Annotated in this window: 54 protein-coding genes and 1 tRNA gene (2 of these 55 running past the window's edge); 20 read left to right on the top strand and 35 right to left on the bottom strand. The window is 37.4% G+C overall.

Features of this window, described 5'->3' with window-relative positions:
* The 4 genes from IMO47_RS09365 to IMO47_RS09350 all read right to left on the bottom strand — a co-directional run.
* A protein-coding gene (locus IMO47_RS09365) for a cold-shock protein (RefSeq protein WP_196075457.1) crosses the window boundary here: on the bottom strand, window positions 1-202 show its 5' portion. Its footprint begins 14 nt before the window's first position; the window shows 202 of its 216 coding nt (coding positions 1-202); it begins with the start codon at window positions 200-202; its stop codon lies beyond the left edge, outside the window.
* 363 nt (window positions 203-565) lie between these two features.
* Window positions 566-1,096, bottom strand: a complete 531-nt coding sequence (locus IMO47_RS09360; protein ID WP_196075458.1) for a hypothetical protein — start codon at window positions 1,094-1,096, stop codon at window positions 566-568.
* Between the two features lie 1,094 nt (window positions 1,097-2,190).
* A complete protein-coding gene (locus IMO47_RS09355) occupies window positions 2,191-2,547 on the bottom strand; it encodes a hypothetical protein (protein WP_227552348.1) in 357 nt (118 codons plus the stop codon).
* Window positions 2,548-2,691: 144 nt separating this feature from the next.
* Complete coding sequence (locus IMO47_RS09350) at window positions 2,692-3,147, bottom strand: DUF6097 family protein (RefSeq protein WP_196074725.1); 456 nt, start codon at window positions 3,145-3,147, stop codon at window positions 2,692-2,694.
* 214 nt (window positions 3,148-3,361) lie between these two features.
* Here IMO47_RS09350 and IMO47_RS09345 point away from each other — a divergent pair, with 214 nt between their 5' ends.
* Window positions 3,362-3,763 (top strand): EF-hand domain-containing protein, encoded by a 402-nt coding sequence (locus tag IMO47_RS09345; RefSeq protein ID WP_227552349.1) that lies wholly within the window; start codon window positions 3,362-3,364, stop codon window positions 3,761-3,763.
* Between the two features lie 123 nt (window positions 3,764-3,886).
* Here IMO47_RS09345 and IMO47_RS09340 read toward each other — a convergent pair whose 3' ends face one another.
* Window positions 3,887-4,198: a hypothetical protein gene (locus IMO47_RS09340; RefSeq protein ID WP_196074726.1), complete on the bottom strand. Its 312-nt coding sequence runs from the start codon at window positions 4,196-4,198 to the stop codon at window positions 3,887-3,889.
* Window positions 4,199-4,436: 238 nt separating this feature from the next.
* On the opposite strand from IMO47_RS09340, the gene xseA reads away from it, so the two are divergent.
* From xseA to IMO47_RS09325, 3 genes are read left to right on the top strand one after another with little or no spacing between them, the layout of a single operon-like run.
* Complete coding sequence (gene xseA / locus IMO47_RS09335; RefSeq protein WP_196075361.1) at window positions 4,437-5,699, top strand: exodeoxyribonuclease VII large subunit; 1,263 nt, start codon at window positions 4,437-4,439, stop codon at window positions 5,697-5,699.
* Window positions 5,692-5,886 carry an exodeoxyribonuclease VII small subunit gene (xseB, locus tag IMO47_RS09330; protein ID WP_196075362.1) on the top strand — a complete coding sequence of 65 codons (195 nt, stop codon included), beginning with the start codon at window positions 5,692-5,694 and terminating at the stop codon, window positions 5,884-5,886. The genes xseA and xseB overlap by 8 nt, the downstream gene beginning before the upstream one ends.
* Window positions 5,887-5,892: 6 nt before the next feature.
* A complete protein-coding gene (locus tag IMO47_RS09325) occupies window positions 5,893-6,966 on the top strand; it encodes a hypothetical protein (protein WP_196077814.1) in 1,074 nt (357 codons plus the stop codon).
* 830 nt (window positions 6,967-7,796) lie between these two features.
* Here IMO47_RS09325 and IMO47_RS09320 read toward each other — a convergent pair.
* The 8 genes from IMO47_RS09320 to efp all read right to left on the bottom strand — a co-directional run bounded on the left by IMO47_RS09320 (window position 7,797) and on the right by efp (window position 16,631).
* Window positions 7,797-7,873, bottom strand: a tRNA-Val gene (locus IMO47_RS09320).
* 44 nt (window positions 7,874-7,917) lie between these two features.
* On the bottom strand, window positions 7,918-9,933 hold the full coding sequence (locus tag IMO47_RS09315; RefSeq protein WP_196077309.1) for a DUF3488 and transglutaminase-like domain-containing protein: 2,016 nt from the start codon (window positions 9,931-9,933) through the stop codon (window positions 7,918-7,920).
* 9 nt (window positions 9,934-9,942) lie between these two features.
* The gene (locus IMO47_RS09310) at window positions 9,943-10,851 is read right to left on the bottom strand and encodes a DUF58 domain-containing protein (RefSeq protein WP_196077310.1); all 909 of its coding nucleotides are present in this window, start codon (window positions 10,849-10,851) and stop codon (window positions 9,943-9,945) included.
* A gap of 13 nt (window positions 10,852-10,864) precedes the next feature.
* The gene (locus IMO47_RS09305; protein WP_196077311.1) at window positions 10,865-11,824 is read right to left on the bottom strand and encodes an AAA family ATPase; all 960 of its coding nucleotides are present in this window, start codon (window positions 11,822-11,824) and stop codon (window positions 10,865-10,867) included.
* A gap of 171 nt (window positions 11,825-11,995) precedes the next feature.
* Window positions 11,996-13,030 carry a 2-dehydropantoate 2-reductase gene (locus IMO47_RS09300; RefSeq protein WP_196077312.1) on the bottom strand — a complete coding sequence of 345 codons (1,035 nt, stop codon included), beginning with the start codon at window positions 13,028-13,030 and terminating at the stop codon, window positions 11,996-11,998.
* Window positions 13,031-13,254: 224 nt separating this feature from the next.
* Window positions 13,255-13,557 carry a YbdD/YjiX family protein gene (locus IMO47_RS09295; protein WP_057063749.1) on the bottom strand — a complete coding sequence of 101 codons (303 nt, stop codon included), beginning with the start codon at window positions 13,555-13,557 and terminating at the stop codon, window positions 13,255-13,257.
* Between the two features lie 25 nt (window positions 13,558-13,582).
* Window positions 13,583-15,685 carry a carbon starvation CstA family protein gene (locus IMO47_RS09290; RefSeq protein ID WP_196077313.1) on the bottom strand — a complete coding sequence of 701 codons (2,103 nt, stop codon included), beginning with the start codon at window positions 15,683-15,685 and terminating at the stop codon, window positions 13,583-13,585.
* Window positions 15,686-16,061: 376 nt separating this feature from the next.
* Window positions 16,062-16,631 carry an elongation factor P gene (efp, locus tag IMO47_RS09285; protein WP_004831207.1) on the bottom strand — a complete coding sequence of 190 codons (570 nt, stop codon included), beginning with the start codon at window positions 16,629-16,631 and terminating at the stop codon, window positions 16,062-16,064.
* A gap of 402 nt (window positions 16,632-17,033) precedes the next feature.
* Between efp and epmB the strand changes: the two genes are divergently transcribed.
* Genes epmB through IMO47_RS09270 form a run of 3 tightly spaced genes read left to right on the top strand, consistent with a single transcriptional unit; the run spans window position 17,034 to window position 22,038 of the window.
* Window positions 17,034-18,050, top strand: a complete 1,017-nt coding sequence (gene epmB / locus IMO47_RS09280; RefSeq protein ID WP_196077314.1) for an EF-P beta-lysylation protein EpmB — start codon at window positions 17,034-17,036, stop codon at window positions 18,048-18,050.
* A gap of 14 nt (window positions 18,051-18,064) precedes the next feature.
* A complete protein-coding gene (locus tag IMO47_RS09275) occupies window positions 18,065-19,819 on the top strand; it encodes a GTPase (protein ID WP_196077315.1) in 1,755 nt (584 codons plus the stop codon).
* A complete protein-coding gene (locus IMO47_RS09270) occupies window positions 19,801-22,038 on the top strand; it encodes an EAL domain-containing protein (protein WP_196077316.1) in 2,238 nt (745 codons plus the stop codon). The genes IMO47_RS09275 and IMO47_RS09270 overlap by 19 nt, the downstream gene beginning before the upstream one ends.
* A gap of 118 nt (window positions 22,039-22,156) precedes the next feature.
* On the opposite strand, the gene rpmE is transcribed toward IMO47_RS09270, so the two are convergent.
* The 4 genes from rpmE to IMO47_RS09250 form a co-directional block, all read right to left on the bottom strand.
* Window positions 22,157-22,381, bottom strand: coding sequence for a 50S ribosomal protein L31 (rpmE, locus tag IMO47_RS09265; protein ID WP_004831212.1), 225 nt, complete (start codon window positions 22,379-22,381; stop codon window positions 22,157-22,159).
* A 232-nt stretch (window positions 22,382-22,613) separates the two neighbouring features.
* Window positions 22,614-23,594: a bile acid:sodium symporter family protein gene (locus IMO47_RS09260; protein ID WP_196077317.1), complete on the bottom strand. Its 981-nt coding sequence runs from the start codon at window positions 23,592-23,594 to the stop codon at window positions 22,614-22,616.
* Window positions 23,595-23,758: 164 nt separating this feature from the next.
* Window positions 23,759-24,160 carry a lactoylglutathione lyase gene (gloA, locus tag IMO47_RS09255; protein ID WP_196077318.1) on the bottom strand — a complete coding sequence of 134 codons (402 nt, stop codon included), beginning with the start codon at window positions 24,158-24,160 and terminating at the stop codon, window positions 23,759-23,761.
* Window positions 24,161-24,465: 305 nt separating this feature from the next.
* Window positions 24,466-26,652 carry an MFS transporter gene (locus IMO47_RS09250; RefSeq protein WP_196077319.1) on the bottom strand — a complete coding sequence of 729 codons (2,187 nt, stop codon included), beginning with the start codon at window positions 26,650-26,652 and terminating at the stop codon, window positions 24,466-24,468.
* A gap of 181 nt (window positions 26,653-26,833) precedes the next feature.
* On the opposite strand from IMO47_RS09250, the gene IMO47_RS09245 reads away from it, so the two are divergent.
* Window positions 26,834-29,461 (top strand): ATP-binding protein, encoded by a 2,628-nt coding sequence (locus IMO47_RS09245; RefSeq protein WP_196077320.1) that lies wholly within the window; start codon window positions 26,834-26,836, stop codon window positions 29,459-29,461.
* A gap of 109 nt (window positions 29,462-29,570) precedes the next feature.
* On the opposite strand, the gene grxD is transcribed toward IMO47_RS09245, so the two are convergent.
* Entirely contained in the window at window positions 29,571-29,915 is a 345-nt protein-coding gene (gene grxD / locus IMO47_RS09240; protein ID WP_004831217.1) for a Grx4 family monothiol glutaredoxin, read from the bottom strand.
* A 162-nt stretch (window positions 29,916-30,077) separates the two neighbouring features.
* Between grxD and IMO47_RS09235 the strand changes: the two genes are divergently transcribed.
* Window positions 30,078-31,289 (top strand): aspartate aminotransferase family protein, encoded by a 1,212-nt coding sequence (locus IMO47_RS09235; RefSeq protein ID WP_196077321.1) that lies wholly within the window; start codon window positions 30,078-30,080, stop codon window positions 31,287-31,289.
* Window positions 31,290-31,408: 119 nt separating this feature from the next.
* On the opposite strand, the gene IMO47_RS09230 is transcribed toward IMO47_RS09235, so the two are convergent.
* The 3 genes from IMO47_RS09230 to surE form a co-directional block, all read right to left on the bottom strand.
* The gene (locus IMO47_RS09230; protein ID WP_196077322.1) at window positions 31,409-32,341 is read right to left on the bottom strand and encodes a LysR family transcriptional regulator; all 933 of its coding nucleotides are present in this window, start codon (window positions 32,339-32,341) and stop codon (window positions 31,409-31,411) included.
* A gap of 94 nt (window positions 32,342-32,435) precedes the next feature.
* Window positions 32,436-33,275: a peptidoglycan DD-metalloendopeptidase family protein gene (locus IMO47_RS09225; protein WP_196077323.1), complete on the bottom strand. Its 840-nt coding sequence runs from the start codon at window positions 33,273-33,275 to the stop codon at window positions 32,436-32,438.
* A 105-nt stretch (window positions 33,276-33,380) separates the two neighbouring features.
* On the bottom strand, window positions 33,381-34,166 hold the full coding sequence (surE, locus tag IMO47_RS09220) for a 5'/3'-nucleotidase SurE (protein WP_196077324.1): 786 nt from the start codon (window positions 34,164-34,166) through the stop codon (window positions 33,381-33,383).
* A gap of 409 nt (window positions 34,167-34,575) precedes the next feature.
* On the opposite strand from surE, the gene IMO47_RS09215 reads away from it, so the two are divergent.
* The 4 genes from IMO47_RS09215 (at window position 34,576) to IMO47_RS09200 (ending at window position 37,480) form a co-directional block, all read left to right on the top strand.
* On the top strand, window positions 34,576-34,941 hold the full coding sequence (locus tag IMO47_RS09215) for a hypothetical protein (protein WP_196077325.1): 366 nt from the start codon (window positions 34,576-34,578) through the stop codon (window positions 34,939-34,941).
* A gap of 176 nt (window positions 34,942-35,117) precedes the next feature.
* Window positions 35,118-35,519: a hypothetical protein gene (locus IMO47_RS09210; protein ID WP_196077326.1), complete on the top strand. Its 402-nt coding sequence runs from the start codon at window positions 35,118-35,120 to the stop codon at window positions 35,517-35,519.
* A 134-nt stretch (window positions 35,520-35,653) separates the two neighbouring features.
* Window positions 35,654-36,802 carry a D-alanyl-D-alanine carboxypeptidase PBP5/6 gene (gene dacC / locus IMO47_RS09205; RefSeq protein ID WP_196077327.1) on the top strand — a complete coding sequence of 383 codons (1,149 nt, stop codon included), beginning with the start codon at window positions 35,654-35,656 and terminating at the stop codon, window positions 36,800-36,802.
* Between the two features lie 135 nt (window positions 36,803-36,937).
* The gene (locus tag IMO47_RS09200) at window positions 36,938-37,480 is read left to right on the top strand and encodes a gamma carbonic anhydrase family protein (protein ID WP_196077328.1); all 543 of its coding nucleotides are present in this window, start codon (window positions 36,938-36,940) and stop codon (window positions 37,478-37,480) included.
* Window positions 37,481-37,759: 279 nt separating this feature from the next.
* Here the strand turns inward: IMO47_RS09200 and IMO47_RS09195 are convergent, their stop codons facing one another.
* From IMO47_RS09195 to IMO47_RS09175, 5 genes are all read right to left on the bottom strand, one after another.
* Entirely contained in the window at window positions 37,760-37,954 is a 195-nt protein-coding gene (locus IMO47_RS09195) for a hypothetical protein (RefSeq protein WP_196077329.1), read from the bottom strand.
* A 301-nt stretch (window positions 37,955-38,255) separates the two neighbouring features.
* Window positions 38,256-38,738, bottom strand: coding sequence for a hypothetical protein (locus IMO47_RS09190; protein WP_196077330.1), 483 nt, complete (start codon window positions 38,736-38,738; stop codon window positions 38,256-38,258).
* Window positions 38,739-38,749: 11 nt separating this feature from the next.
* Window positions 38,750-39,796 (bottom strand): linear amide C-N hydrolase, encoded by a 1,047-nt coding sequence (locus IMO47_RS09185; RefSeq protein ID WP_196077331.1) that lies wholly within the window; start codon window positions 39,794-39,796, stop codon window positions 38,750-38,752.
* A gap of 12 nt (window positions 39,797-39,808) precedes the next feature.
* A complete protein-coding gene (locus tag IMO47_RS09180; protein ID WP_196077332.1) occupies window positions 39,809-40,564 on the bottom strand; it encodes a hypothetical protein in 756 nt (251 codons plus the stop codon).
* Between the two features lie 155 nt (window positions 40,565-40,719).
* Window positions 40,720-41,004, bottom strand: coding sequence for a hypothetical protein (locus IMO47_RS09175; RefSeq protein ID WP_196077918.1), 285 nt, complete (start codon window positions 41,002-41,004; stop codon window positions 40,720-40,722).
* Window positions 41,005-41,014: 10 nt separating this feature from the next.
* On the opposite strand from IMO47_RS09175, the gene IMO47_RS09170 reads away from it, so the two are divergent.
* The 5 genes from IMO47_RS09170 to IMO47_RS09150 all read left to right on the top strand — a co-directional run bounded on the left by IMO47_RS09170 (window position 41,015) and on the right by IMO47_RS09150 (window position 45,637).
* Entirely contained in the window at window positions 41,015-41,500 is a 486-nt protein-coding gene (locus IMO47_RS09170) for an NUDIX hydrolase (protein ID WP_196075819.1), read from the top strand.
* A 4-nt stretch (window positions 41,501-41,504) separates the two neighbouring features.
* The gene (mnmA, locus tag IMO47_RS09165) at window positions 41,505-42,644 is read left to right on the top strand and encodes a tRNA 2-thiouridine(34) synthase MnmA (RefSeq protein ID WP_196075818.1); all 1,140 of its coding nucleotides are present in this window, start codon (window positions 41,505-41,507) and stop codon (window positions 42,642-42,644) included.
* Between the two features lie 27 nt (window positions 42,645-42,671).
* Window positions 42,672-43,403 (top strand): high frequency lysogenization protein HflD, encoded by a 732-nt coding sequence (gene hflD, locus IMO47_RS09160; RefSeq protein WP_196075817.1) that lies wholly within the window; start codon window positions 42,672-42,674, stop codon window positions 43,401-43,403.
* 120 nt (window positions 43,404-43,523) lie between these two features.
* The gene (purB, locus tag IMO47_RS09155) at window positions 43,524-44,912 is read left to right on the top strand and encodes an adenylosuccinate lyase (protein WP_196075816.1); all 1,389 of its coding nucleotides are present in this window, start codon (window positions 43,524-43,526) and stop codon (window positions 44,910-44,912) included.
* Between the two features lie 101 nt (window positions 44,913-45,013).
* A complete protein-coding gene (locus tag IMO47_RS09150; protein WP_196075815.1) occupies window positions 45,014-45,637 on the top strand; it encodes a DUF2238 domain-containing protein in 624 nt (207 codons plus the stop codon).
* Window positions 45,638-45,703: 66 nt separating this feature from the next.
* On the opposite strand, the gene IMO47_RS09145 is transcribed toward IMO47_RS09150, so the two are convergent.
* Window positions 45,704-46,081, bottom strand: a complete 378-nt coding sequence (locus tag IMO47_RS09145; RefSeq protein ID WP_196075814.1) for a helix-turn-helix domain-containing protein — start codon at window positions 46,079-46,081, stop codon at window positions 45,704-45,706.
* A gap of 126 nt (window positions 46,082-46,207) precedes the next feature.
* Here IMO47_RS09145 and IMO47_RS09140 point away from each other — a divergent pair, with 126 nt between their 5' ends.
* Window positions 46,208-47,059: an SDR family oxidoreductase gene (locus tag IMO47_RS09140; protein ID WP_196075813.1), complete on the top strand. Its 852-nt coding sequence runs from the start codon at window positions 46,208-46,210 to the stop codon at window positions 47,057-47,059.
* 53 nt (window positions 47,060-47,112) lie between these two features.
* Here the strand turns inward: IMO47_RS09140 and IMO47_RS09135 are convergent, their stop codons facing one another.
* From IMO47_RS09135 to uvrB, 8 genes are all read right to left on the bottom strand, one after another.
* Window positions 47,113-47,793, bottom strand: coding sequence for a hypothetical protein (locus IMO47_RS09135; protein ID WP_196075812.1), 681 nt, complete (start codon window positions 47,791-47,793; stop codon window positions 47,113-47,115).
* A 13-nt stretch (window positions 47,794-47,806) separates the two neighbouring features.
* Window positions 47,807-48,541, bottom strand: coding sequence for an MFS transporter (locus IMO47_RS09130; protein ID WP_196075811.1), 735 nt, complete (start codon window positions 48,539-48,541; stop codon window positions 47,807-47,809).
* Between the two features lie 138 nt (window positions 48,542-48,679).
* Window positions 48,680-49,135, bottom strand: coding sequence for a hypothetical protein (locus tag IMO47_RS09125; protein ID WP_196075810.1), 456 nt, complete (start codon window positions 49,133-49,135; stop codon window positions 48,680-48,682).
* Between the two features lie 193 nt (window positions 49,136-49,328).
* Window positions 49,329-50,786, bottom strand: coding sequence for a glyceraldehyde-3-phosphate dehydrogenase (locus IMO47_RS09120; RefSeq protein WP_196075809.1), 1,458 nt, complete (start codon window positions 50,784-50,786; stop codon window positions 49,329-49,331).
* A 353-nt stretch (window positions 50,787-51,139) separates the two neighbouring features.
* Window positions 51,140-52,840, bottom strand: coding sequence for a hypothetical protein (locus IMO47_RS09115; RefSeq protein ID WP_196075808.1), 1,701 nt, complete (start codon window positions 52,838-52,840; stop codon window positions 51,140-51,142).
* A 118-nt stretch (window positions 52,841-52,958) separates the two neighbouring features.
* Window positions 52,959-53,888 (bottom strand): EamA family transporter RarD, encoded by a 930-nt coding sequence (gene rarD / locus IMO47_RS09110; RefSeq protein WP_196075807.1) that lies wholly within the window; start codon window positions 53,886-53,888, stop codon window positions 52,959-52,961.
* 148 nt (window positions 53,889-54,036) lie between these two features.
* Complete coding sequence (locus tag IMO47_RS09105) at window positions 54,037-54,627, bottom strand: lipocalin family protein (RefSeq protein WP_196075806.1); 591 nt, start codon at window positions 54,625-54,627, stop codon at window positions 54,037-54,039.
* 139 nt (window positions 54,628-54,766) lie between these two features.
* The gene (uvrB, locus tag IMO47_RS09100) at window positions 54,767-56,788 is read right to left on the bottom strand and encodes an excinuclease ABC subunit UvrB (protein WP_196075805.1); all 2,022 of its coding nucleotides are present in this window, start codon (window positions 56,786-56,788) and stop codon (window positions 54,767-54,769) included.
* Window positions 56,789-56,965: 177 nt separating this feature from the next.
* Between uvrB and IMO47_RS09095 the strand changes: the two genes are divergently transcribed.
* Window positions 56,966-57,671, top strand: the 5' portion of a protein-coding gene (locus IMO47_RS09095) for a hypothetical protein (RefSeq protein ID WP_196075804.1). Its footprint extends 74 nt past the window's final position; only the first 706 of its 780 coding nucleotides appear in the window; it begins with the start codon at window positions 56,966-56,968; its stop codon lies off the right edge, out of view.

The following is a 57,671-nucleotide window of genomic DNA, read 5'->3' as shown; positions in this document are numbered from 1 at the left end:
TATTAACAGCAGTTGGTCCTTTTTGACCTTGCGAAATACTGAACTCAACGGCTTGACCTTCTACAAGAGTTTTGAAACCAGAGCTTGTAATTTCACTAAAGTGTGCAAAAACATCAGGGCCTGATTCTGGTTGAATGAATCCGAATCCTTTAGTCTCATTGAACCACTTCACAGTACCTTTAACAATTTTAGCGTTTGACATAATAAAACCTACTTATTTAAAAAAAATTTAAGCCATTTTACAGACTATATGTAACATCGAAATAATAAAGAATGGAGCTTAAAATCTGAAAAAACGAAGAATTATTACTAAAACTGCGGTACTTAGAGAAAATTTACCAAACATGACTTTTTCTAGTTATGCTCACAATATCTCAAAACAACAAAATGATCAAGTTTCCTTATAATTATATGAGCTCTATCTATAAAAGATTATATAAATGTTTTTTAATTTATGAATGTTGTGCTGTCTAAAAAACATTAGTTAAATTTAAGTAAAACGAAGAAATAAGATTTAACCAGCAAAAAAATAGCCCCAATAATATGGGGCTATTTTTATCATGGATTAGCGCGTTACTCTATCCCATGCATCTTTAACCGCGTGTTTTGCTTCTTCCCATTTTAAACGAGACTCTCTTTTAGTCTTTTCCCATTGAAGTTTTAAATCCGCTTCAACTTCTTCAAACTTTGTTTCATAAGGATAATTGCTTCTAGAAGTGTACCCTAAATGGTATGCGTCACGATAATCACGATCGTAATCCACATCGTCATATAGGGTAATTGTTTCTTTGTAGTATGGGCGAGTATTATAAGTTTCACGCCAATAGACATCTTCGTCTGTTGGATTAACAGCCTCAGAAATGCTTTTCCCTGCTAATCCTCCTACAACCGCACCAACTACACCCCCAACTGCAACACCGACGGGTCCCCCAACGGCCCCAATTGCTGCTCCACTGGCCGCTCCACCTGCTGCTCCGACACCAGTACCGATGGGATGTGCACCTGGCTCACCAGAAATAGGATCGGCATTTAATTGTTTACGTTGCTCTTTATTCATATTTTGAACAACTTCATTATCTATATTAGAATTCGACATGTTTAATCCTCTAGTTTGATAAAAAATATTAATTCAATTAATCATTCAACGATAATCATCCTAGAGCAATTGTTTCACTCCAATATTACTATTTGTTATATTTTCAAGAAAAGTTTGTATAAAATAAAAAACATGAAATAAATTTAAAAATCATTCAAAACCCCGCCAGTATTGATCAATATCTTTTTCAAAGTATTTAAACAGATAATATTGAATTACAATACGACATATTATAGACTTAATTGTTATAAATTAAACACAAATCTCAATAAAATACGTACTTATGGTGATAAATCCCAACAATCCCACTCAAATGAAATACACACAAAACGATCACTTTATTATCAACAAATGAATTAAATTAAAACCAATCAATAAATTCAGTAAAAATACAACTTAATAAAAAAATAATGGGAATAAAATCACAATATCTTTAAATTAATCACAGCTATTCAAGTATTACATTTTTAAAAATTTTAAACTGAATAATGCTTTAAATCCGAAATAGTTAACTCAATATAACTTAAAGCTTAAAAAAACTTACATCATGTGTTTTTTGCCATGCACAGAGATCTCAAATTAAGAAGTAAATGGGCAAATATTATGAGGAAGGTTAATGCTAATGATATTAAATAATCGCTTCAGTGATTGCTTCATATGGTATTTGGATTTGTAAAGTTGATCATCTGCAAGGGAGGATTCAATCAAATTGACTGGTAGTGATGATCAACATGCTCCGACACTAAGATGGATAAACGTCTCATGTTTTAGTTTGTTTAACTTTCTTCCGCGTTTAGTGTTCTGCTGACTTTAGTCAATCATCAGACTCTACTCTGCTTGAAAAACAAAATATTAAATAGTGATTATTTAAAATAACTGGTTAACTATAGAAGTACAGACAGTTACGATGATCATTTGCGACTTTGAGCATATATGCTGTTTTCTCAATAACTTACCTTTCAATCTCTCCACAAAAACAACTATTTAGGTACTTTCCTATCTATTTATCGCTGGAAGTACAACGCCATTTAAATTTGTATCTCTTAAAGAAGCAAAAAGCCTATCTTTTCGATAGGCTTCGAGGGTGATGAAGTTTATTTAGATATAGCATAACAAATGTTTATCTTACCTGACTCTTGTTTGTAACAGTCCCATTGACCTTTCTTGTATTTTTTAGCGGGAAGAACATCTTCAGGAGTTGTACCTAAGTAAGGCTTACAATTACCCCCACAACTGGTCGATTGTTCAACCAGATATTCTTTTTGACCAAGCTCTAAATATATAAAACCACCACCAGAGCTTACCCCTCTTTGGATTGAGCACGATTCCGCTTTTTTCTCATCAACCGTAAAGCACTTACCTGAATAATCAGTAGTTTTATAAGCAAAACTTGATGTAGATAATATTGTAAGCGTTAATGGTAATATCCATTTCATTTCTATTGCATCCATATAAAAAAAACCCCGCAATGCGAGGTTTTAGACGGTAGTATTATAGACAATCATCAATTTGACATAAATTTTGCCCTACACTGTATGTACAGTCAAGTTGGTCGGAGGTCAATACAAATCATCCTTGAAGCTCAAAGATATTTTTTAATTCAACCTGATGAATAGCTTATTTGCTATTGAGTATATTTTCTCATTGGTCTGCTTATTCAATTTATAGAAATATGCAACCAGTCCGATAAACAACAAAGCATATATGATTACAATCCACAAATAGTGAATCACACCAATTAATAATGAATGATTAACAGCAGCGGCATCAATGTTAAATCCGAAGGTGTTTGCATAGCGACTCCCAAAAAGAAATAGACAGTATATGAGAACAGGAAGCGCTAAAAGCCCTGTTCCCCAATTTGCTAATTTTCTTTTTTCATGAAGGCTACGGAATTCATTCTCTCCAAGATACTTTTCAATTTCAATCACTTGATCATTTAGATCATCTTTCGAGCTTATTGGAAGACGATGTTGATCAATAGCATGATGTAATTTTTTTAATAATTCAGCGTTATCTAATGATTCACTCAAAATTTGAAAATTATTCATAATATCGTTTCATTTTTTGCGAAAATGCAATGTTATTATCTAATCTCCAAATTATCCTATATTTTTACAGAACAATTACGGTGATATTACGCAGACTTCATTGATTTAAAAAATTAATCTAAAAAAAGTTCAATAAAAATTGCTAATTTTTTCTATACTGTAAAGTAAAACGGCGTTTGGCATTATTGATCCCATCTTTTAACAGTGAATTTTTATGCGAACTTATAAAATAAAATACTATATATTGATAATGCTTTGTACAGCAGTAAGTAACTTTGTTTATGGCTGTGAACCTGCTACCCCAGATTGGCTCAGAATTTTTCAAGCTGCTGATAAAAATAAAAATAATTTCATTGAAAAAAAAGAGTGGTTGACTCTAGACCTATTAAAAGAGCCAATCCCTTGGATAGCTCCACCGTCAAAAAATGACCCCAAGAGGTTGAGTATATTCGATAAATTAGATGATGATAAGAATGGAAAACTCAATAAAAATGAGTTTGGTGAAGGTGTTTATAGCTACTATTTTACAAATCCGTGTGCTGAATTAGACTATCAAGACCAAATTAAACCAGATTCTATTTGGTATAAATTTAAGAATCTTTTATTTAAAAATTAATTACGACTGAATATAAATAGTAAGTTTGAAAAATCTAAACTGTGCGGTTTAGCCTAACTTCATTCACCATAAAATGAAATAGGCTATATGCCTTATGCAAAGTCAAATAAAATATTTAAAACTTTAATTTTCCGAAGGCTCACATGTCTTTCCAAGCTTGGAAAGTTCTTCTGAATACTCCACATAATCTTCAACATCTTCTAAACTTGCCTCCACTATGGACTCCTTGGTTTCATTAAAATTATAGGTCCTGTTATATTCATCTATATTAGCCAGTAAAAATTCGAAATGCCTCAAGATACTTTTTTTCATTGCACAATTATTCTGAATTACCCAGATACGCTGTGACTCATTCAGATCGTCTCCTTCATGGGAATCATTAAATTCGACTAGTCTGTCAATGATAGATGTATATGAATAGACAGATTTATTCATCTTCTTCTCAAATTCAGATGCTTTGGATTCACTATTCGAGATAATCAACAATGGGATTATAAATATATTTTTTTTAATAATTTCATCCTTTTGAAATATTTAATTTATCTTTACGTCAAACATAAAAAACAGACATGAATTTTAACATTTATAAAAAATATTTCTGTATTTATCGTGAAATTGAGTTTTAACTAAAATTTACGGTATGATTATCATAATTTATAACATTATTTTTTCAATGTCTGAATCACAACTCACCCTGAGTGAATATTTATCTACAGTTCAAGAAGTTATACGAGTCGCTTTTGATGAACCGGTCTGGGTAAAAGCTGAAATTAGAAACCTCAGTATTAAAGGTGGTCATTACTATCTAGAACTCGCTGAAAAAGAAGAAGATACAGATAAAGTTATAGCCAGCTGTAAAGCAACTATTTGGAAATTCAGTGCTGCAAAAATGGTTCTGAAATTCGAACGTGAAAGCGGTATAGAGTTATCTCGAGATTTAAACGTATTAATTAAAGTCAAAGCTGTATTTAGTCCCCAATACGGCTTTTCTGTGAATATTGAAGCAATTGATTCCAGTTACACACTTGGTGATATTGCACGGCGGTATCAACAAATTTTAGAGAGATTGACTGCTGAAGGATTAATTCATAAAAATAAATCCATTCCAATACCCTTTGATATCCAGAATGTTTTAGTCATAGCTCCTGAAAATGCTGCAGGTTTAGGGGACTTTAAGAAAGATGCTGATACCCTTGATAAAGCGGGAGTTTGTCATTTTGTTTATCACACAGCGACGTTTCAAGGTAACACAGCAGCACTCAGTATTGCTGAATCTTTATCAAGTGCTTTACGTAAGTGGGCTAAGGAATATGACAAGGTGCCAGATCTGATTGTAATCATTCGTGGTGGTGGCGCTGTGAATGATTTGGCTTATCTTAATGACTATGATTTAGCTGCTCTCCTCTGTAAACGTTCAGTTCCTGTATGGGTGGGTATCGGGCATGAGAAAGATAGAACAATCTTAGATGAAATTGCTCATCGCTCATTTGATACACCCAGTAAGGTGATCGGTGGAATTCGAAACCTGATTGCAGATCGTGTTCAAGATGTATTAGAGTCCTTAAACAAGATCAAACTTTTATCTCAACATCAAATTTCCGCTTATCAAAGTCGAAATGATCAATATATGAAAGTGATTAAAACGCTCTCCCATGGTCAGATCAATGAGGTAAATAAGCGCTTAGATTTGATGAAAGATACAATTCAATATTTAGCTCAACAGCAACTTAAATTAGCTTCAACACAAATTGACGGCTTGCTTCGAGAAACTTTATTGCAGAATCCCAAAAATATTATGGCTAAGGGCTATGGTATTGTAAGAAGTAATAACCATGCCATTCGATCTATTCAACACATTTCAAATGAAAGCATCCAGGTAGAATTACAGGATGGTACTATCGATGCGAAAGTAATACAGGTACAAAGTAATGACTAAAAAAGAATTAACTTTCAAAGAAGGTTATGACGTTCTTAAGAAAAATGCAGAATTATTAGAATCTCAAGAAGAGCCTGATATCGATAATTTAATGAAAATTGTTGAAGAGTCTATGTCAGCTTATAAGGCCTGCAAATCACGTGTAGATGCGGTTCAACAGGCTTTAAATGAGACGTTTAAAGAGTAATTCATAGTGAGAATTTCTTTTAGCGCTACTTTTCTTACTTCATTGGCACTTGGTTTCTTATTTGTCACAGGGAGATCTATTATTGAGGGAGCCGTTTTAAAAACAGGTATCAACTATCAACTGCTCGGATTTGAGTTTACTGATTATGCTTTTTATGGATTTCTATATTGTTATCATTATTTGCTTATCATAAATCTATTAATTTCATTATCTTATATTTTTTATCATTGTTTTTTACATCGTCTTGAATTAAAGATTCGAATTTCATATATCAATATTAAATTTAAAAATTGGGTTAGTGGTAAACATAATAATATAGATAAAGAACAATACTATGAAGTTAAAAGAAGTGAATATAGCAAGGCTAGAAATTTTAGTTTGCTGGATGAACTTTTAAAACACGCATCTTTTTCGTATATATTTTTTGTAGCGGCTTCACTTTTCATTTACTGGGTTTTACTCATATGGATTTCCAAATCTAATGATGGACAAAAAAATGCTGTTTCAGATGTATTAGAGGGTGTTACATATGTAGAGAACTCGGAGAAAAAATTTTTTCTAATTTTATGTGGAAAAGAAAGATGTGTTTATGCAACAAAAGATTTTAAGAATTTCTATAATACGAAAAAGGATGAAATTAATGCTAAAACTCTGGAAAGTATAGATATTAAATCAGCAGTAAATAATAAAGTTGACTTTAAAGCTTATAAGCTGCATGAAACCAAAACTCTTCATGGGAAATTAGTAACAGTACAGATTAATATGGATTTAAAATCAAAAACTGATAAAACAAATTTAGACTGTCTGTTGCACATAGTATCGTCATCACCTAAAATTATGAATAATGTAAAAGATGAAACACACTTTGCCGTAAAAACTAATCAATTACAGTCTATGAATAATTTATTGGATAAAAAGGATACAAATGCATATTTTATTAGCTATTTTTTACCCGAAGGTCAAGAGATAAAAAATTTATATTACTATAGTCTGCCATCTAGCAGTCTTAAATCAGGATGTTTAACTAGCCAACCTGTTTGGTTGAATAATAGTGCTTATTCAGCAATTAAAAGCTTATAAAACTATAACGGCAATACAAAGCTCCTTAACCAGACTTCACATCAGAACGTGCATCATTTTGAGTTCGTTCTGCTGTCACCCGCTCTGACCAAGGATAACTATACAGTATTATACTTCTCCATATCTCCCCCCTCGATATCCCGCCTTAGTTCAGGGATAGCATCAATCACCACAACCACTTTCAACCTCCACCAAATCTTTCTGGCAATAATGTGAAAATCTGTACGCGACTTAAGTTTTGATGAAATTTATATTCCTGTTTAAAGCTGATTTTAGTGCTCTAAGTCAGCTAGGCAAAGTAAATAAAAAAGACCTTTCTATAAAGTGGGCTGGTGTCTTTGGAATCATATTTTTATTATATTCATCTAATCCATATAAGATCTGATCTATCTGATCCTGACTTATATTGTTTTGCCGAGCTTGGTTCTGGTTGGCTTCTTAACTAAATAAAACAGATAGACTAAATTTAAAATAGTTCACTTACTGAAATATCTAGGCTCATTTCTTTATATAATCTTCCTGGCTTAACATACTTCAAAAGCCTGTCACTGTTTTCAATAATCAGTTTATGGTGTTAGATCACGAATTGGTATTTGAGTTAAGTTTTCATAATAACGATTGAGCCACGTTATGTGATTTTAATATAGGTTTTAGGTTTAGTGAATTGGACCATTTTTTGTAATACGCAATAATTATTTCTTCCAATTTGATTTGGGGTTTATTGAGATTCTTGAGTTCTTTCTCATATTTTGAATAGCCAAAGCTAAACTTTTTGACATAAAAAAAGGTTTACAAGTCTTTGAAAATACTTGTAAACCCTTTAAAAATCTTGGTAGGTATATCCAGACTCGAACTGGAGACCTCTACGATGTCAACGTAGCGCTCTAACCAACTGAGCTATACACCTGAAGTGCTGAGAATATTATTCATTTTTCAGCAATATGACAAGACTTATTTTCCCGCTTTTAACGCATTCGAACACTCTTTAAGCAATTTCTTAATTTCCTGAATATCTTGTTGATTTTCATTATCTAAATAAGTAATTTTTTGGAAAACTTTATTCGCCTGTTCAAATGATTTTTTTTCTTCAACCCGACTGGCCAAACGAGACATCCATTGTTGAAAAGTTTCAGACTCTACTTTTTGATCATCTTTTGACAACTGGCGATTAAACTTAAAAATCAATCGCTCAAGCTCAGACATCTGTTTTACCCGAAAAAGTTTTGTCACTCCCCAGTAAACCATTAATAATCCAATGATTCCTAAAATTAAGACCAATCCATAACTATACACTGAAGTCAGTCCCAGTTTTTTCATCCACCCACTTTGCTTTTCAGCATCATAGCCCACGACTTTGCTTTGCCATTGAAAACTTGCATAGTCACTCCAGACTCTTAATGTTCTCAATATGGATGAATGCTGAAAGCGTATATTTGAATAAGCGCCATCACCAAAAATTGCCGCATTACCCTCTATGGTCGTTTGCATTCCCTGATCGATTCGCATTGGCGCAATGATGGCTGTAGGATCAATTCGATGCCATTGTCCCTGTTGGTACACTTCCGCCCATGCATGGGCATCTAATTGACGGACTTCCCAACTTTTCCCATCTGGCGCCAGTTCACCACCTTGATAACCTGTGACGACACGAGCAGGTATTCCGACATAACGCATCAGTAAAACAAAGCTTGAGGCATAGTGTTCGCAGAACCCCTGTCTTGATTGAAATAAAAATTCATCTATTCGATGATTCCCCAATTTCCCAGGTGCGAGTGTATAAACAAAATTTTCTTTTTTATACCAATTTAGAATATTTTTGATATAGGTATCAGGATTTTCTTGGCTTTGATGAAACATAGCCAATGCAAACTTCTGCGCTTGTAGATCACGGTTTTTAGGATATTTTAGATTATTTTTAAGCATCCATTGTTCAAATGCTGGTACTTGAACATCCTGAACACGCGAGCCAATCCATTGCAATTCGACGGGTTGTACCCGTTGTACAAGTTGTTTGGGTGTAATAGACCAGTCTTGATGTAATTCTAAACGTTGTTCTATTGGAATTGACTTTTCCAAACCTGTGATCCACTGCTGAGCAGGATCACCGGCTAGATACTGATAATGAAAACCATCCTGTTGACCTGTGATTTTTGAATAGGATTTGCTCTGTTTGTTACTAAATTCACTTGTCCAAATTGTACCATCATAATGATCTAATACCATTGCTCGCCAATACAATTCATTGCGGTTCGGGAACTGCTTCATGTCTCCAATAATTCGAAAAGCCAAGGCGCTTGATTGCGACAAAGATGCAATATCCCCTGGTGACATGCGATCACTCAATCCTGTTACTGCTTGATGGTTAGGAATCGGAATTTGCCAAAGTGGAGGCAAACGTGGAAAAAACAAAAACAGCAAAATAAAAAAAGGCAAAGCCAGACCAATAAATTTAAGAATATGGAGCGAGTCGTTTTTAAGTGATTGTAAGACAGGCTGTGCAATTTCAAAATTGGCGGTCTGTACTCGATATAATCCAACCAAGCAGCTGATTAGGCAACACAATACTAAAACAGCCATTGCAAAAGATTGGCTATGTAAAAATAAACTCGCACTCACAAACAAAGCAAAATTAAACAGTATGATAAAGTCACGTTTAGACTTGGTTTCAAGTGCTTTGGCAAATAAAAAAGTAGAAAGCACAGCAGTACCGGCCTCTATACCTAAAAATGTTTGGGTATCGATATAGATAATCAGCAATGCAAAAAATGCAAATAACAGCTTTGGTGCTTGAAATAAAACTCGAGGGAAATTGAATGTTTGATGAGCATTGATTTTTTGATAATACCACCCTAAACCAAGGAGATTGACCAGAAACAATATCGATAAGGCAATCGGCATATAGGCAAGCTGGGCCAACCAAATCAAACTTAAGGCAACTAAAATTGAAATTTGGATTGATTTGTTCATGTCCAATCCTCAAGCTTGTGCCAACAAGGTTTTGATATGAATATAATGCTGTTCCCCTACACCATTTTCTGTCTGAGCATGGGGTAAAATAATACAATATGGAGATTGCAGTTGTTCGCAACGATCAACCAATTCCATCATTAGACTTAGTTTTTCTTCATGCGCTGCACTGGGCATTTTGGCATATTCAATTTGCATGGCATGGGTGTCCAGTAAATCCTCAAACTGCTTGACAAATAGCCCTTGTCCTCGAGCTGCCTGCTTCCATGAAATACTCTGTAATGAATCACCTATTTTAAAATTTCTCAATTCTTTAAACTCATCCAGATCAGGCTCACCCGTATTCGCCTGAATATGTGAATATTGCAGACCAGACTTTGCTTCAGGAGCAATCCAGTAATCATTGGTCAGATAAATGTATGTCCATGCTCGGACTAAACCTAATGGATAAGTTGAATAAATCTGAATTGGAGGAATTGAAAATTTACCACGTTTTTGCGGTATAAAATTTAACTCAAAGCTTTGCTGCTTATCCTCAAATAAAAAAGGCAGTAACTGATCATCGAATTTAAAATTTAGAAACTTCAGGCTTGCTCGGTGTTGTTGCAAAATCACGGTGACTTTAAAAGCCTCGTTCACCTTACCGACTTCATCAGCAATGACTTCAATGGTCACACCGTGCAATTGCTTAAAACTCAAATAAAAACTAATACACAAAATGGCACTTATTAAAAAGCAAAAACCTAGAATCAAGTTATTTGCATAGTTAATTCCCGCAATAAATGTGATTAAAATAAGTACAAGATACAGAAAGCCTTGTTGGTAGATAAATACTAAGACTTCATTTTGCTTGAGCGTCCGTATACCTGTGTAACGAAATCTTTGGTGCAACCACTGTACGAATCTTTTAGCAAACATGCTTAAATCCTAATTAACCTTGAACAGGAACTTTTTGCATCAAGGCTAAAGTTTCAGACTCACCCAATCCTATACGATGCGAAGTGACCGCAACGAACACAGCTTGCACATCATCTGCAATTACAAAAGCTCTTTTTTCAATCAATGCATGCGCTTGAGCAGCCTTTTTCAACGCCAAAACGCCACGGGTAGATAGCCCATGACGCCCTTTTCTCGTTTCTTCTGCTAAATCAAGTATATAGTCAAATATTAAATCATTTATTGCAATGCCATTGACCACACATTGTAATTTCAATATATCTTCTTGTTTAAAAATGGACTGCAAATTTTCAATTAAGTCATGGCGAGAATGCTGCTGTAAAAGTAATTTTTCTGCTGAACGTGATGGATAACCCAATGATAGCCGCATCAAAAAGCGGTCTAACTGGGATTCAGGTAGGCTATATGTACCACTTTGAAAAAGTGGATTTTGTGTTGCAATCACCCAAAATGGCTGCGGCAATGCATAACGAATGCCATCTACGGTGACATTGCCCTCTTCCATCGCTTCCAACAATGCGCTCTGGGTTTTTGGACTACAGCGATTGATTTCGTCAGCAAGTAGTATTTGGGTAAAAATGGGACCGTACTTAAATTCAAATTGATGTTCTTTTTGATTAAACATATTAATCCCAATGACATCACTGGCCAACATATCATTGGTGAATTGAATCCGTTGAAAATCAAGCCCCGCTAAACGGGACAAACTGCTGGCTAAAGTTGTTTTACCTAAGCCGGGTAAGTCTTCAAAGAGTAAATGCCCACCTGCCAATAAGCTACACAAGGCAAGCTTGGTTTGTTGCTGTTTGTCTAAAATGATGAGGTTAATTTGTCTTAAGAATTCATCAACCTTCGAATAATAATGTGACAGATCTAAATCAATCAGTTCGGAATTCTTTTGTATTGCATTTTCCTGTCTTGCTCCCCAAATCACCTTTTTTCCCCAATCATAATTTTTTAAGTAATTTGATTAACATACACGTTTTTGAAAGATACTCAAAGTGCAACAATTCATGAACCCAGAAACATGATGGTACTTTGAATAAAAAATTATCCATATGATTTTGAGTATCTCGATTTAGGTCTTGATCAATGATTTAGGTCACTATTTTTTCACGCTATTCAGTCTGGCTTTTAACTCATCTGCACCAATTGAAAATTCAATATCCGAAATCTCTGCTTGCTTAATCAATCGAATCAATAACTGGTTTATGGGTACCTGAGTATTGAGTTGATGCGCTAATCTCACCACCTCCCCATTGATCCAATCAACTTCTGTAGGTCGACCCGCAATTAAATCATCTTGCATAGATGAACGAGCCAATGGGTCAATTTTTAACATTTTACGACTCAATATTTTAAATAAAACATTGGGCAGACTGATGATTTTGGGAAGAAAATGCGCAGAAACCACAGTCAAATTTGCTGGTTTGATCTGTGCCAGATCCAATAAATCAAGGGTTTCCTGTTGTGCCATCGCAAGACATTGACGATATTGATAATTCAACAATTGTGCTTTTAAAGGTAACTTCGATAAGGCATTAATTGAATTATTTAAGTTAAGTAAAACTTTGGCCCATTGTACAGCAAGCATGTCCTGATCAAATACAATATCTAGCTGAGCTCTTTGAAAAAGTTGGGCTAAATCTTGTTGATGTAAAAATTTTTTAACATGTATCTCACCTGATGTACCTTGATGAAAATACCCTGTTCCCAAGGCAACCACATTAAAAGGAATCATCCCCTCTAGAATTCTCAAATCTGGTAAAAACCGTTTAAGCAACGCCACATTACTCAATCCATTTTGGAAACTAATGATATAAGGGGTATACTTTAGTTTGGAGTTACTGTCAGCAAGTATGTTCTGAAGCGTTTCAGCAACTTGCTCAGTTGCTGTTGACTTAACACAGACAAAAACAATATCAACATCTAAAATCACATTTGGATCAAGTGATAGTTTTAATTCATGTGCAGGTATAGATAAGTTATTTCCTAAATAATCCGTAAGTTTCAAACCAGATTTGGATAATTCACGATATGTGTCTGGACGGGTTACAAATGTTACATCTGCGCCTGAAGCAGCCAATCGTCCCCCAATATAACACCCAATACTTCCAGCACCATAGATACAGATTTTCATCTTAACGTCCCTTTAGCAAATCTAATTCTGTTATTTTATCTGCTTCAGTAGCTTATCTGAGACAAGTGAAATGACTTGTCAGCTATCCGACAATTCATCATATTTATTTCGTGGCAACTTGTAATAATGCCATGCGGTCATGAGCTGGCTTAAAATCATCCAATAAAAAACACTGCCCAATAAAAAGCGGTACCGCAGTACCGCTTTTTATTGCATTTCTCAAATCAACATGGACACTTTTTCAGGGTCCCGCCAGCAGTTGGATAACGAGCATCAACACAGTAACGATGAAAAGTTTTCTCATCCATTGCATCCATGTCAGGATGATGCTTTTTCATATGTTCCAGATAGTTTTGATAATCAGGTACACCGACCATCAAGCGAAAACTCTGCTGTAAGCGTGTCCACAATGTTGCAATTCTTGACCAATTCTTAGGATTAAAAATTAGATCCTTTTGCGACATGATGGTCATTTTGATGATTTTATAAATCACCGTCTTACCACCTTTGGCGAATTTAAGATTCATCTTACTCACCTCACTTATAAGTCAATTAATGCTTTGCAGACGATACGACAGTTTCTTCAGGGTCTGCATATACTGCCGGTGCTTCATTCACTGTTGGTGTATGACTTGCCAATGCACGGCGAATCACCCCGATAGCAGCCACCAACATGACCACTGCAACGATCATAAAGAATGCACACAATGCCGCATTGATCTGATTCGATAGCACAATGGTTTGCATCTCTTCAAGCGTTTTCGCTGGTTTTAAAATCTCACCTTGAGCAATCGCTGCGGAGAACTTATCAGCTTGTGCCAAAAAACCGATCTTAGGATTGGAATGGAAGATTTTTTGCCAACCCGCTGTCATACAGGTAATGAATAAGAAAATCGTAGGCACAATCGTAACCCATACATACTTTTCTTTCTTCATTTTAAACAGAATCACTGTTCCTAAAATAAGTGCCATAGCAGCAAGCATTTGGTTACCAATACCAAATAAAGGCCATAAACTATTAATACCACCGAGAGGATCAACAACACCTTGATAAACAAAGAAGCCCCAGCCTGCAACCGCCACAGCTGTACCAATCATGTTTCCAATGAAGTTGTGTGAATTTTTAAGTGCGGGAACCACGATCCCTACAGTATCCTGAACCATAAAACGGCATGCACGTGTACCGGCATCAACCGCAGTCAAAATAAACAATGCTTCAAATAAAATCGCAAAGTGATACCAAAACGCCATCATCGAACGATTATTAAAAATATCAGTGATGATATGTGCCATACCGATTGCAAATGTTGGTGCGCCACCTGTACGTGAAAGAATGGTACTTTCCCCCACTTCTTTTGCAAGCAAGCTCAATGTCTCAGGTGTGACTACAAAACCCAGATTACGTACCGCTTCAGCAGCACTCTCTACGGTGGTGCCTAAAACTGCTGCTGGTGCATTAATTGCAAAATAAACACCTGGCTCAAGCACAGTCGCACAAATCATTGCCATAATCGCGACAAATGATTCCATTAACATACCACCATAACCGATTACACGAATATTGACTTCGTTATCCACCAGTTTTGGTGTAGTCCCGGAAGACACTAAGGCATGGAAGCCTGAAATCGCACCGCAAGCAATGGTAATAAATAAGAATGGAAACATTGACCCAGCAAAAACAGGACCGGTACCATCAACAAAATGCGTCACAGAAGGCATTTTTAGCATTGGCATGGCAACGATGATACCCACAGCCAAACCTGCAATTACGCCGATTTTTAAAAATGTTGACAAGTAATCACGCGGCGCCAACAGCAACCAAACAGGCAAGACAGAAGCTACAAATCCGTAGATGATCAGTGCCCAAGTCAGTTGAGTCCCTGTTAAAGTAAAGAAAGGTCCCCAATAGGGATCAGCAGCAACATTGCCACCATACACGATTGCAGCCATCATCAAAACAAAACCAATGATTGACACTTCTGCAATTCGTCCAGGGCGGATATAACGCATATACACCCCCATGAACAAAGCAATCGGTATGGTTGCTGCAATACTGAATACGCCCCACGGACTATGTGCAAGGGCTTTAACCACCACCAACGCCAGTACGGCAAGGATAATGATCATCACACCCAATGCGCCAAGCATCACCACTACACCAGCGAATGAGCCGAGTTCTTGTTTTGCCATTTCCCCCAATGAACGTCCATCGCGACGTGTGGAGATAAAGAGCACCAAGAAATCCTGAACAGCACCCGCCAAGACCACTCCGACCAAAAGCCAAATTGTTCCCGGTAGATAACCCATTTGAGCTGCAAGAATAGGTCCAACCAACGGACCTGCACCTGCAATTGCCGCAAAGTGATGACCAAAAAGCACATATTTATTGGTTGGCACATAATCCAGACCATCAGCTAAACGATGTGCAGGTGTTAAACGTCTTGGATTGAGCTCAAAAACTTTATTGGCGATAAATAAACTATAAAAACGATATGCAATGCTATATACACACACCGCAGCAAGCACTAACCAAACGGCATTGACATGCTCACCTTTACTGACTGCAAGTATTCCAAAAGATACTGCACCAATTATGGCGACAATCACCCAGACCAATTTTGATAAGGGTGATGACTTTGTCTGAATATTTTCCATTAAAACCTCACATCTTGATTACAAAAAGCAGTTCCATTGTTTTTATAAAGCGTAATGCATTTCCGTGTGACTCTTTCCCTGGTGACTCTACTCCTCATTTTTTTGTTTTCATCTAAGACTTTGGATGTAAAACTGGTTTGAATATGTACTATTAGCATGACATCACAATGACTTAAACCATTACAATGTTATTTTTATCATTCTTGTCATATTCCGACGATTTAACTCTACTATTAATTATCCACTGTCGTTCTACGACTTTAGTCGAAAATCCATCCATGGGTTTCAACTGCCAGCACCCTTAACTCCATTCAAATTTAAAACAAAAAAAGGGATGATTTTCATCATCCCTCGCATCATCATTATTCAAAAATGATCAAGCACGTTCTAAGTAATCACCAGTACGGGTATCTACACGAACGCTTTCCTCTTGCTGTACGAATAATGGCACACGTACTACAGCACCAGTTTCAAGCTTCGCTGGTTTACCGCCACCGCCAGAAGTGTCACCACGTACACCTGGATCAGTTTCAACGATTTTTAACACCACAAAGTTAGGTGGGCTGACTGTTAATGGCACACCATTAAACAGCATAATCGTACATTTTTCATTTGAATCGTCTTTTAACCATTTCGCAGCATCGCCCATCGCAACTTTATCAGCAGCAATTTGCTCGAAAGATACAGGATCCATGAAGTTCCACATTTCACCATCGTTGTAAAGGTAATCCATTTCAACTTCAACAATGTCGGCTGCTTCTAATGAATCACCTGATTTGAAAGTTTTTTCTAATACTTTACCAGATTTAAGGTTACGTAATTTTACACGGTTGAACGCTTGACCTTTACCTGGTTTTACATATTCGTTTTCCATGATAGAACATGGGTTACCATCAAGCATAACCTTTAGGCCAGCTTTGAAATCATTTGTAGAATAATAGGCCATGAAAGGCACACTCCAAACTTACTAATTTAAATCTCTAATGTAATGCGATCAACAAATCACCTGATTTGTAATCGGGTCTATTTACGCTTCAAAGTCGCTGAATTGCCAACAAACCCAGAATGATCATTCTCAACAATAAAGAATGTATTATACATTTTTCGTATTCTAAATGAGCAATACATCGTGAAGCAATGAAAAATTACCCATGTTCTGTCAGATTGAGGTTAAAATCTCCGTTTGATTGATTTTTTGTACTGATTGAATCTCCTTTCAGTGCATTGTAATGAATCGGCTGTATGGATTTGACTATAGTTCTCCGTGTTTCAATGTCCCATCAGACAGATTTAAGCTGAACAGGCATTTAAACCATTCTCTCCCCATTGACTATTTATCGCACGTGGCATGTTAAATTATTTATATCAAGAGCAAAATTGGCAATCTCAACTTAGTGATTTAGTGACTGATCCACTAGAATTACTCGAACTTCTCAGTTTGTCGAAACAACAATTATTGTCTGGTGCAATTCTTGCGACTGCTCAATTTAAATTGCGTGTTCCACGAGCATTTGTTGCCAAAATGGAAAAAGGCAATCCACTAGATCCCCTTCTTTTACAGGTCCTCCCCCATCATCTAGAACTTGAAGAACATGAAGGTTTTGTGACGGACCCATTGGGCGAGGAACAGGCCAATCAAATTCCAGGGGTTTTGCATAAATATAAATCACGCTTTTTATTAACATTGACAGGTGCTTGTGCTGTTCACTGCCGTTATTGCTTCCGTAGACATTTTCCATATCAAGAAAATCTACCTAAAAATGAAGATTGGCTGAATATTAAAAGCTATTTGGAGCAGCATCCTGAAATCAATGAAGTGATTCTAAGTGGAGGAGATCCACTTACGTTATCAAATCGTAAACTGGCGATATGGTTAGAACGTCTAGCATCTCTCAGTCAAATTAAAATCCTGAGAATTCATTCACGAGTTCCTATTGTTATTCCTGAAAGAATCGATGAAGAACTGGTTTCTTTATTGAAAAACAGTAGGCTACGTGTGATTCTAGTGGTACACTCAAATCATCCAGCTGAACTCGATAATTTGACCTGTTCAAAACTCGCTCACTTGGCAAAACAAAATATTCTTGTGTTGAATCAAGCCGTTTTACTCAAAGGTGTGAATGATTCTGCACAAACACTGGTTGATTTAAGTCAACGACTTTTTGAAGCACAAGTTTTACCTTACTATCTACACGTTCTGGATAAGGTAAAAGGTGCGTATCATTTTGATTTAGGGGCAGAAAAAATTGATCAAATCTACAAGGATGTATTAGCCAGCTTACCTGGATACCTAGTCCCAAAACTGGTTCGAGAAGTTGCGGGAGAAAATAATAAAACACCGCTGTTTGGAGTCACAACCTTTTAAGAGTTGAAACGCTCATGATAAATAAAGAAATTTCTGAAATTTTTCAAAATATCACGGTTCTACAACGAGAAAGTTTAAGTTTTGCAGATCCTTCTGTAGAGTCTGTGGGTGCATGGGTTGCTACGCTCTCAATCATGCAATTGGGTGACACTTCCGAGTCTGTTTTAAACGCTATTTGTGAAATTGCAGAGCTAAACTGTAGTGAAATGCTGCGTTTTGACCTTATTCAGGTGTTACACCCGATTACGGAAAGTATTTTATCCAGTCTAGAAAAAAGCATTTTGAATCAAGGGCTGTCTCAAACAGATCGAATAGAGCATATCATTGATTTATCTTCTAGAATTCGTACCTATTTTGCGAATGTTTACATCAATATTGTACAAAGAAGCCATCAAACATTAACTTCAAGTAAATTCTCATTTTTCAATTTTAAACAAAAGAGAAATTTGCAGACCGCTCGAACGCTGGCAACTTTTTATGCCTTAGAACAATTGGGTTTGTTGCTTGTTCAGCAACAAATGATCTATAGCGGTCCTTTGACCCATCAATGGCTTACTACACACCATTTATATGAGCTTGCTGTAAAAAACCAAGAATTCAACATAAATATCAATCAGCTACAAGGTACGCATTTTACTATTCATAATATCCAGCAAGCCTATGCACAAGTTTTATTATTGGATATTTTCAATACGCATCAAATTCGCCCATCTGAAACACAGGCTTTGTACCAATGTACTTTTGACTGGGTAAAATTGGTTCAAATCTTACCGAGAGAAACCAGTCTTTCGCGCTATATTGTCGATGGTTCTAAAGATATACCGCCAATCTATAACCGCAAGCAACATGCAAACTTTCATACATCATTATATATTTCCACTCAAAATTTACTTGAACATATCAATTTAACCATTCACAAAGAAACTGAATATTTATCAAAAAATGAGCAAATTTATTTATCTGCTGCATTAAAGTTTCATGTACAGAATGTATTGGGAACCACCATTGAACGTCGCCATGAACGTTATGAATATTCGGCACAACTACAAATCTGTTTTAGTTTACAAACAGCACATTTTTATCTCTCTAAAGCTAAAAATTTCTATGAAACCCTCAACCTCAACAGTAATTATGCTTTTCAATCAGAATCAAATATTCACTCTTCTATTTCAACGGGTTCCAACACAGCATCTAATTTAAGCCAGATCAAAAGCTTGGACCGTGAAGCCAAACAGATTTATCAAGCACAAGTACTCGATATTAGTGTCAACGGTTATCGTATTCGTTGGTCAAATGAAGCGCCTCGAAATCTAAGAACCGGGGAATTTATCTTGATCAATGAAAGCCTGAACAATAAATGGAAAGGTGCAATCATTCGCTGGATTAAGCAATCGATCCAGAAAACCTATGAAGTCGGTTTAGAGGTCTTAGCACAGGACATCTACCCTTGTGCAGTCAAGGTTCCTGCTGATCGTTCAACGATTAACTATCACCCATGTCTCATGGTGCAGGTACCAAACCTAAATGAATCAAATACTTCAATTATTTTGCCAAACTTGCCTTTTTTTAAAGAACAGCAAGCAATTTATCTTCGTTTAGATACTGACGAAATTAAGGTGTATTTAACTAAAACGTTGTTAATTACTCAAAGTTTTGTCCAGTTTGAATTTGAGTTGATCAATGATGAAGAAAATCATCGCATTGAACAATTCATTCAACTCCAATCAACCAATTTGAATAATCAAGATGTATGGGAAGCTTTAAAGTGAGAAATTTATTATTATCGAAAAAATTAAAACTCTCGGAAACTCGATTACTTATTATTGATGACAATCAAATTCGCTATAATGAAATTATCAGTCTTTTTCAAAGCAAAAATCATCAAGTACAGGCGATTTTACTTGATGAGTTAAAAACTTTTGAAAAACAGCTCAATACATCGTGGGATTTAATTATTTTTGGGCGCGCTTATGATATTAAGATTGAGCAAGCTGTCACTCTCATTCAAGCTTCAGCTGAAATTGACATCCCTGTCCTGTTACTAAAACCAGAAGATTACCAATATAGCCAATATCAATCCTATATACAAAAAGGCATCTATGATGTTGTAAACCTCGAATATACTGAACGTTTTTATATCAGTTTAATTAGAGCCCTCTCTTATAGTCGCACTTTGCAAAGCAAGCAACATTTATTAACAGAGCTTGAAAGTGCAAAAAATCAGGCACAAGCTCTGGTCGAAGAACAACACAAAGCTGTTGCTTTGATTCAAGAAGGTATTCACACTCAAGCCAATGATGAATATCTAAAATTATTTGGTCTAAAAGATGAGAATGAAATTATTGGTTTACCTTTACTGGATATTTTACAACCTAAAAATATCAATGACTTCAAACAACGTTTTAAAAAGATTTCCCAAGGTCAATTTGATTTAGCCCGTTTTGAGATCGATACACTCAACAAAAATGCCAAATCCGAAAATCCTTTAAAAATTGAATTTCTTCCTTCCAATGAAGAAGATTGTATTCAAATTACCATTGAAACCCATTCCGTCTCACAAAAAGCATCTTCTCACTCCACCGAATCAGGCAAGAAAACTGTTAGCCCTGTAGTCAGCAGCTTGCAACAGATCCAATATGCCCTGATTAATCAACCCGCCAACGCTAACGCTCTCGTATTATTCAGTTTTGCAGCTTGTCCAGATAATATTTTACTATCCAACTGGAAAACTGCGATTCAGTATTTAGATGGCTTTAAGAGTTTTATCAAAGAACAGACCAATACCACAGTCTATCAAATTGATAAGTTATTATATGCAGTGATTTTACAAGCAGAATCAGATGCCATTTTAGAGTCCCGGATCCATGGTTTACAAGCTTTAGAAAAACCGCAATTGCTTGAAATCGATGGAACAACCTATCCATTAAGTGTGAAGATCGGTTATACCGACATTCAGCAAAACAGCTTTAATGAAAGCAATTTTAATCATGTTTTAGAACAAGCCTATGATCATCGCCTAAGCAAAAAAGACTCTGTTTCTGAGCAACAATTAACAGCAACATTACAAGATACTAAAATTGAATTGTCTTTGGTTGAACCTGCTTCAAATTCTGCAAAGCCACTTCAATTTGAACGCAATTCACTTCAATTAGAGCCAAAATCACAGCCAGATCCTGAACCAACACCTCATGAATCTGCTGCACAAGATATACAAGCCAAACCAATTTTCAAAAATGCACCGATCCTAGAACAGATCATGCAATCTCTGGAGAAAGGTGAAATTCAGCTCAAGTATCAGCAGCTTTATGACAAACATGACAGCAGTCTAAATACTTATGAAGTCACCAGTGGTTTTATTTTTGAAAATCAATGGAAAAAAGTCAGCAATTTAATTGAACTCGATGATGATATTGAACTGTCAATTAAACTTGATCGCTGGATTTTAGTTGAAGCATGCAAACAACTTCATAACTTTATTACACAATATCCACAAGCAAAATTAATTGTTAATTTGAATCGACATGTTTTATTCCACGATAAGCAATTTCCAGAACTCATTTCTAAACTTCTGACTATTGTCGGCAGCCGTCAATCGCATCCACTGATTCTACAGTTTGATGAAGAAGATATCGCCAAAAGCATTCTCGAAACACAAAAGCAATTTGCAATTCTACGTGACCACGGTGCTGAGATTTCAATTCGCCGCTTTGGCTCAAGCATTTCTAGCGAAACGATATTGAAACAGCTGGATGTCAGTTTATTAACACTTGACGAAAAATTTACACAGAAGCTGAATAGTGATGCAACCATGAGCCAATTCCAACAGACTCTTGAAAAGTATCAAACCATCAAACCTGTTGAAATGCTGCTTAAAAATCTCAATGATATGAGCTTATTTGCAAATGCATGGAATGTAGATGTTCGGTTCTTACAGGGTGAATATTTCCAGAAGAAACTGGACCATTTAACTGATGTTCAAGATCAATAAATAACGCTTATTTAAGATTGAGTATGGGGGTCAAATACTCAATCTTTTATAAATCAATCTTTCATTGATCACAGATACAAAAAAACGGGCAAAAGCCCGTTTTTTATGTTTTGTCGTATTAACGCTTAACAGAACGTGACATACCAGCAAAACGTTGTTTGAACTTATCGATACGACCGCCAGTATCCACATTCTTTTGTTTACCAGTATAGAATGGGTGGCAAGCTGAACATACGTCTAGGTAAATCGTTTCTTTACCTAAAGCAGAACGAGTTTCGATAACGTTACCACATGAACAAGTAGCAACTAATTTTTCATATTTTGGGTGAATATCGGCACGCATGGTCGATTCTCCTAAGTTAAGAAAGGTTTAGCTGTCGTCGCAATTAACCACTCTCAAACATCTCATCAGAAACTTTGAGGAAGGCTGAATATCTTCAGCAGGTTAACACCACAACAGACCATTTCTTTTGGCCCACCGAGACTATAAGTGTCAGAGCTAAGCACAACAAGTGGGCAAGATTATACGCGATAAATATTTTGATTGCGATCTATTTTCAACAAATTGATCAAATTTACTCACTTGAATGCTGTTGTTTAGACCAATAATTTGCAATGACCCCACACACCATTAACTGAATCTGATGGAAGATCATGATCGGCAATACAATCATACCTAAGGGTTGCCCAATAAATAAAATTTGTGCCATAGGCACACCACTGGCGAGTGTCTTCTTTGAACCACAGAAGAAAATGGAAATTTGATCTGCCTGACTAAAGCCCAGCCATTTGGGAATATATAAAGCCAACAGCATAATCGCAGTCAGTAAAACCGAGCAAGCCAATACCAAATAGATTAATGTGGTTAAACTCACCTGATGCCACAGTCCCGCAACCACTGCCCCACTAAATGCGCCATATACCACCATTAAAATAGAACCTTGGTCAAAAACTTTGACGATTTTTGGCATTTTTTGCATTAAAGGAAATACATAAGGGCGCAAAACCTGTCCAAGAATAAAAGGCACCAACAGCAATAAGGTAATTTCAATGATCGATGAAGTTGGATCGTAATTGTGCTTCGATTGTCCAAATATAAACAAGCTGACTAAAATTGGAGTAATAAACATCCCGATTAAATTGGAAAATGATGCACTGCATACGGCTGCCGCCACATTACCTTTCGCCACTGAAGTAAATGCAATGGATGATTGCACCGTTGATGGTAAAAAGCACATGAACAGAAAGCCCCAATACAATTGTTGACCCAATAAAGGCTCAAGCACGGGTTTAGCCATCAATCCCAATACAGGAAATACAATAAAGGTGATCGCAAAGACCAATGCATGTAATTTCCAGTGCAGAATACCTTCGATCACAGCTTCTCGCGAGAGTTTTGCCCCATGTAAAAAAAATAAAATGGCTATCGCGATTGTGGTAATTTTACCAAAAATAGCAGCTGCTTGACCTGAAATGGGTAAAAAGGAAGCTAAAACCACCATCGCGATTAACAATATCGTAAATCGATCCAATGCCAATAATTTCAACATTTTCATAAGCAACTTCCTGTATTTTAAATATGAAAAAGCCCAGTAGTTTAATTTTACCTATGGGTAAAATTCAATCTTACTGAGCTCTGTAAATAATGCTACTAATTTGACGAAATGTTCACTATTTATTTACGACACATATCAACTTAATTTAAGTTACTCTTAAGTGATTAGTTATTTCTTGCATCTTGATCTTGCTGGATTAATTCTATTTTGTAGCCGTCTGGATCTTCAACAAAGGCAATTACAGTTACTCCACCTTTCATTGGTCCTGCCTCACGTACTACATTACCGCCACGGGCTTTGATCTCTTCACAAGCTTTATAAGCATCCTCTACACCAATCGCAATATGTCCATAAGCATTCCCCAACTCATAACTTGCCGTATCCCAGTTATGGGTGAGTTCTAATACAGTGTTATGCTCTTCATCACCATACCCCACAAAAGCAAGAGTAAAGCGCCCTTCCTCATAGTCTCGTTTACGAAGTAAGGTCATACCGAGAACTTCAGTATAGAACGCCAAAGACTGTTCTAGATTGCCTACACGTAACATGGTATGTAGCATGCGCATGATTGATTGTCCTGTTAAATCAGATATTGTCTGTCAATATAGGCAATACTGTTCAATATTTCAATTTTTCCCTATTTGGCAGGATTGAAGCACCTATCAGATGAATGAAGTTTGATCACAAACTGAGGTTTTCTTACTGCTGTCTCAAATGAAGTGCTATAAAGTTGATCCCTATTGCTACGCTTAACTTCAAATTAGCTTTCATCTTTGACCGGGAATTCAAAAAAAACCTATTCTATCTTCACGATAAAATAGGTCTGTCTCAAAAACCATTCATCAAATTAAAAAATGAAAAATAAATGGTTCTAATCTTGCGTCTCTCTTAATTGATGTTCACGTAATAACTTCGCCACCCACAACACTAAAAATAGAATTGGGATACCAATTAACGTGGTCATTAAGAAAAATTTTGGATAGCCAATATTGGTCACAATGGTGCCTGAATATCCGCCGAGTATTTTGGGGGTTAAGGTCATTAACGAACTAAAAATTGCATATTGAACAGCAGTGAATGATACACTCGTCAAACTCGACAGGAATGCAATAAAGGCAGCACCCGCCAGTCCTGAAGCTAAATTGTCCACCACAATCGCAAAATACAACCATCCAGAGCTATATTGCTCAATTACTTTACCTTTAATTTCAACAGAGCTATTGGTATCCGCTTTCACCACGGGTACTGGTTGAATATCTACATCAATATCTGCTTTTTTCTCAGCCAACTGATAGTGTTGATCAGTGTAAAGAGATATTTTTGGATTTTTATAATTGACTACTGCAATGATCGTTTTAGATGCTGATGCTTGTAAATCTTTTCCATCGACCGTCCCACTGAACAGACCATCTTTGTCTAATTTGGCTGGATAGCTTTTAGCATCAAGTTTCAAAGTAATCGGTTTATCCTCTTGAAGATCAGCAAGTTTTACCCCTATCGTCTGACCTTTGATCACGATACTCTGCTTGGATTCTGCTACAGTTAAACTGTTATCACTGGTGACCGGAAATAATTTGATTTGGGCAGTGCCGTTGTCAATTAAATAAGGCACGGTATATTGTTGAGCTACTGCTTGATCTACCAGAGCCGCATCAATACGTAATGTTTTGGCTTGTACCAAATCTTGACTAGGTATCGCGACTTTCCAGTACCCTACCTCATCAGGCATGGCTTGAAAGGTTTTGTCTGCTACATGGATTTGAACTGGCTGCATCGGTGCTCCAGACTTCACCAAACCAATAAAAATCAAGTTGGTTGAACTCGCTAAAACTGCTCCAACAAACATTAATTTCATAATGTTCATGCGTTGGGCAAGCAAGCCCCCTAGAAAACCACCCAACAAACTAAAAATCACACCATATATTTTAACGGCTTCAGCAATTTGTTCTTTGGTAAAATTAAGATCCTGATAAAAAACATTCGAAATAACCCCCGCAATGATGTCTGAGATTCGATAAAAACCAATAAGCAGCAGTAAAACCAATGCCAGTTTTAAACCGTAACGTTTAAAAAAATCTGCAATCGGATTCACCCATGTTTCATAAGCCATCTGCTGATTGACGACACCCAATCGAATCAATACAGAAGCAACAAATACTGCCCCTGCACCCGATCCCAAAAATCGCACAGCTTCCATTAGAAATTTAAGAAAACTATCTTCTACTTTCCAAGTCGTTTGCAGATATTGAATCAAGTCATCTGAATAAATATAAAAACATACAAAGCTGGCTACAGCCAAAACAAATACAAGAACCAGACGATAGTAATCAATATTTTTATAGTGTTTATCGACACGGTTAACTTGTGGTTCACGGATCAAAAGCGTTGTAATTAACCCCACAACCATCACAACAGCCATGGTTAAATATGTGTATTTCCATGCCTCATAAATATAATTGCCTTTTGCCGTTCCTAAAGATGCAGCTAAAAACAATGCACCGGCACCTGCAACAATCATCCCCAAACGATAACCAGCGTTATAGGTTGACGCCAGTACCGTCTGCATTTCAGTTTCAGCCAACTCGATTCGATAGGCATCAATAACAATATCTTGCGTGGCAGCTGAAAACCCAAGCAAAACCGCACCCACTGCCATTTGGTAGATATAACTTTGACCCAATGCTGGATCTGAAAATGCCATGATACAAATTGCACAAATAATCAGGATTTGAGCGATCAACAACCAAGCCCGTCGTCGACCTAATTTTTTTGTTAAAACAGGTACTGGCAATTCATCAATCAATGGCGCCCACACAAATTTAAAAGAATAGCCCAAAGCTGCCCAACTGAAGAAAGTGACAGCACTTTTTTCAATTCCAGCCTCACCCAGCCATAGAGATAAACTCGAAAAAATCAATAGAATCGGAATACCTGCTGAAAAGCCAAGAAATAGCATGATTGCAGCACGGCGGTCTAAAAATGCAGCAAAAGCAGATTTCCATCCATTTTTCACGGTTGAATTCTGCTCAGACGATTGCTGAGATAGTTGCGTTGTCATTGCGTTGTTATTTTCTGAAAAATGAAATAATGCTATTCAACCTTTTAATGCTTAGAGTTTCAATCACTTTTATGCAACTAAGATCGTCTTTTACAGATATTTCCGCTATAGATGCTTGATCTTTACCCCCAATCCTGTATACCTTTAAGCTTTCAACCCATATAAGTTTTGGATTTCACCTGTGACCCAAAGACACGATCAATTAAGCTCTACCGCTGTTTCAAATACTCACACCGCAAACTTAATACAAAAAACTGAAACCCATTTTCCATCTGCTTTTGATCAAACGGAAATTCAAAATACCTTGACACTCACAGCTCTAAAACCAGAACAACTGACACATATTCCAGATCTCTCCAAGATTCCTTCGTCAACCAGAAGAATCAAACCCTTGAACAATTTTCTGGGTCAAGATCGTGCGAAAGCATCCGTTGAGGCTGGTATAGCCTTGCCTTATTCCGGCTATAATATTTTTGCTGTAGGTACCGCGGGGCTAGGCAAACGCACCATGATTAAACGTTTGCTTCAGCAACATGCCAAAGCAATGCAAACCCCAGATGACTGGGTATATGTTTATAACTTTAAAAATGCACGGCAACCGATTGCTTTACGCTTCCAAGCAGGACAAGCCAACAAATTCCAAGCACTGCTGCATCAAACTTGGCAAACCATACTCAAGCAGCTTGAACGTCGTTTTAGTGCAGAAACCTATCACAACCGTATTGAACGCATTCGCCAGATTACTGGCAATGAACAACAGCTTGCACTGGTTGAACTGACCAAAGAAGGTGAAGATCTTGACTTAAAGCTGGTCAATCGAAACGATGAACACATTTTTGTACCCATCCATGTCAAAGATGACAAAGTATTGGAAATGTCACAGGAAGACCTTAATGCACTGGATAGCAAACAGCGTGCAGAAATTAACTCCAATATGCGTTATATGGATAAAAAGCTGGAACGCCTGGGTCTTCAATTAGGTGACCTTGAAGATGACGCTCGTGATCAAGTTTCTGAGCTTAATCGCGACATTGCCAAACAAGTGGTTATCCCTCGTATTGAGCAGATTCTCAACAAATTCAAAACCGTACATGGCTTAGAACAATATTTAAAGCTTTTTGCAGCAGATATTATTGATAATGTTGAAACAATTTTAGACCAAGAAGGTGAAGAGTTCTCTCCTTCTCTCTTTAATCGCGTACCTTCCAGATATCAAGCCAATGTTGTAGTGAGCAACAAACCGAATACTGGTGCACCTGTAATTTTTGAAGACTTCCCAACGCATTACAATTTACTTGGACATGTTGAGCAACTCACCCAAAACGGAACCATTACCACAGATTTCACGCTGATTCGCCCGGGTTCATTACATCAGGCCAATGGTGGTTTCCTGATTTTGGAAGCTGAACAACTCCTGGAGCAGCCATATGCATGGCAAGGCTTAAAACGTGCTTTAAAATCAGGGCAGCTTAAACTGTCTTCTTTAGAACATATGCTGACTTTGACAGGAAGTATTTCTATTGAACCCGCTTCAATCCCCCTCAACCTTAAAGTTGTTTTACTCGCTGAGCCAGAGATATATTATGAAATTCTAGAAGTAGAACCAGAGTTGGGCAGTGTCTTCAAGATCCGCGCAGATTTTACCGATACCTTGCAGCGTAATGATGACAATGAGCAAGCCTATATGCAATTGATTGCAGACTATGTTCAGCAAGACAAGTTATTACCTTTTGATCGCTCAGCTTTGGCTGCTTTACTCACAGACTCTAGCCGCCAAGCTGAAGATCAAAGTTCTCTGTCACTCCATGCGCTAACCTTAGGTGATTTAATTCGTGAGTCACATCATCATGCCGCACAATCTGATGAAAAGTTGGTTACCTCCCATCACATCAATACAGCCCTCAAACATCGTCAGTATCGCTTAGGCTATTTAAGAGAACTTTATTGGCAAGACCTCTCGCGTGGCACGCAATTAATTGAAACCCGTGGGCATCGTTTAGGTCAGATTAATGCGTTATCTGTGATCCAATATGCCGATGTTGAATTTGGACTACCATCACGTTTAACTGCGTCCGTGTATCAAGGTGGCGGTGATATTCTAGATATTGAACGCAGTGTCGAATTAGGTGGCTCTTTACATGCAAAAGGCGTTTTGCTCATGTCCAGCTTCCTAAAAGCACATTTTGGACGTGAACAGATTCTGCACTTCTCTGCCGCACTTGCCTTTGAACAAAGTTATGGTCAAGTTGACGGTGACAGTGCAACGGTTGCTGAGTTATCAGCGTTAATCTCTGCAATTTGCCAATTGCCAATTGATCAATCCTGGGCAATTACAGGTTCAATGAACCAGTTGGGGCAAGTACAACCTATTGGCGGTGTGAATGCAAAAATCGAAGGCTTCTTTGATGCATGCAAACTGCAAGGTTTGACTGGCAAACAAGGTGTGATTATTCCACGTCAAAATATGCAACATTTAATGCTACGCCAGGACGTTATAGATGCAGTAAATCAAAATCAATTCCACATCCATGCCATAGACACGATTGATCAGGCATTAGAAATCTTAATGGCTCGCCCAGTCGGTAGTTTGGATAAAAAAGGACGTTATACCAAAGGCTCTATCTATGCTGCTGTAATGGCCCAACTCGAATATTGGCAAGCACTTGAGGATGGTGTTGAAATAGAGCAAAAACCAAAGAAAAAGAAAAAGAAGAAGGATAAAAAAGACAAGAAAGTTGAAATTGAACCGGCTTCATTCACTGAAGAAGTGCAGTCTGATGGAGTGACCAAGCAGAACAAGCGCAAGTAAAATTTACCCAAGCTTATCTTGATGGAGCCTCTAATTTGAGGCTTCATCTATTTTGATTAACATTAGGCAGTAAAAAAGCACCTTACGGTGCTTTCTGTGCATCAGTGGCTTATTTTGCTTCTGGTGCTGGGCTATATTGTTCAATCAATGGTTTTAATTCACCATTTTGGAACATTTCTAGCATGATATCGCTACCGCCAATCAACTCGCCATTGATCCACAATTGTGGGAATGTAGGCCAATTTGCAATTTGTGGCAAAGTTGCACGAATATCTGGATTTTCCAAGATATTAACATAAGCAAATGGACGACCAATTTGGCTAAGCGCTTCAACTGCACGAGCAGAAAAACCACATTGTGGGAATTGTGGTGTACCTTTCATATAAAGAAGTACAGCATGTTTAGCAATTTGGTCGCGAATTAACGCTTCTGTATCACGCGCTTGTTCAGTCATTGATTAAATCCTCAACTCATCTGCCTGCATTATACCTAAATCCACAATAAAGAGTATGTCTAGACGATTATTTCCAATTTTATTTACATTTAGGCTTTAAATCTTCCGCATATTTTGGTTAGATAATCCTTTCTTTTCCCTCCTAACAGATAAGAGTTAGTCATGAACAACATTACCCTTGCTCCGGTACAAACTGATCAACCTTCACATTTGATGCCTGTATTCAGCCGTCAACCGATCAGCTTTGTTCGAGGACGAGGTTCTTATCTTTACACAGAAGATGGTACTGAATATCTTGATGCATTAACCGGTATCGCTGTCTGTGGTCTAGGTCACGCACATCCTGTATTGGCTGAGGCAATTGCCGAACAGGCTGCAACACTCATTCATACCAGTAATATTTATGAAGTGCCTTGGCAAACGGCAGCAGCACAAAAGCTGGCTGAAGTTTCAGGTATGGAAGAAATCTTTTTCTCAAACAGTGGTGCTGAATCCAATGAAGGTGCAATTAAAATCGCACGCAAATTTGGTAATTTGCAAGGAATTGCCAATCCTAAAATTATCGTAGCAGATCATTCATTCCATGGTCGTACTCTTGCCACACTTTCTGCAACAGGCAATAAAAAAGTACAAGAAGGTTTTGCGCCATTAGTTGATGGTTTCATTCGCGTACCTTTTGGTGATGTAGAAGCGATTGAAGAAGCAGCAATTAATCATCCGGATATTGTGGCAATTTTGGTTGAGCCGATTCAAGGTGAAGGCGGTGTAAATACTGCTCCTCAAGGCTTTAGCTATCTTGAGGATATTCGCCGTATGTGCAACCAGCACAATTGGTTGATGATGTTAGATGAAGTTCAAACCGGTAACGGTCGTACAGGCAAATATTTTGCTTATCAACACACCAATATTATTCCTGATGTTTTAACTACCGCAAAAGGTTTAGGCAATGGTTTTCCGATTGGTGCTGTCATGACTCAAGGTCGTGGTGTAGGTGTTTTGACTGCTGGAAATCATGGTTCAACTTATAGCGGTACGCATTTGGGTTCACGTATCGTATATACCGTGATTGATTTAATTCAAAAAGAAAACATCATGTCCAATGTGACTGAGATTGGTACTTATTTGGTGGATCAGTTCCGCAGCCAACTTGCAGCACAAAATGTGATTGTCCGCGGTTTTGGCATGATGATCGGGATTGAACTGCCAAAAGACTGCGGTGAACTGGTTAACATTGCTCGTGATGAGCATCATTTAATTATTAATGTAACTTCTGGAAATGTCGTGCGTCTATTACCTGCATTGAATATGAATCGTCAACAAGCAGATGACCTGCTTCAACGCCTAGTTCCTGCCATTCAAAAATTCCTTGGATAATACCATTGTAAAATATCATTCAGGGAGACTAAATTTATAATCTCCCTGAGTCTAAATTTCAAATATAGAAAAGCCGCTTTAAAGCGGCTTTTTTATTCAAACTTATTAGAACTTGGGCTTTAAGAAGCTTCTTGGAAAATTCTGCCACCAGGTAACTGGCTAAAATATTGTTTTAAAGCATCCAAACAGCGATGAATTTTCATCGGTTGCTGTTCACGTTTCAAGGTAACCGCACTTAGCGTGAAAGTTGGTAGTTTCCATTCAGGAAGCACTTCAACCAAAGTACCGTTCATCAATTCTTTTTGTACATCTAAATAAAGAATACGTGCAATCCCATGTCCATGTTGGCACAGTGATTTTGCAACAAATACGTTATTTGTTTGAAGACGATGCTTCATTTCTAAATTTACAACTTCACCTGTTGCACTATGCTGAAATGAAAAATGCTGATAATTTTTCATAATATTTACAGGAATCAAATCATGATTCTGTAAATCTTCAGGTCGTGAAATGGGTACAGTCTGATTTAAGTAGCTTGGCGATGCGACTAAGATTTGATCTACTCTCGCAAGTGGCATACAACTTAAATTATTCGCATCTTCCATTTTAGAAGACATACGAATGGCAATGTCTATGCGTTCCTCGATTAAATCGATATATTGGTTATCCGCTTCAAAATGAACCATCAAACCACGATGCGCAGACATCCAATGTGATAATGCAGGCACAACATGTGTAGCACCTATTTCTGGGGTGGTCGCTATGCGCAAATCACCGACTAAATCGTCTCGCAACTCATTAATACGGATTTTTCCACGCTCAGCCGCAGCGAGCATTTCTTGACAGCTGTGGAAAAAAGCTTGACCAGCTTCAGTTAGACTCAGCTTTCGTGTAGAACGATGTAGAAGTGTAACTTCCATCTCTTGTTCTAAAGATCTAATTTGCTGACTAACCGCACTAGTTGTAATGCCAAGATCACGCGCGGCACCACTAAAAGAGCTTTTTTCAACAACACAAGCAAAGACACCCATTGCTCGAAGTTGATCTAACATAAATTTCCCTCTGAAATTATGAGCTGCTTCACATTTTTTATTTAAAGCAACTCATTGTATTATACGAAGAAAATTACATTTTGCATTAAAATATTTAATTTATTGGTAAAATATTTGCAGGATTGATAGGTTTTCCGTCCAAACGTACTTGGAATTCCAACATAGTGCTCGTCGCACCTGAAGATCCCATCTCAGCAATCTTCTGTCCTGCAGTCACTGTTTGACCACTTTTCACCAACATTTTACTATTATGTGCATATGCAGTAATGTAACCATCAATATGTTTCACCAAGACAAGGTTACCATATTCTTTCAATCCATCTGCAGCATAAACCACTTGTCCATCTGCAGCAGCAAAGATTGGATCTCCCTGATTTCCACCAAAACGCAATCCTTTAATATTATTTGCAAGATTATAGCTTGCGATCACTGGTCCTGTAGACGGTTTAACCCATCTTAAACGCGTGGATTGTACAGTCGTTGTTGTTTGGGCCGGTACTGTTGTGACAGGAGGCACCCTTGTTGTTACAGACGGTGATGTAGTCGTTTGCTGCGTTGGCAACTTAATGGTTTGGCGCTGAATTTGTGGCTCATTGTTAGTCAAAGCCTTGGTTGTTGAACGGTTAACATTCGCCCCGCCTTTTTTCAGACGCAATGACTGTCCAACATAAATCCGATATGGTGCAGCAATATCATTCATTTCAGCGACACTTAAATAACTCAAACCGTAACGCATAGCGATAGCGCTAAGCGTATCACCCGAACGTACAGTATAGTACTCAGGTGCAACTGCATAACGAGTTGGATTATTAATCTGTGGCTTCGATGCACAGCCAGTAACAAGTATTGTAGAAGTAATGACAACTGAGGATAAAATTATTTTTACCCATCGCTTAGGCATTTGAATATAAAGCTTTGATCGAGCCAAAAGCATTGATTTCCCTCTCTACAATCTTCAATTTAAAAATATTTGCTTAAGATTAGCAAAAAACACACTTATTTCACTGTTTCGCAGTGCTTTTTCACAAACTTATAACACTCATACATCAAAATGACTATGTGAGAGCTGCGATTGTAAAGTTTCTAAGATCCCATAGTTGGTAGCATCCATTTGGATCGGTGTAATACTGACAAACCCATTGGCGATTGCAAAAAAATCCGACTGAATATGCTGTAAGTTTTTTTTAGGGTCTGTAACAGCCTCGCCTGCCAACCCAATCCAATACACTTGACGACCACGCGGATCAACCTGACTGGTGATTGGTTTTGATTGTATGCGTCGCCCTTGATAGGTAATCTGAGCGCCCTGAATTTCAGCGACATCCGGAATATTAATATTTAAAATGTGTCGGGGCGGAAGTTGTGGCAGTCCTTGCGAAATAAATGTATAGACCCATTGAGCAGCCTGTGCATAATCATCTGGACTTTCATAAGCTCGAACATTGCTCCCGGCCAATGAAACTGCGATTGCAGGCAAGGTCATCAAACGTCCTTCAAATGCAGCACCTACAGTTCCAGAATAAAGTACATCATCTCCTAGATTCGCTCCGCTGTTGATACCGCTGACCACCAGATCAAATTCAAAATCAAATAAACCATTCATTGATAAATAAACACAATCAGCAGGAGTGCCATTGACTGCCCACATATCTGGAGCAACTTGAATCGGACGTAATGGTCGATCTAAAGTTAAGGCGCTAGAAAAACCGCTACGTTCACTTTCAGGTGCAACAATTACAACACGTCCTAACGGTCTCAATGCTTTTGCTAAAGCTTGGATACCCGGTGCAAATACACCATCGTCATTGGCAATTAAAATATTCACTCAAAAACTTCTCTTAATAACAGTATCGATTCATGATCTATTTATATAGCAGTGTTTCAATACATTTTAAACCATGCACAGAATTGTATAACATTCTATGTTTATCACTTAAAGTCTGGGTTCCAGCGAATCTGTTGTTAAAAAGAAACTTATTGATCAAGTCATTTGAACTCTCACCTAGCTAAATTAATTGCTCGATCAACTCTATATGGCAATATTAAGTCTCAGCACGTTCATGTCATCCACTTATCCAACCAAATCTTCTCAAGGTTATCTTAATATCACTGAACGAATTACCACCCAATTTCACATAAATTATGTCATGACTGTTGAGTAATTTAATACAAATTTATTCAATAATTATATATAGTTACTTACTCAACTTTAAATTAAATTTGTGACTAAAAAGATGATTACACGTTCTCTTACCCGTACAATTTCTATTGCATTCATCACACTTTGTACACATACTGCATTTGCAGAAGGCATAACCACTCAAGAAGCGGATCTCTTGGCTAAAGAAGATATTGCTGCGACACAGGTACTTGCTGAAGTCTGTCCTTCACTTATTGGCAATAATCCAGCATTTCAAAACAAGATCAATGCTTTGACCCAGACATTATTAAAAGATTTATCCAAAACAACGACTTTAGACCAACTTAAACAAGATGCTGAATATCAATCCGTTTTTAAAGAAGCACAAGCAAATGCCAAAGAAGTTGATCAAGTAGAACACCAAGCCGTCTGTAATGATGTACTTGAACTTAAACACTAAAAATAAATATAAGCACAAGAAGAGATGTCAAAAGACTTTTTGACATCTCCGTAAAAATATTATTGAGCTAAAAGTTCAAATAAATCTACAACATCAATACATTTTATCTATATTTTTGACTATTTTTACGTTTACTCTATGCCTCTTGTTAAGAGAAATAATTGATTAGGTCCATCATGCGTATGACTTTAAAAATGCTTACATTAAGCCTTGTTTCAGCCAGTGGTTTATTCATGACCCATGCTTTTGCGGCAACTAAAGACGCAGCTTCGCATGAACAGAATATTGAAGTCACACAACAACAGGTCTCCAAAGAAGAACTTGCTGCGATCTATGTACTGTCTGATATCTGTCCGAATTTGATTAAAACAGATGCTACATTTGATAAAGGTTTCAATCATTTATTGAAAGACTACATGCCAAATGAAAAAAACCCGAAAGATGCCTTAAAAACATTAGCCAAACAAAAGGATTTTCAACGTGCTTTAAAAGAAGCCAAAGCTGATGCCAAGAAAGCCGGAGACGCCGAAAATACAGCAATTTGTAATGATATTAGTCACTACCGTTCACAAACGTAATGCAATTTATTAAACAAATAATGAAATAGTTACAATAAGTAAGAAATAAGCCGACTTTCTGTATAGAAGTCGGCTTTGCTTTGTCCTAAAATGCTAGCCTGTTTGTGCTCTTATAACGATTGGAACGACCTAGAATGACCCCAAAAAGCGCCATTGCTGCATTATTACTTTTACCTTCATTTTCTTATGCAGCAACCGTCTTAACTACTCCGCCAGAATTAAATAATAAATCTTACGTCTTAATGGACTACGAGACAGGTCAAATTCTTGCTTCGAAGAATGAAAATGAAAAACTAGCACCTGCTTCAATGACCAAAATGATGACCAGTTACATCATTGAGCAAAAACTTCTCAAAGGCGAACTGACTGAAAATGAAAAGGTTCGCATGAATGAGTCAGCGTGGTGTCGAGGTAGTAGCACTGAATCTTGTATGTATGTCCCGCTCAATGGTACGGCAACAGTTTTAGAAATGTTGCGTGGCATTATTATCCAATCGGGTAACGATGCTTCTAAAGCGATGGCTGAACACATTTCTGGCAACGAAGGTTCATTTGCTTATGTCATGAATCAAGAAGCTAAACGTGTTGGAATGACCAATACGCACTTCATCAATGCGACAGGCATGCCTGCGGATGGTCATTACTCTACTGCAAAAGATATGGCTGTTTTAGCAAAACATATCATTCACGACAGCTCAAAATACTACCCAATTTATTCTGAAAAAGAATTTACCTTTAATGGAATCAAACAAGGTAACCGTAATGCATTACTTTATACCGATCCAAGTGTTGATGGTTTAAAAACCGGTCATACCAATGAAGCAGGTTTCTGTTTAACGACCTCTTCTAAGCGTGGTCCAATGCGTTTGATTTCTGTGATTTTTGGTGCTCCATCTATGAATGAGCGTGCCAATCAGACACGTTCACTCCTTTCTTGGGGTTATTCAAACTTTGAAACTGTAAGTGTTCACCCTGCAAACCAAGTTCTTGCCAAAGCTAAAGTTTATTTTGGTAAAGAAAATGATGTTCAAATCGGTTTAGCTGAAAACTTCAACGTGACCATGCCGAAGGGTCAGGCAAATGCCATCAAGACACAAGTCACCGTTCAGCCAAACTTGAATGCACCATTAAAACAAGGTCAGGTTGTTGGTAAACTTACAGCAACACTGGATGGTAAAGTCATTGCTGAAAAACCTTTGGTAGCATTAAAAGCAGTTGAAGAAGCAGGTTTCTTCTCTCGCATGATCGATCACATCAAAATGTTCTTTAGCAATTTATTTTGATTTATTGATGAAAGTCTAATTTGATTGCATTGGTTAGACTAAAGCACAGGCATCCTGATCAAAGATTGGGATGCCTTTTTATTTTATACTGTGACCACGATTTTTTGAATTTTGAGCTTTGATCAGGACGCCAACATGAAAAAGAATATTCGTACATATTTACAGCATCATCCTAAAATTGACTCAACGTGCTATATCGATGATTTATCTATTGTGATCGGTGAGGTTACTTTAGCGGAAAATGTTTCAGTATGGCCTTTTGCTGTGATTCGTGCTGATGTCAATAGCATTAAAATTGGTCGAAATTCCAATGTTCAAGATCACTGTATGCTTCATGTCAGCCACAAAAATGATGCAAAACCCAATGGTTCACCATTGATCATTGGTGAAGATGTAACCATTGGTCATCATGTTACCTTACATGGTTGCCAGATTGGCAACCGAGTGTTGATCGGTATTAATAGTATTGTGTTGGATGATGTAATCGTCGAAGATGATGTAATGATTGGTGCAGGCTCATTGGTTCCCCCCCGTAAGCGCTTGGAGAGCGGCTATTTATATGTGGGCAGTCCAGTGCAAAAAGTCCGCCCTTTAACCGACAAAGAAAAAGAATTTTTACCTTATTCTGCAAGACATTATGTGAAAGTGGCAAACAATTATATTGATGAATCTAATTAAAACTTGATCAAAACTTTTGCTTTATCAAAATAATGAGATTTTTGATAAAGCAAAACTCACGATGCAATTGAGTGTCTATGATTTCTCTGGATGTCTAATTTAGAGCATATCCATCAAAATAAAAAATATATTCTTAATTGATGAATGATCACAGTGATGCCAAGCTGAATATACATAATCTCGAGTTTCTGAACTGTTCTTTAAGTGTTTGAGAGCACTTGGCTAAAGCGCCCATCCAGAATCTCAATTGCCGGTCAAAAATCATTTAAAGACTGAGAATTAAAAAATCACTAAGATAGAAGTGTTTTTTGAAACAGAATCATATTGCTCAGCCGTGACTTCAATTTGTTCAAGAAAGAAATCATCCCATATCTGATTTTCAGATAAATGAATGCCTACATCTTTAAAAATTTCGTCCATATCCCTTAAAGCGCTTGGTTTTATAAAAAGTGGGTTCTTTAAAAAGCTGGTCATGGCTTGGGTTTGTACCTATAGAATACCTTCTTTTTTGCTCTAGCTATGACTTCCACTTGAGCTGAAAATACTTCAACCTCCAACTGAACAAGCCAATAGCTGAGATATTTCGTTTATTCGAAAACAGGAAATTATTGTATATGAGTATGATAAAAAAAATTACAACTCATTTATAACAATCTAATTTTCAATATTATTTTAGCTTAAAACAGCAAGAAAATTTATGAATACCATGATAAATAGGCTTTAATTTCACCATCAACAAGTGAAATTAAAGCCCCATTTAATCGATATAAAGTGCTTATTCATTCACTTTGTAGTATTTGCTTAACTCTTCAAACACAGGTGCTTTGACATTATCTTTAACGATATAACGTTTAATTACCCCCTGATCTGTATGAATTTCCATAAAGACATTTTCAGAGCCTCTAAAATCAACCATCATATTCACAGGAACTAAAACACTGTTCCTTGAACGATTTGCCTTAAATGCGAAATCTATCTCTGTTGGTCCAATGACATTAAATGAATGACTTTTCATCCCATCACTAAATACAACTTTTTCGATATTATATTTAGTATATGCACTGTTTAGACTCAGTTTGACTTTTAGAATGTCTTTATGTGCTTCGTTCCATGCCACTGTCACAATCGGGCAAATTTCACTTGGCTGGCAGATTAATAAGCCTTGAGTACCCACATTTGAATTCGCATTATTAGGATTTGAAGCACATCCTGCGATAAGCAATGCACTCAAAGGAATGTACCAAAGTTTCTTCATCATGTTTTTATATCCTATTGGATGCCCAGAAATTGGAATGGTTGAGCGACCTTAAAAGAAGAATTAGCCTTACCTGCATACACTTTCGCTTGGTCAGCACCCAAGTCAAGCTTTCTGGTTTGACCATCTTTAAAATCAATCTCCTTTAAGTCTACCCAAAAAACATTCGGTGATACAGCAGATTCAAAGAAATATAGTCCTCGTTTATGATCAAAAACGGTTCGCCATCGTGTCGATGAAATATTCGGTTCCTCCTCAGTATTGAGTCCGAAAGGTACTGATGTATTACGTATCACACTAAATACGCTGGCGAGTGAATGTTCAGGTGAGGCATTTTTAGGAATTGCATTGATATAAAACGATGCTCTCGCAAAACGATCTGCGGCACGATTTGTTCCGGGCAACATCGTAGTTCCACCAATCTGTTTCCAGTAAGTATTCAAAGCAAGCTGTTGATCAAAGGTTGGAGAGTTTGTCATCACTTGATATTTTTGACCATGATGAATGATTTGCTTACCGCCAATATACTCAATAATGGCACTGTCTCCTGTCGAATCAGAAATAGATAAATGCAGGGTTGCCAAACGTTTCTCTCCCGGCACTTGATCTGTGACAATCATGAATGGTTCTTTTTCCAAAGCTTGTATAGCTTCATTAACTGTTGCGTAGTTATCCAAGACATACTGCGCCCAAAGCGAAATACTGAGTGGTGGTTTTTTACTGTTTTTTACATCTGGATATTCAGACTCCACCAACCACAGTAAATTTGCCATCAAGCCTTTTTCATTGACTCCATCAGTCGTAGAAATATCATAGCCGGTCGCCACAACACTGCCATATTTCGATGTCCACTGAATAGACTTTGGTCCTGCCATGCCTGTACGTTTAACATTATTCGGTAAAATCCATAGATTGGTTCCAACGTCAGTTTTCCAATCCATCGAACGTGCTGTCATTACGTCATTATTACCAAGATATACAACACGCGTACAGGCAGTTGCTATCTCCGCAGCGACTAGAAGTCCTGCTGCAAACAATACTTTTTTCATTGCCTTATTCATGATTAAACCCTCTTAGAAAATTGGTAGATTGATCCCTATCACAGGACCTTGCTGACGAACATCCCAGTGAAAATTATTCGATTTATGATCTTGTTCGAAGTAACGATAGCCTACACGCAGATTGAGCTTTCGATGAAAGGCAGGAATTCGATAACCCAGATATGCATGTGCAACAGTGGTATTTTCAGTACCAAATGTAAATTCTGCTGCAAGATTCCAAGGTGAATCAAAATTATATTTAAAGCGTGATCCCCAAAAAAATTCAGTCCACTTTGCATCTGCTGCCAATGTCTGGTTAAACACCCCCAGAGTTGCTTTTGCTTGAGTTCGATGTAAGCCAACGGTAGGTTCCACAATAAACTTTGTTTGTTGCTGCAAGGTTATTTCTGGTGAAACATAAGCTTGGTAATAAACCCCATAACTGCTTTGATTGAGCTTGGTACTCAATGCGACAGGTATATTGATTGCAGTTTTTTCTTGAGATGTTTTGACATACTGGTGATCTGCATAAAGCCCCCATTTTCCTTTACTCAAATCCACATGACCCATAAAGGATTGATCAAGCGCCTTGACAGTTTCTTTAAATGGCTGATCGATATCGTATTTCACCTTGCCCTTTTGAATACCCCCATCTACATCCGCAGCAAATACATAGAGATTAAGATTAAGTTTTGCAGGTCCTTGAAAGGTATCTGAGAAAGCCTCTGCGAATGTTGCTTGATTTAAAAGCAAACTGATGAGAAAAAATAAAGATTTGTTTGTTTTCATCAAGACCCTCTTTATCGCTATTTTTTATCATGTGTTTTAATAAGGATTGCGCTTAAATATGGACCTTAATCACATAAAAAATCAAGGGGATTAAGCATTAAAAAGTAAATAACCAAACAAAATGAATTGACTTCTGATGCCAAAAAAAATTAAATCTATTTATAAATCAATTCATTACTTTGAGTAAATATTATAAAAAATATTTTTATTGCTGAAATTTTAAAAAATAAAATAACTTTTTTATTAATTTTTAAAGTGAATTTTAAAGCAAACAGCGCTTTTGACGATATGCGATCTACAGTGATCTCACGGCTTATATTGAAATTAGCCATACATTGTAAATCAGCTTGAATGATGCATTTTATATCCTTGTTTAAAGAAAAAGCCTTGAACATAGCCACCAAGCTCAAAATTTTGTAGAATAATGCTTTATCTCCCATGGTGCTGATTATGAGCTCTTGGTCTCCACATGTGACTGTTGCAACTGTTGTTGAAAAAGATGGAAAATTTCTGTTTGTAGAAGAACAGACCGAAGGGGTCAGCCATACTGTTTTCAATCAGCCTGCTGGACATGTTGAGTGCAATGAAACCATTATTCAAGCTGCCATACGCGAAACAATGGAAGAAACAGGATATGCGATTGAAGTTGATTACCTACTTGGAATCTATACCTATACTCCGCCCATGTTTCCAGATCGTACTTATTTTAGATTTTGCTTCTTAGCCCATGTCACCGAATACTTTCCTGATGCTGAACTCGATACAGGAATTATTGGTCCACAATGGATGACCCTTGAAGAATTACTTGATTCTGCACGTGCAAGAAGCCCGCTTGTGATTAAAGCTGTACAAGACGCGCTATCTGGGCAAAAATATCCGCTTTCGCTCATCTATGAGCACCAAAACTCTCCTTTAATTTCAAATTTGGATGCCTAATCCTATGCAACAACGTGTCATCGTCGGTATGTCTGGTGGTGTAGATTCATCTGTGTCTGCTGCACTTTTACTTCAACAAGGATATCAAGTTGAAGGTCTTTTCATGAAAAACTGGGAAGAAGATGATGGTACGGAATACTGCACAGCCATGGAAGATCTTGCTGATGCACAAGCAGTTTGTGACAAAATTGGAATCAAATTACATACTGCCAACTTTGCCATGGAATATTGGGATCGTGTTTTTGAGCACTTCCTAGCAGAATATGCTGCTGGTCGTACACCCAACCCAGATATTTTGTGTAATAAAGAAATTAAATTTCGTGCTTTTTTGGACCATGCCATCAGTTTAGGTGCTGATTTCATTGCAACTGGACATTATTGCCGTCGGGGTGCAACTGCAACCAACACTAAAGGTGATCAATATGCACCTTTGTTGCGTGGTCTAGACAACAACAAGGATCAAACCTATTTCTTGCATGCTGTTCATGGACGTGAAATCAATAAAACATTGTTTCCTGTGGGTGAGATTGAAAAACCTCAGGTCCGTAAAATTGCAGAAGAACTCGGTTTAGCAACTGCAAAGAAAAAGGATTCAACCGGTATTTGTTTCATTGGTGAACGACGTTTTAATGACTTTCTAAAACAATATTTGCCTGCACAACCCGGAAAAATTGTCTTAGATTCAGGAAAAGAGGTTGGTGATCATCACGGCTTAATGTACTATACGCTCGGTCAACGTGGTGGTATTGGTCTTGGTGGACTTAAAGGTGCTGAAGAAGGCGCTTGGTTTGTTCTGCATAAAGACCTCGAAGGCAATCGTTTGGTGGTTGGTCAAGGCCATGAGCATCCATTGATGCAAAGCACCGTTCTATGGTCTGAGACGATTGACTGGGTTACAGGCGAGCAAGATATTCCTGAATCAGGTTTCCGATGCACGGCTAAAACTCGTTACCGCCAACCTGATCAAGCATGTACAATCTATAAAGACAGCAATACATCGCATGGTGTACGTGTCGAATTTGATGAACCACAACGTGCCGTTACACCGGGACAAAGTGTTGTTTTTTATGTAGATGAAGTGTGTTTGGGCGGTGGGGTGATTCATCATACCAATGCACCTAAACCCAGCTTTATTCAGTCATGATTAAACATTATTTAAAGGAATTTAGGCATGGTTGAGTTGCCCTTTCAACAGCCTCAGACTTTGAATCAACGCCAAAATCGCGCTTTGGCGTTAGCAGCTGTGTTTCAAGCAACGCAGCTGACCCATATGACGGCTATGACGGGTCGTCAAAGCATCGGGGAAAGTGGCAATTTTTATTTTGAACAATTGATTAAAGCCAGTCTCAATATACGTCCTTCCGATAATCAGTCTGGTCAAACCCTGGACTTTTTTAATCAATTGGCTGATATCTCTCTAGGATTAAAGGCGCTGGAAAGTAGCATCACCCAACCCTTTTCCACCTCCCCCAAATCCAGAATTCCCAAGCTAGCCAATGCAAAACTTCCAATGTCATATGCAATGTCATTGTTAGCATTAGAAAAAAAAGTCTACAGTAATCCAAAATTTGTTGAAATTATTCATCAATCACAGCAAAAAATTTTAAAGCAGTTGTCTTTCTTCGACAATAACTACTTACATCCGAGTATTCTTGCCAACTTAGCCCAAGCATATGTTGACACTGCTGGTCAAATTAATCCGAGAATTCTAGTGCGTGGCAATGCAGAAGCATTTAAAGATACTGCACATACCAATCGTATCCGCGCGAGCTTATTTACAGGTCTACAGATGGCTCACCTATGGCGTCAATTAGGTGGCAGCTCATGGAACATGATCTTTAGCAAACGTAAACTTCTTCAGGATATTCAGGATCTTGCTCGATTACAATATCAGGTTGTGTAATTTGATATTGATTGAGTTTCAGTTTTACACAAGGTCATGTTGATATTTTACAGATGGTTTTAACATTGAGTATTTGTGAAATATCAACATGACCTATATTCCAAAGCTTAAGGAATCTTTATGAACGCTTTAACCGCACTTTCTCCATTAGATGGACGCTATACAAGTAAATGTGATGCTTTGCGCCCTTACCTCTCTGAGTTTGGTTTAATCCATGCGCGTGTGACTGTTGAAGTGCGTTGGTTACAAGCGCTTGCAAACCGCCCTGAAATCACTGAAGTGCCTGCTTTCTCAACTGAAACAAACCATGCTTTAGACGCAATTGTGGCTCAGTTTTCTGAACAAGATGCAAACCGCATTAAAGAAATCGAACGCACCACCAACCATGATGTAAAAGCTGTTGAATACTTCCTGAAAGAAAAAATTGCACATATTGACGAACTTAAAAATGCGGGCGAGTTCATTCATTTTGCCTGCACATCAGAAGACATCAATAACCTTTCTCATGCGTTAATGCTAAAAAATGGTCGTGATGTTTTAGTGGCTTCAATGCAGCAAATTGTTGATTCAATCGTAGATTTAGCTGAGAAACACGCTGAACAACCAATGTTATCACGTACACATGGTCAAACAGCCAGCCCAACAACACTGGGTAAAGAAATGGCGAATGTGGCATATCGTTTAGCACGTCAAATCAAACAATTTAATCAAGTTGAATTGCTCGGTAAAATTAACGGTGCGGTGGGTAACTATAATGCACATTACTCCGCTTACCCAGAAATCAACTGGCCTGCACATGCGCAAGCTTTTGTTGAATCTTTAGGCTTGACATTCAACCCATACACAACCCAAATCGAACCTCACGATTATATTGCTGAATTATTTGATGCCTTACGCCGCTTCAACACAATCTTGATCGACTTTAACCGTGACGTATGGGGTTATATTTCACTCGGTTTCTTCAAACAACGTTTGAAAGAAGGTGAAGTTGGCTCTTCAACAATGCCTCATAAAGTCAATCCAATTGATTTTGAAAACTCTGAAGGTAACTTAGGGATTGCAAATGCAGTCTTGGCACATTTAGGTGAAAAACTACCTATTTCGCGTTGGCAACGTGACCTTACTGACTCTACAGTACTGCGTAACATGGGGGTTGGTTTGGCACAAAGCTTAATTGCATATGAAGCTTGTTTAAAAGGTATCGGTAAACTCGAACTAAATGCTGCACGTTTGCTTGAAGATCTTGATCATGCCCAAGAAGTTTTAGCTGAACCAATTCAAACGGTAATGCGTCGATATGCAGTTGAAAAACCTTATGAAAAACTCAAAGCATTGACTCGTGGTCAAGCAATGACGCGTGATATGATGGTCAACTTTGTCAATGGAACTGAGCTTGAAGCTGTACCCGCAGCTGACCGTGCACGCTTGGCTGAAATGACACCAGCAAGCTATACAGGGAATGCTGCTGATCAGGCCAAACAAATTAAAGAACTCATTGAAAAAATCTAAGATTTATAATCGTTTTCAGTGATAAAAATGCGAAGCCAATGCTTCGCATTTTTTTGCATTTTGATTACAATGCGCAGTAATAATTTATAGAAAACAGCATAATGATTTATCATCAATTCACAAAAAAACATTGGCTTGTACTTGCCGTTCTAGCCATAGCGATTATTTTAGCAAGTATCAATCCTTTGGAATATCCGTCCTATATGCTGCATCAGATTGGTACGGTGCTGATGTTGGTTGTTTTATTCTTCTGCCTAAAGAAAATCGGACTGAGTTTTTCATCATTTCTACTGTATATTCTATTCCTGATCATCCATGTTATAGCAGCACATTACCTGTACTCGTATGTACCGTATAATGATTGGTCAATCAAATATTTACATTTTGATCTCAATCAAGTCATGGGATGGTCACGCAATATGTTTGATCGTTTTGTACATTTTTTTTATGGCTTGTTTCTCTATCCATTTTTCTATCGACTTTTCCAAGTTTGGCTACCGAGTTTAAAACCAAAAATTTTATTTATACTGGTGATCCAGTTTGTCATGGCGACCAGTTTATTCTACGAGTGGATTGAATGGTGGCTGGCAATTGGTTTATCCCCGGAAGAAGCTGAAAACTATAATGGGCAGCAAGGAGACGTATGGGATGCACATAAAGACATGTTTTTAGCGACAATCGGTGCAATGATTACTGGATTGCTAAGTCTAAAGACCAACAGGTAAAATAACATCACTTCTAAGACTGCATATATTCACCAAATAAAAACAGTTTGGTGAATATCAGTTCATTTAAGATTTATTCAAATTTTCTTTATTTGCCAAAATATCTGGCAGGCTTCTCTCGATCCAACCAATCACATAACTTATTTTTTCGGCAGCTTGCGCACCTAAAATCGTCAATTGATACTCAACCTTTGGCGGAACTTCAGGATAGACCGTACGTAAAATAAATCCATCTTGCTCCAATACCCGTAAGGTTTGTGCCAGCATTTTTTCGCTGATGCCTTCAATACGGTTGCGTAATTCACTAAATCGCTGCACACCGTCACTCAAACACCGTAAGACTAACACAGACCACTTACTGGTTAAATGTTCCAATATTTCTCTAGATGGACATTCACTGGATAAAACTTGACCCATTAAATGACTCGAAGCATAAATGCTCATAAATTTTCTCCATACAGTAATTAGCTTACTTTTCGGTACGTACTTACATTTGGTAAGTTTAATATCTATGATAATAGCATCAAGTTTAAAAAACATCCAATCCAAATCAATCAAAAGGTGAACTTTATGAAAATTGCAATTACTGGCGCGACTGGTCAACTTGGGCAATTGGTCATCCAAAGCTTAGTAAAACTCATCCCAGCAGAAAATATTGTGGCTTTAGTCCGAAACTTGGATAAAGCACAATCACTTCAGCAACACGATATAGAACTTCGCCAATTTGACTATGACCAACCACAAACATTGGTCCCCGCTTTACAGGGTATTGATAAATTATTACTTATTTCAGCCAATGAAATTGGACGCCGTACCCCACAGCATAAAGCTGTAATCGATGCAGCAGTGACTGCCAATGTTCCTTATATTGCCTATACCAGTTTACTCAATGCAACACATAACCCATTGGGTTTAGCACAGGAACACCGAGAAACTGAAGCGCTCATTTTAGCAAGTGGCTTGAGTTATACGCTGCTACGAAATAATTGGTATAACGAAAACTACCTAGCAAATGTGCAACATAGCGCGGAAACAGGCATACTTTATGGAAGCGCTCAAAATGGCAAGATCAGTTCAGCGTCTCGACTAGATTATGCCGAAGCAGCAGCCATAGTGCTGAGTTCATCAGGTCATGAAAACAAAATCTATGAACTGGCTGGCTCAACCAGTTTTACACTTGCAGACTTGGCATCTTATATTGGCGAAGCGTCGGGTAAATCTGTCCAATACCAAAATATCAGTGCCGATGACTATACCCATGCACTGACTACGGCTGGCTTAGCAAGTGAATTAGTCAGTGTGATTGTCGATGCTGATGTCCAGACTGCACGTGGTGCTATGTTCAGCGATCGTCCAGATTTAGAACAACTGATTGGTCATAAAACGACTGATATCCAGACTCAAATAAATGCATTGTTTTAAAACTAAGCTGTTGAGTTTAAATCGGCATCAATTTAAATTGATGCCGATTTATTTTAGGGATGAATATTGCGTATAGGTAAATCAATATTCATCTCAAGATCCGCTAGAGACTGTCTTTCGGTGTTGTACATGGTTGCATCAAATGTGGCAATTTTTCGCATCGTCATTGGATCATTAATATTGAGCGTAGGTTTTAAGCGATGTTTCACATAGAGATGAATCATCTCATTAAACGCCAAGTAAACAGGACCATCAAATATAATTTTGATTGGCACCTGATAGTGGCGCTTGATGTTAAAAGGCACCGAAAGCTTAATCGGAATATCCAGCTTTAAAGGCAACTGCGGTAAAAGTTTATTCTGATATACCAAATCAGTGGTTGTTTCTAAGGGCATCAATGTTTCGATTTGGATTTGGGTCGAGTAGTCCAGATCAACCTCGATCGGTGTGGTAACCTCAAAACTTAAATTGGCTAAATATTTGCCATTTAAAGGTAAAGTCAACTCCCGATCGACATCCAAGGTTGTATCTAAAGCCCCTTTTGCATGGGTTTCCAAATAGTTACCGACATGAATTTTGGTTGGCAATGATTCAGACAATTGGATTTGTGCCTTTTGGGCAGAAACTTGCATAGAAGTTTGAATATTTAAATATAACCAAACACAAACTGCGATAGCGAAGACAACCATAAAAAAACTGAATACTACTGTTTTAAATGATCTAAATATCCACATACTGATTATCAACCTAATTCAATGCGTCAGATGGTGTAACTTGTGATGATGTTTGCCCTGACTCACGACGTGACAACTTAATGCTATCTAAAGGTATTTTTAACTGCCCTTTTTCAATTTTCACAGGTAAAGTATTTTGAACATCAACCGTTGCTTGCAATGCTGATTTGATCGGTACATTGAGATGACCTTGTATCGGAATATTGGTTTTGAGCGTTGCGTCTAATGGAATATGCAAGTTTTCTTTAAGTAAAACTTTGACAGGCGCATCAAATTTCAAATGAATGTTTTGTTTCAAAGGAACATGTAAATTAATCGGTACATCCATCTTAACGGGGATGGTTCCTTTTAAGGGTAAGCTGATATCTTTACCTAGAACAGTGACCTTAACTTTAGTATCAATCGGCATTTCTTGATTGATTTTTATCACTTCATTGACAGGAATGTTGGTTTCGATCGGGACCTGATTATCAAAATAAACATGCGGCGTTAAAGTCTGAGCAATGGGCAGATTTAATTTTTCATGGATTGGAATCTGAGCATTCACCTTTCCCTTTACATCAACATTTAAAGCATCATGAATTTGTACTTTGGCCTGTAGCGGTTCTTTTAAGTCGATACGGACGGCTTGATTTTCAAGTGGAATATAAATACTAAAATGTTTAAATACCCAAACAGCAATCATGACTCCACACAGTGTGGCGACACAGATAAAGGCGATTCCTGCCATAATTTGCTTCAACTGCAAAATCCATTCCTTAATTTTTTATCTAATAATTAGGAGTTATTTTAAATATTTATGTGAATAAATATGCTTTTTTATGTATAAAAGTCGAAGAATTTTGTTTAATTAATAAACAAATGATATTTCATTGCTCCATTATTTCTAAAAATCACTTAACCAATAACACTGCACAATTGCCGTATGATTTTTATAATCAACACTTACATCAGCTTTTTGATGATTTTGTTTAAATTGGAGTGTTTTAAATTTCTTTTTAGCCCACTCTGAACTGAGATCAAAATATAAATATTCATTGTATTGTTGTGCTGGACGTCCAAAACTGAATTCAATTTTTAAAATCGGAATATTGGCATAAGTGACTTTTTTGAGTTTATATGTGGTTGATTCATAAGCCGGCTTCTCCACATATTGGGTATCGATGGCATAGTCTTGAAGTGGCGCAATCAGTTCTGTGTTCTCATCATGAAAATCATACTGCTGCCGGATTGCGCAATTTTTCTCAAAGCGATCTTTCAATATAGGACGCAATTCCAGGGATTTGGCACTTATGCCACCTGATAGCAATAACATTATGCCCAAGAATAGCTTTTTTTTCATGTTCTTTTTCCATCCGCAAACGAGTTAATGTTTATAAAATAGATAAACTATTACTCATTTAACCTTTCTTAATTTTCTTAATTAACCATTTTAGTTAAGTTGTAATATTCACTTGAATTTAATCATATATCAACATTTTCGAGAATAAAAAAAGGAGCTTCACCAGAAGCTCCTTTTTACTGAATATTACAAATTATGCATTTGTTTCAGCAGGTGCTTTTGGATAGCTTACACCACACATTTGTTCCGCAATACGTAATACTTGGCAGCTATAACCCACTTCGTTATCATACCAAACATATGCTGTTAAACGGTTACCTGATGTAATTGTCGCTTGGGCATCAAATACACCCGCTGTACGAGAACCGATAAAGTCAGAAGATACAACTTCAGTTGAATTCGTATAACCAATTTGACCTTGAAGGCTTGAATTGATCGAGATCTGACGAATATATTCGTTTACTTCTTCACGATCTACTTCTTTCTCAAGTGTTAAGTTAAGAATAGCAAGAGAAACGTTTGGTGTAGGTACACGAACTGAATTTCCTGTCAATTTGCCTTGTAACTGAGGTAAAGCTTTCGCAACAGCTTTCGCAGCACCAGTTTCAGTAATAACCATGTTCAAAGTTGCAGCACGACCACGACGATCTGCTTTATGGTAGTTATCAATCAAGTTCTGGTCATTTGTAAATGAGTGAACTGTTTCAACATGACCGTTGATCACTTTGTATTTGTCTTCCAAAACTTTCAAGACAGGTGTAATTGCATTGGTTGTACAGCTTGCTGCTGAAATGATTTTATCTGAATCGATAATGTCATTTTGGTTCACACCAAATACAACGTTTTTCATATCACCTTTACCCGGAGCAGTAAGTACAACACGACCTACGCCCGGGCATTTAAGATGCTGCGATAAACCATCGATATCACGCCATTTACCTGTGTTGTCAATCACAAGTGCATTATCAATGCCATAAGCTGTGTAATCTACTTCAGCTGGGCTAGAAGCATAGATCACTTTAATGAAATTACCATTGGCAATAATTGCTTCATTTTCTTCATCTACAGAAATTGTTCCTGCAAATGGACCATGAATTGAGTCACGGCGTAACAATGAAGCACGCTTTTCTAAATCACCATCAGATGATTTGCGTACGACGATTGCTTTCAGGCTTAAACCACGACCAAGACCAGACTGGCTGATGATCAAACGCGCTAAAATACGACCAATACGACCAAAACCGTAAAGCACAACATCTTTGGGTTCCACTTGTGCTGGACGACCTTCTAAAGAGCGAACAGCCTGAGCAACAAATGCATCAACATCGCCACTCTTCTCTTTGTATTCAACAGCAAGTTTGCCTAAATCAACTTCAGCTGAACCAATATTATCTAATTTTGCTAAAGCTTCTAAAATAGGAAAGGTATGTACAACTGAAAGTTCAACATCCATCATACGAGTACGACGGTGAGCTTTAAGAATTTGAATTACAGAACGGTTCACTAAAGAACGACCGTAAACAGAAGTCACAATATTTTTTTCACGGTATAATTGACCGATTAATGCAATCATACGTTCCGCGATTTCTTCACGGTTTTTCCAGCGACCTTGGTGCTCTGCATGTAGGGCGATGATAGTGTCTTTGCTCACAGATACGTCCTCTATTTATGTATATCTAGACATGGATTTTTAAACCCCACAATTGTAATGGAATTCTCATTTAGTTGAAATCAATTCATGGTAGATTTTTATAATATTTTGTCATGTTAGATATTTTTATAAAAATTAAATACTGATATTTAAACCATAATTCAGCTTTCTTTATTTATAGGTCTATAACACAGTGTAACATGCATTTCATGACACGAATAAAAAACACCCAGCCCCTGCCTTTTAAACACGGTTCAACTCAGTTTTAATTGTATTTATCATTGAGCCCTGACGGGTCAAAAACCTATCTTCACCTCGATATGATGTTTTGATAAGCACTGTTCAATATAAGATTAATCCAGGTAAATGGAGGCATGAAAAGCTTCAAAATCAAAATCTGCTAGATTCTCAGGAATTTTCATTAAAAAAGGGAAACGAATAATCCCATTGTCCCCTGAAGGAAAAGCATAATGTCGTTCAAGTTCACTTAAGGAAGTTATACTTTCAAACTCAATAAAAACACTGTATTTCGATAAGCCTTTTGGAACACTCAACACATCTAAATATGTCTGTTTTTTAATTATCATTGCGGCATGTTTAGCTTGTTGAATATCTTTTTCAACTTTTCCACCTTTGACAATTTTCTTCAGCAAAGAGCCTTTCACTTGGTTCTGTTCATGTTTCAACTGTTGGGTATAGAGTTTTAATTCGTTATAGTCTTTGACTTGATCCGACATAATCTCTTGAAGCTTTTTTAAAGGTTGTTGTGATCGTTCATGCATGACTTGCCATTCCTGTTTACTCATAGGAACAAAGATTTCGTCCTTGCGCTTCTCCAAAAGTTTTAAATATGCCAGTAAACGGTATTCAAATATCTGTACATGCGCATTAAAAAATAATGCAGGTTGCTCTTTAAAATCACGATAATGCGATAAAATCTCTGAGAAAATACGATGAACACTCATAAATAAATATTCAAACTCTTCAAGATGAGATAAATCATTTTTTACGGCATTTCTTAATGGCATCAACAGATTTGCAATCAACATTTGCTCGATTGTTTTTACATGATTCTGGGCAACAAAATCACTGTTTTTACCTCCCATCCCAAGCGGCTGCATTAGGAATGGCAATAGCTTGGTTTCAGTAAAACTTTCAAATTCTTGTACAATCTCTATCACATCGCGATGAACTTGATGTTGGATTGTAACCATTTTTTGTACCAATTGATCTGTTTGCAAGCGATATGCATTTTCGCCAATCTGTTTTGGATCAATCACCAACCCTGTTAGATAAATTTGATTGTTATATTCAATATGTTCTTCAAATAAAAATCGACGTATAGAATAGGGGTTTTGCTCAAAGTGTTGTATTGGCGCAATCAAATAAATAAATTCTGAAGTTTTCACAATATCGAATTTACGAATTTTCTGCTCACTAACAATAAAATATTTAAAAAAAGGATGATTAAATAGAGTTGATGATTTCGTCAGTAAAGGTTTAAACCAGTATCCCAATAATTGTTGCTTGATAAACACTTCAACAATAAAACATTTGATTTGATTGAGGGTTAAATCACGTACATTTGGACAAATTTGAATATTGAGAAGCCGAACCAACTTCGCCGCATCTTGCAAAAAAACTCGACGTATCAACAACTTTTCACGTTGTAAGCCAAGATGGTCATCTACTGGAATTAAATCAATTTGATGTAAAGTATTTTCAAGGTAATCTGCAATTTGTATACAATCGCTAATTTGCTCCAAGCAAAGCAGCGAAGTACTCAACTTACTGGCAATAGAACGCATTCGTGCATTGTCTAAACGATGCTTTAACGATTCCAATGAGCTTGTAATTTTAAATTCAAAGGTATTTTCAGTTCGATTCCATTGTATCTCTTTAGGTTTCAAGATTTGACGATCAATTTCCTCACGTACTTCCATATTCGCTTCATCAAAAATTTGGTATAAAACCCTTTCCCAGTTCAAGTCAGTACTCGGTTCAAGTTGCAAAAGGGTCGCCCGTATTTGATAGGGAATCATTGTTATATTCATAATCGATCAATATTCTTTTCTTTTTAAGCATGCTTAAAAGCACTAATATTGAGATATATTTAACATTTATTTTAATTTAAGTTCAATAATTATCGTTTTTATATTTAAATAATGCCTATTAATGCTTTCTTTTATCAAATTTCCTAATATTAAGTTCCAAATTCTTCCGCTTGTTTCTTTGTTGATAAATATGCCAACTGCCTTCTAGAACTAAAACACCTACAGCACACCAAATCGGAATATAAGTCAACCATTCATCTGCTGAAATAGATTCACCTAAAGCCAATGAAGCTAAAGCCAATAAAACGGGCTCTAAATAACTCAGTAAACCAAACAGTACCATAGGCAAATAACGACTGGCTAAAATATAACTACCGAGACCAATCGCACTGAATGCGCCTAGCCCAGCAACCACCAAAAATAAATCGGGGGTTTCAATAAACTGTCCATATGCATTTACCCCCATTTGGGTAAAATAGATGGCAACAGGTATGCAAATCAGAATGTCCCACCAAAATCCGCCAAGATTATCCGTTTTGATTGCTTTTCGAATCAGAAAATAGAGTGAATACCCCAAGGCAACACAGATGGTTTCCCATGCAATACTGCCTAAACGCCATAACTCATGCCCCACACCAATAACAGCAAAAGCCACGGCGACCATTTGGAATTTTGATAGTTTTTCTTTGTAAAAAATACTTCCAGCGAGAACCAAGACCAAAGGCAAAAGAAAATATCCCAATGAAACTTGTAATCCTCGCCCATTCATTGGACCCCATAAAAACAACCAAAGTTGAAAACAGGTCAGCGCAGAAGTGATGATCAGTAAGATGAATAATGAAGGTTGCTTCATCATTCGCTGGTAAATATTTTTCACGTAGGCAAAATCACCACTGAAAAACATAAATACAGTCAGGAAAGGTAAAGTTGCAATGATTCTCCAACCAAATGTTTGCTGGCTATCTAAATCGCCCAATAATTTGGTATAAAAATACAATACGCCAAAAGTGACAGATGCCAATATAGACAATACTACGCCCTTAAACATCTATCGCCTCTCATAAAATCTCAAATAAATAGTTCAATAGTATAACTTTTTTATTTCAAAATTATTGTGAATATTACAATATTTTCTCAATACAGGATTTAAACAAGCATATATCAACTATCAACCGACAGGTTGTCTGCTTATGGAATTATTGTGAAGCATTCTGCTTGGTTCGAATAATATCTTTTAAATTAAAGCCAACCGTCTGTGCATAGCGCAGAAATTCAGTTACTTTGGTTTCATCAGGGTGTGGATCACGTGACAATAACCATAAATATTTACGTTTAGGCTCACCCACCAAAGCCATTTGATATTCTGGGTCTATTTTGAGCACCCAATAGTCCCCTCTTCCCACAGGCATCCAGCGAATTGCCTCGGGAATAAAGCTGACTTTAAACTTGGAGTTAAATGGCTCATTACTGATGAAAGCTTCTCCGAGTGCGCGCAATTCTTCGCCATTCTCATCAATACAGCGATTATCCACTGCAACATTGCCATATTCATTGACCGTATAACGTGCCGTGACATCAGACTTACAGGCTTTCTGAAAATACATAGGCTTACGTGCAATTTCATACCACAACCCAAGATACTGACCCAGCTCTAATTTCGGAACAGCTGCCAATGTCGAATAATCGGCATACACCTTAGGGCACAAAAAACTAGCAGAAATAATACTGAACCCAATGATAGTTTTTTTTAGCGCATATGATTTGGGTAATATTTTGAATAATTGCACTTTATACCCTCGATCGTGGATTTTTACTATTTATTATAAAATAATCAGAAATGTAAACTTAGATTGTAGCTTTATGTATCCTTTGCTCATGTTAAAGCAACAATCTAAGTTAAATACAGCCATCACTTAACAGACGAAATCACTTTAACATTCGCGCTTTTAAACGCACAATTTCATCTCTTAACCGTGCTGCTTGCTCAAATTGCAACTCTTTAGAAGCTTTTAACATCTCTTTCTCAAGTTTAGTGAGGTGCTTTGTGAACAGTTTAGGATCAGACAGAATATGACGTTCATCCGCAGTTAAAGCATGTTGTTGCTCAACAATTGCATCATCAATTTGATCATCAGTTAGCGCCTCGCCTGTATCGATTTCTTTGATTGCTTGACGAACTGCACTACGTGGAATAATGCCATGTTCCTGATTGAACTGAATTTGTTTAGCTCTACGACGCTCAGTTTCATCTATGGCTTTCTGCATAGAGTCTGTCACACGATCTGCGTATAAGATTGCTTTGCCTTTAACATGTCGTGCCGCACGTCCAATGGTTTGAATCAATGAACGTTCAGAGCGTAAAAAGCCTTCCTTATCTGCATCTAAAATCGCCACCAAAGAAACCTCAGGCATATCCAAACCTTCGCGCAGCAAGTTAATTCCCACGATCACGTCATGTACGCCTGTACGTAATTCATGGATAATTTTCACTCGCTCAACCGTATCGATATCAGAATGCAAATAAGCTACTTTTACACCATATTCTTTTAAATACGAGGTTAAATCTTCAGCCATCCGTTTGGTGAGTGTTGTCACCAATACACGCTCATTCAGTTCCTTCCGAATATTGATTTCGGAAAGTACATCATCCACCTGGGTCAGAACTGGACGTATCTCAATTTCTGGATCAACCAAACCTGTTGGACGTACTACCTGCTCTGCCACTTGGACGGATTTTTCCAGCTCATATTTTGCAGGTGTCGCACTGACATAAATGGTAGTCGGCACAATACGCTCCCATTCTTCAAACTTCATTGGACGATTGTCCAATGCGCTAGGTAAACGAAAGCCATAATTAACCAAGTTTTCTTTTCGAGAACGGTCACCTTTGTACATTGCACCAATCTGTGGAACAGTCACATGTGACTCATCGATAATCAGTAAAGCATCATCAGGAATATAATCAAACAATGTTGGCGGTGCTTCACCCGCTGGTCGACCAGACAAATGTCTAGAATAGTTTTCAATCCCGTTGGTATAGCCGAGTTGCTGCATCATTTCCAGGTCATATCGCGTACGCTGTTCAATCCGTTGAGCTTCTAACAACTTTTCATGTTCTTTAAAGAAAACCAAACGTTCCGAGAGCTCATCACGAATGGTTCCAATTGCCCGCTCAAGATTATCTTTTGGTGTGACATAGTGGCTTTTTGGATAAATCGTCACACGAGGAACTTTACGCACTAATTTCCCCGTAATCGGATCAAACCAACGAATTGAATCAACTTCATCATCAAACAGTTCAACACGGATGGCATGTTGATCCGATTCAGCAGGAAAAATATCAATCACTTCACCGCGAATACGATAAGTACCCCGTAAAAATTCAAGCTCATTACGTGTATATTGCATTTCGACCAGACGGCGAATAATGTCATCACGACTTACTCTATCTCCTTGTACAATATGCAACAGCATACTCATATAGGCATTCGGATCACCTAAGCCATAGATGGCTGAAACTGACGCCACAATAATGGCATCCCGACGTTCTAACAGTGCACGGGTTGCTGAAAGGCGCATTTGATCAATATGATCATTGATGGCTGAATCTTTTTCGATAAAAGTATCGGAAGAAGGCACATAAGCTTCAGGTTGATAATAATCATAGTAACTGACGAAATATTCAACAGCATTGTTGGGGAAAAATGCTTTAAATTCACCATAAAGCTGAGCTGCAAGCGTCTTATTGTGCGCCATGATAATGGTGGGTCTTTGCGTCTGTGCAATCACATTCGCCATGGTATAGGTTTTACCGGAACCTGTTACACCCAATAAAAGCTGATCATGAAAACCTTTATTTATCCCTGCAACTAATTTTTCGATCGCCTGTGGTTGATCACCAGCAGGTTGGTAGTTTGTAACAAGTTCAAAAGGTTGATGATCATTCACAATAATTCACTCTTTTAACCAAGGAGAAAGAAGCTCGAGTAGTTTAACAGAAACCGACTCAACCAAAAGAAGTAGCTTAAGCTTAATGGGGTTTTTTACACAATATTCAACAAATACCTTGACCCTTTTTTATTTCGATAGCAACATGGAATTAAGCCGATTAAAGGATTGAAAAACATGACATATCACTACCATGATGAAAGCATAATCAAAACTTTACCTGAAGACACTGTTTTTGTTTTTGGCAGTAATTTGGCAGGTACACATCAAGGTGGTGCTGCAAAAACAGCGCATTTATATTTCGGTGCAACCAAAGGAGTGGGGCGTGGTTGGGCAGGTCAGAGTTTTGCGATTCCAACCATGAATGAACATTTACAACAAATGCCTCTTTCACAAATTCAGCACTATATTGATGATTTTAAAATATATGCAAAGAATCATCCAAAAATGAAATACTTCATTACGTCAATTGGATGTGGAGTCGCAGGCTATAAAGTTGAAGAAATCGCCCCCATGTTCAAGGGAATCGCACGTAATGTGATCTTTCCGGCTTCATTCCGCCCTTTCGTTGAAAAGACACTGCCTAAACTCACGCAAAAATTGTTGCATAGTTTCATAACAGATCAGGTGATTTTCTGTACTGATCCTGAGCAAGCAATACAGGATTTAGATTTAACAGACGCAGAAAAAAGTCTAGCCACCATTATTTTAAATACACCTATGTATCCAAATGACAGTAATGGACGTGATCGGATTTTTGAGATACAAGATATTCTACACAATCTGCATGGTAAAATAATTGAATTCCAACCTAACTCTGAAGGTTCAATGATTATCGGGGGTGCAATTCTGGCATTGTTGGAACTTTATCATTTAAATGAAA

Source organism: Acinetobacter sp. Res13-Abat-PEC15-P4-01, from assembly GCF_015676285.1.
GTDB lineage: Bacteria > Pseudomonadota > Gammaproteobacteria > Pseudomonadales > Moraxellaceae > Acinetobacter > Acinetobacter nematophilus.
This window is presented reverse-complemented; position numbering and strand designations above follow the sequence as displayed.

Bases quoted from the DNA above. Each gene is read 5' to 3' on its own strand.
- IMO47_RS09360 (WP_196075458.1), bottom strand. From the start codon at position 1,096: ATGTCGAATTCTAATATAGATAATGAAGTTGTTCAAAATATGAATAAA.
- IMO47_RS09355 (WP_227552348.1), bottom strand. From the start codon at position 2,547: ATGGATGCAATAGAAATGAAATGGATATTACCATTAACGCTTACAATA.
- IMO47_RS09350 (WP_196074725.1), bottom strand. From the start codon at position 3,147: ATGAATAATTTTCAAATTTTGAGTGAATCATTAGATAACGCTGAATTA.
- IMO47_RS09345 (WP_227552349.1), top strand. From the start codon at position 3,362: ATGCGAACTTATAAAATAAAATACTATATATTGATAATGCTTTGTACA.
- IMO47_RS09340 (WP_196074726.1), bottom strand. From the start codon at position 4,198: ATGAATAAATCTGTCTATTCATATACATCTATCATTGACAGACTAGTC.
- xseA (WP_196075361.1), top strand. From the start codon at position 4,437: ATGTCTGAATCACAACTCACCCTGAGTGAATATTTATCTACAGTTCAA.
- xseB (WP_196075362.1), top strand. From the start codon at position 5,692: ATGACTAAAAAAGAATTAACTTTCAAAGAAGGTTATGACGTTCTTAAG.
- IMO47_RS09315 (WP_196077309.1), bottom strand. From the start codon at position 9,933: ATGAACAAATCAATCCAAATTTCAATTTTAGTTGCCTTAAGTTTGATT.
- IMO47_RS09310 (WP_196077310.1), bottom strand. From the start codon at position 10,851: ATGTTTGCTAAAAGATTCGTACAGTGGTTGCACCAAAGATTTCGTTAC.
- IMO47_RS09300 (WP_196077312.1), bottom strand. From the start codon at position 13,030: ATGAAAATCTGTATCTATGGTGCTGGAAGTATTGGGTGTTATATTGGG.
- IMO47_RS09295 (WP_057063749.1), bottom strand. From the start codon at position 13,557: ATGAATCTTAAATTCGCCAAAGGTGGTAAGACGGTGATTTATAAAATC.
- IMO47_RS09290 (WP_196077313.1), bottom strand. From the start codon at position 15,685: ATGGAAAATATTCAGACAAAGTCATCACCCTTATCAAAATTGGTCTGG.
- efp (WP_004831207.1), bottom strand. From the start codon at position 16,631: ATGGCCTATTATTCTACAAATGATTTCAAAGCTGGCCTAAAGGTTATG.
- epmB (WP_196077314.1), top strand. From the start codon at position 17,034: ATGTTAAATTATTTATATCAAGAGCAAAATTGGCAATCTCAACTTAGT.
- IMO47_RS09275 (WP_196077315.1), top strand. From the start codon at position 18,065: ATGATAAATAAAGAAATTTCTGAAATTTTTCAAAATATCACGGTTCTA.
- IMO47_RS09270 (WP_196077316.1), top strand. From the start codon at position 19,801: ATGGGAAGCTTTAAAGTGAGAAATTTATTATTATCGAAAAAATTAAAA.
- rpmE (WP_004831212.1), bottom strand. From the start codon at position 22,381: ATGCGTGCCGATATTCACCCAAAATATGAAAAATTAGTTGCTACTTGT.
- IMO47_RS09260 (WP_196077317.1), bottom strand. From the start codon at position 23,594: ATGAAAATGTTGAAATTATTGGCATTGGATCGATTTACGATATTGTTA.
- gloA (WP_196077318.1), bottom strand. From the start codon at position 24,160: ATGCGCATGCTACATACCATGTTACGTGTAGGCAATCTAGAACAGTCT.
- IMO47_RS09250 (WP_196077319.1), bottom strand. From the start codon at position 26,652: ATGACAACGCAACTATCTCAGCAATCGTCTGAGCAGAATTCAACCGTG.
- grxD (WP_004831217.1), bottom strand. From the start codon at position 29,915: ATGACTGAACAAGCGCGTGATACAGAAGCGTTAATTCGCGACCAAATT.
- IMO47_RS09235 (WP_196077321.1), top strand. From the start codon at position 30,078: ATGAACAACATTACCCTTGCTCCGGTACAAACTGATCAACCTTCACAT.
- IMO47_RS09230 (WP_196077322.1), bottom strand. From the start codon at position 32,341: ATGTTAGATCAACTTCGAGCAATGGGTGTCTTTGCTTGTGTTGTTGAA.
- IMO47_RS09225 (WP_196077323.1), bottom strand. From the start codon at position 33,275: ATGCTTTTGGCTCGATCAAAGCTTTATATTCAAATGCCTAAGCGATGG.
- IMO47_RS09215 (WP_196077325.1), top strand. From the start codon at position 34,576: ATGATTACACGTTCTCTTACCCGTACAATTTCTATTGCATTCATCACA.
- IMO47_RS09210 (WP_196077326.1), top strand. From the start codon at position 35,118: ATGCGTATGACTTTAAAAATGCTTACATTAAGCCTTGTTTCAGCCAGT.
- dacC (WP_196077327.1), top strand. From the start codon at position 35,654: ATGACCCCAAAAAGCGCCATTGCTGCATTATTACTTTTACCTTCATTT.
- IMO47_RS09200 (WP_196077328.1), top strand. From the start codon at position 36,938: ATGAAAAAGAATATTCGTACATATTTACAGCATCATCCTAAAATTGAC.
- IMO47_RS09195 (WP_196077329.1), bottom strand. From the start codon at position 37,954: ATGACCAGCTTTTTAAAGAACCCACTTTTTATAAAACCAAGCGCTTTA.
- IMO47_RS09190 (WP_196077330.1), bottom strand. From the start codon at position 38,738: ATGATGAAGAAACTTTGGTACATTCCTTTGAGTGCATTGCTTATCGCA.
- IMO47_RS09185 (WP_196077331.1), bottom strand. From the start codon at position 39,796: ATGAATAAGGCAATGAAAAAAGTATTGTTTGCAGCAGGACTTCTAGTC.
- IMO47_RS09180 (WP_196077332.1), bottom strand. From the start codon at position 40,564: ATGAAAACAAACAAATCTTTATTTTTTCTCATCAGTTTGCTTTTAAAT.
- IMO47_RS09175 (WP_196077918.1), bottom strand. From the start codon at position 41,004: ATGGGAGATAAAGCATTATTCTACAAAATTTTGAGCTTGGTGGCTATG.
- IMO47_RS09170 (WP_196075819.1), top strand. From the start codon at position 41,015: ATGAGCTCTTGGTCTCCACATGTGACTGTTGCAACTGTTGTTGAAAAA.
- mnmA (WP_196075818.1), top strand. From the start codon at position 41,505: ATGCAACAACGTGTCATCGTCGGTATGTCTGGTGGTGTAGATTCATCT.
- hflD (WP_196075817.1), top strand. From the start codon at position 42,672: ATGGTTGAGTTGCCCTTTCAACAGCCTCAGACTTTGAATCAACGCCAA.
- purB (WP_196075816.1), top strand. From the start codon at position 43,524: ATGAACGCTTTAACCGCACTTTCTCCATTAGATGGACGCTATACAAGT.
- IMO47_RS09150 (WP_196075815.1), top strand. From the start codon at position 45,014: ATGATTTATCATCAATTCACAAAAAAACATTGGCTTGTACTTGCCGTT.
- IMO47_RS09145 (WP_196075814.1), bottom strand. From the start codon at position 46,081: ATGAGCATTTATGCTTCGAGTCATTTAATGGGTCAAGTTTTATCCAGT.
- IMO47_RS09140 (WP_196075813.1), top strand. From the start codon at position 46,208: ATGAAAATTGCAATTACTGGCGCGACTGGTCAACTTGGGCAATTGGTC.
- IMO47_RS09135 (WP_196075812.1), bottom strand. From the start codon at position 47,793: ATGTGGATATTTAGATCATTTAAAACAGTAGTATTCAGTTTTTTTATG.
- IMO47_RS09125 (WP_196075810.1), bottom strand. From the start codon at position 49,135: ATGAAAAAAAAGCTATTCTTGGGCATAATGTTATTGCTATCAGGTGGC.
- IMO47_RS09115 (WP_196075808.1), bottom strand. From the start codon at position 52,840: ATGAATATAACAATGATTCCCTATCAAATACGGGCGACCCTTTTGCAA.
- rarD (WP_196075807.1), bottom strand. From the start codon at position 53,888: ATGTTTAAGGGCGTAGTATTGTCTATATTGGCATCTGTCACTTTTGGC.